This is a genomic window from Allobosea sp., assembly GCF_017308075.1.
Classification (GTDB): Bacteria; Pseudomonadota; Alphaproteobacteria; order Rhizobiales; family Beijerinckiaceae; genus Allobosea.
This window is the reverse complement of sequence record NZ_JAFKFX010000036.1, coordinates 55,372-110,656: the sequence shown is the minus strand read 5'-3', so window position 1 is coordinate 110,656 and position 55,285 is coordinate 55,372. Positions and strand designations below refer to the sequence as shown.

General features: G+C 68.5%; 54 protein-coding genes and 1 tRNA gene (2 of these 55 running past the window's edge). 25 read left to right on the top strand and 30 right to left on the bottom strand.

The window, feature by feature from the left end; translation table 11 throughout:
* Positions 1-770, bottom strand: partial view of a heavy metal translocating P-type ATPase gene (locus tag J0J10_RS18625; protein ID WP_291648125.1) — the 5' portion only. Its footprint begins 1,576 nt before the window's first position; 770 of the gene's 2,346 nt are visible here — the first part of the coding sequence; the start codon lies at positions 768-770; the stop codon falls past the left edge of the window.
* Between the two features lie 76 nt (positions 771-846).
* Here J0J10_RS18625 and J0J10_RS18620 point away from each other — a divergent pair, with 76 nt between their 5' ends.
* Together J0J10_RS18620 and J0J10_RS18615 are read left to right on the top strand one after the other, a co-directional pair.
* Complete coding sequence (locus J0J10_RS18620) at positions 847-1,314, top strand: MerR family transcriptional regulator (protein ID WP_291638650.1); 468 nt, start codon at positions 847-849, stop codon at positions 1,312-1,314.
* Between the two features lie 172 nt (positions 1,315-1,486).
* On the top strand, positions 1,487-3,322 hold the full coding sequence (locus J0J10_RS18615) for a glycosyltransferase family 2 protein (protein WP_291648122.1): 1,836 nt from the start codon (positions 1,487-1,489) through the stop codon (positions 3,320-3,322).
* A gap of 87 nt (positions 3,323-3,409) precedes the next feature.
* On the opposite strand, the gene J0J10_RS18610 is transcribed toward J0J10_RS18615, so the two are convergent.
* The 5 genes from J0J10_RS18610 to J0J10_RS18590 all read right to left on the bottom strand — a co-directional run bounded on the left by J0J10_RS18610 (position 3,410) and on the right by J0J10_RS18590 (position 7,026).
* Positions 3,410-4,003, bottom strand: a complete 594-nt coding sequence (locus J0J10_RS18610; protein WP_465247222.1) for an SCO family protein — start codon at positions 4,001-4,003, stop codon at positions 3,410-3,412.
* Positions 4,004-4,034: 31 nt separating this feature from the next.
* Positions 4,035-4,205: a hypothetical protein gene (locus J0J10_RS18605; protein WP_291638648.1), complete on the bottom strand. Its 171-nt coding sequence runs from the start codon at positions 4,203-4,205 to the stop codon at positions 4,035-4,037.
* Positions 4,206-4,275: 70 nt separating this feature from the next.
* Positions 4,276-5,061: an SDR family oxidoreductase gene (locus tag J0J10_RS18600; RefSeq protein WP_291648120.1), complete on the bottom strand. Its 786-nt coding sequence runs from the start codon at positions 5,059-5,061 to the stop codon at positions 4,276-4,278.
* A 175-nt stretch (positions 5,062-5,236) separates the two neighbouring features.
* Positions 5,237-6,364, bottom strand: a complete 1,128-nt coding sequence (locus J0J10_RS18595) for an enolase C-terminal domain-like protein (protein ID WP_291648179.1) — start codon at positions 6,362-6,364, stop codon at positions 5,237-5,239.
* Entirely contained in the window at positions 6,364-7,026 is a 663-nt protein-coding gene (locus J0J10_RS18590; protein ID WP_291648118.1) for a GntR family transcriptional regulator, read from the bottom strand. The genes J0J10_RS18595 and J0J10_RS18590 overlap by 1 nt, the downstream gene beginning before the upstream one ends.
* A gap of 80 nt (positions 7,027-7,106) precedes the next feature.
* On the opposite strand from J0J10_RS18590, the gene J0J10_RS18585 reads away from it, so the two are divergent.
* Complete coding sequence (locus J0J10_RS18585) at positions 7,107-8,096, top strand: Bug family tripartite tricarboxylate transporter substrate binding protein (protein ID WP_291648116.1); 990 nt, start codon at positions 7,107-7,109, stop codon at positions 8,094-8,096.
* A 280-nt stretch (positions 8,097-8,376) separates the two neighbouring features.
* Here J0J10_RS18585 and J0J10_RS18580 read toward each other — a convergent pair.
* From J0J10_RS18580 to J0J10_RS18570, 3 genes are all read right to left on the bottom strand, one after another.
* A tRNA-Gly gene (locus J0J10_RS18580) sits at positions 8,377-8,451 on the bottom strand.
* A gap of 114 nt (positions 8,452-8,565) precedes the next feature.
* Positions 8,566-8,862, bottom strand: a complete 297-nt coding sequence (locus J0J10_RS18575; RefSeq protein ID WP_291639466.1) for a hypothetical protein — start codon at positions 8,860-8,862, stop codon at positions 8,566-8,568.
* 351 nt (positions 8,863-9,213) lie between these two features.
* Entirely contained in the window at positions 9,214-10,386 is a 1,173-nt protein-coding gene (locus tag J0J10_RS18570) for a 2'-deoxycytidine 5'-triphosphate deaminase (protein WP_291648114.1), read from the bottom strand.
* 214 nt (positions 10,387-10,600) lie between these two features.
* On the opposite strand from J0J10_RS18570, the gene apaG reads away from it, so the two are divergent.
* Both apaG and argE read left to right on the top strand, forming a co-directional pair.
* Positions 10,601-10,993 carry a Co2+/Mg2+ efflux protein ApaG gene (gene apaG / locus J0J10_RS18565; RefSeq protein WP_291639462.1) on the top strand — a complete coding sequence of 131 codons (393 nt, stop codon included), beginning with the start codon at positions 10,601-10,603 and terminating at the stop codon, positions 10,991-10,993.
* The gene (gene argE, locus J0J10_RS18560) at positions 10,990-12,168 is read left to right on the top strand and encodes an acetylornithine deacetylase (RefSeq protein WP_291648112.1); all 1,179 of its coding nucleotides are present in this window, start codon (positions 10,990-10,992) and stop codon (positions 12,166-12,168) included. Before apaG ends, argE begins: the two co-directional genes overlap by 4 nt.
* A gap of 109 nt (positions 12,169-12,277) precedes the next feature.
* On the opposite strand, the gene J0J10_RS18555 is transcribed toward argE, so the two are convergent.
* From J0J10_RS18555 to J0J10_RS18545, 3 genes are read right to left on the bottom strand one after another with little or no spacing between them, the layout of a single operon-like run.
* Positions 12,278-13,282: an Hsp33 family molecular chaperone gene (locus J0J10_RS18555; RefSeq protein WP_291648110.1), complete on the bottom strand. Its 1,005-nt coding sequence runs from the start codon at positions 13,280-13,282 to the stop codon at positions 12,278-12,280.
* Positions 13,282-14,211, bottom strand: coding sequence for an ornithine carbamoyltransferase (gene argF / locus J0J10_RS18550; RefSeq protein ID WP_291648108.1), 930 nt, complete (start codon positions 14,209-14,211; stop codon positions 13,282-13,284). Before argF ends, J0J10_RS18555 begins: the two co-directional genes overlap by 1 nt.
* Positions 14,212-14,213: 2 nt before the next feature.
* On the bottom strand, positions 14,214-15,434 hold the full coding sequence (locus J0J10_RS18545; protein WP_291648106.1) for an aspartate aminotransferase family protein: 1,221 nt from the start codon (positions 15,432-15,434) through the stop codon (positions 14,214-14,216).
* 540 nt (positions 15,435-15,974) lie between these two features.
* Here J0J10_RS18545 and J0J10_RS18540 point away from each other — a divergent pair.
* The 3 genes from J0J10_RS18540 to J0J10_RS18530 all read left to right on the top strand — a co-directional run bounded on the left by J0J10_RS18540 (position 15,975) and on the right by J0J10_RS18530 (position 17,357).
* Positions 15,975-16,529, top strand: a complete 555-nt coding sequence (locus tag J0J10_RS18540; RefSeq protein ID WP_291639451.1) for a GcrA family cell cycle regulator — start codon at positions 15,975-15,977, stop codon at positions 16,527-16,529.
* A gap of 70 nt (positions 16,530-16,599) precedes the next feature.
* Complete coding sequence (locus tag J0J10_RS18535; RefSeq protein WP_291648104.1) at positions 16,600-17,040, top strand: NUDIX hydrolase; 441 nt, start codon at positions 16,600-16,602, stop codon at positions 17,038-17,040.
* Positions 17,037-17,357 (top strand): YnfA family protein, encoded by a 321-nt coding sequence (locus tag J0J10_RS18530; RefSeq protein ID WP_291639447.1) that lies wholly within the window; start codon positions 17,037-17,039, stop codon positions 17,355-17,357. Before J0J10_RS18535 ends, J0J10_RS18530 begins: the two co-directional genes overlap by 4 nt.
* A gap of 4 nt (positions 17,358-17,361) precedes the next feature.
* Here J0J10_RS18530 and phoB read toward each other — a convergent pair whose 3' ends face one another.
* From phoB to J0J10_RS18455, 15 genes are all read right to left on the bottom strand, one after another.
* Positions 17,362-18,060, bottom strand: coding sequence for a phosphate regulon transcriptional regulator PhoB (phoB, locus tag J0J10_RS18525; protein WP_291639445.1), 699 nt, complete (start codon positions 18,058-18,060; stop codon positions 17,362-17,364).
* Between the two features lie 29 nt (positions 18,061-18,089).
* Entirely contained in the window at positions 18,090-18,812 is a 723-nt protein-coding gene (gene phoU / locus J0J10_RS18520) for a phosphate signaling complex protein PhoU (RefSeq protein WP_066473331.1), read from the bottom strand.
* 38 nt (positions 18,813-18,850) lie between these two features.
* On the bottom strand, positions 18,851-19,657 hold the full coding sequence (gene pstB, locus J0J10_RS18515; RefSeq protein ID WP_291639442.1) for a phosphate ABC transporter ATP-binding protein PstB: 807 nt from the start codon (positions 19,655-19,657) through the stop codon (positions 18,851-18,853).
* A 24-nt stretch (positions 19,658-19,681) separates the two neighbouring features.
* A complete protein-coding gene (pstA, locus tag J0J10_RS18510; RefSeq protein ID WP_291639440.1) occupies positions 19,682-20,572 on the bottom strand; it encodes a phosphate ABC transporter permease PstA in 891 nt (296 codons plus the stop codon).
* Between the two features lie 14 nt (positions 20,573-20,586).
* Entirely contained in the window at positions 20,587-21,555 is a 969-nt protein-coding gene (gene pstC / locus J0J10_RS18505; RefSeq protein ID WP_291648102.1) for a phosphate ABC transporter permease subunit PstC, read from the bottom strand.
* 77 nt (positions 21,556-21,632) lie between these two features.
* The gene (gene pstS / locus J0J10_RS18500; protein ID WP_291639436.1) at positions 21,633-22,658 is read right to left on the bottom strand and encodes a phosphate ABC transporter substrate-binding protein PstS; all 1,026 of its coding nucleotides are present in this window, start codon (positions 22,656-22,658) and stop codon (positions 21,633-21,635) included.
* A 108-nt stretch (positions 22,659-22,766) separates the two neighbouring features.
* Complete coding sequence (locus J0J10_RS18495) at positions 22,767-23,816, bottom strand: ATP-binding protein (protein ID WP_291648100.1); 1,050 nt, start codon at positions 23,814-23,816, stop codon at positions 22,767-22,769.
* A 114-nt stretch (positions 23,817-23,930) separates the two neighbouring features.
* Positions 23,931-24,878: a lysylphosphatidylglycerol synthase domain-containing protein gene (locus tag J0J10_RS18490; RefSeq protein ID WP_291648098.1), complete on the bottom strand. Its 948-nt coding sequence runs from the start codon at positions 24,876-24,878 to the stop codon at positions 23,931-23,933.
* 225 nt (positions 24,879-25,103) lie between these two features.
* Complete coding sequence (locus J0J10_RS18485) at positions 25,104-26,627, bottom strand: ABC-F family ATP-binding cassette domain-containing protein (RefSeq protein WP_291648095.1); 1,524 nt, start codon at positions 26,625-26,627, stop codon at positions 25,104-25,106.
* Between the two features lie 335 nt (positions 26,628-26,962).
* Complete coding sequence (locus tag J0J10_RS18480) at positions 26,963-27,529, bottom strand: hypothetical protein (protein ID WP_291648093.1); 567 nt, start codon at positions 27,527-27,529, stop codon at positions 26,963-26,965.
* An 81-nt stretch (positions 27,530-27,610) separates the two neighbouring features.
* Entirely contained in the window at positions 27,611-29,401 is a 1,791-nt protein-coding gene (locus tag J0J10_RS18475) for an ABC transporter ATP-binding protein/permease (RefSeq protein ID WP_291648091.1), read from the bottom strand.
* 144 nt (positions 29,402-29,545) lie between these two features.
* Complete coding sequence (locus J0J10_RS18470) at positions 29,546-30,019, bottom strand: SRPBCC family protein (RefSeq protein WP_291648089.1); 474 nt, start codon at positions 30,017-30,019, stop codon at positions 29,546-29,548.
* A gap of 37 nt (positions 30,020-30,056) precedes the next feature.
* On the bottom strand, positions 30,057-30,731 hold the full coding sequence (locus J0J10_RS18465; protein ID WP_291648088.1) for a glutathione S-transferase family protein: 675 nt from the start codon (positions 30,729-30,731) through the stop codon (positions 30,057-30,059).
* A 63-nt stretch (positions 30,732-30,794) separates the two neighbouring features.
* A complete protein-coding gene (locus tag J0J10_RS18460) occupies positions 30,795-31,268 on the bottom strand; it encodes an SRPBCC family protein (RefSeq protein ID WP_291648086.1) in 474 nt (157 codons plus the stop codon).
* Positions 31,265-31,618, bottom strand: coding sequence for an ArsR/SmtB family transcription factor (locus J0J10_RS18455; protein WP_291648084.1), 354 nt, complete (start codon positions 31,616-31,618; stop codon positions 31,265-31,267). The genes J0J10_RS18460 and J0J10_RS18455 overlap by 4 nt, the downstream gene beginning before the upstream one ends.
* 189 nt (positions 31,619-31,807) lie before the next feature.
* On the opposite strand from J0J10_RS18455, the gene J0J10_RS18450 reads away from it, so the two are divergent.
* Both J0J10_RS18450 and J0J10_RS18445 read left to right on the top strand, forming a co-directional pair.
* On the top strand, positions 31,808-32,851 hold the full coding sequence (locus tag J0J10_RS18450; protein WP_291648081.1) for a GMP reductase: 1,044 nt from the start codon (positions 31,808-31,810) through the stop codon (positions 32,849-32,851).
* Positions 32,848-34,071 carry a TIGR03862 family flavoprotein gene (locus tag J0J10_RS18445; RefSeq protein WP_291648079.1) on the top strand — a complete coding sequence of 408 codons (1,224 nt, stop codon included), beginning with the start codon at positions 32,848-32,850 and terminating at the stop codon, positions 34,069-34,071. The genes J0J10_RS18450 and J0J10_RS18445 overlap by 4 nt, the downstream gene beginning before the upstream one ends.
* Positions 34,072-34,177: 106 nt before the next feature.
* On the opposite strand, the gene mutS is transcribed toward J0J10_RS18445, so the two are convergent.
* Complete coding sequence (gene mutS / locus J0J10_RS18440; RefSeq protein ID WP_291648077.1) at positions 34,178-36,910, bottom strand: DNA mismatch repair protein MutS; 2,733 nt, start codon at positions 36,908-36,910, stop codon at positions 34,178-34,180.
* A gap of 103 nt (positions 36,911-37,013) precedes the next feature.
* Between mutS and J0J10_RS18435 the strand changes: the two genes are divergently transcribed.
* Positions 37,014-38,843, top strand: a complete 1,830-nt coding sequence (locus J0J10_RS18435) for a methyl-accepting chemotaxis protein (RefSeq protein ID WP_291648075.1) — start codon at positions 37,014-37,016, stop codon at positions 38,841-38,843.
* Positions 38,844-38,999: 156 nt separating this feature from the next.
* The gene (locus J0J10_RS18430) at positions 39,000-41,285 is read left to right on the top strand and encodes an NADP-dependent malic enzyme (RefSeq protein WP_291639388.1); all 2,286 of its coding nucleotides are present in this window, start codon (positions 39,000-39,002) and stop codon (positions 41,283-41,285) included.
* Between the two features lie 135 nt (positions 41,286-41,420).
* Here J0J10_RS18430 and J0J10_RS18425 read toward each other — a convergent pair whose 3' ends face one another.
* Entirely contained in the window at positions 41,421-42,638 is a 1,218-nt protein-coding gene (locus tag J0J10_RS18425) for a penicillin-binding protein activator (RefSeq protein ID WP_291648073.1), read from the bottom strand.
* Positions 42,639-42,812: 174 nt separating this feature from the next.
* On the opposite strand from J0J10_RS18425, the gene rsmI reads away from it, so the two are divergent.
* From rsmI to gshB, 3 genes are all read left to right on the top strand, one after another.
* Positions 42,813-43,745 (top strand): 16S rRNA (cytidine(1402)-2'-O)-methyltransferase, encoded by a 933-nt coding sequence (gene rsmI, locus J0J10_RS18420; RefSeq protein ID WP_291648071.1) that lies wholly within the window; start codon positions 42,813-42,815, stop codon positions 43,743-43,745.
* Positions 43,742-44,122: a YraN family protein gene (locus tag J0J10_RS18415; RefSeq protein ID WP_291648069.1), complete on the top strand. Its 381-nt coding sequence runs from the start codon at positions 43,742-43,744 to the stop codon at positions 44,120-44,122. The genes rsmI and J0J10_RS18415 overlap by 4 nt, the downstream gene beginning before the upstream one ends.
* 69 nt (positions 44,123-44,191) lie before the next feature.
* On the top strand, positions 44,192-45,139 hold the full coding sequence (gshB, locus tag J0J10_RS18410) for a glutathione synthase (RefSeq protein ID WP_291648067.1): 948 nt from the start codon (positions 44,192-44,194) through the stop codon (positions 45,137-45,139).
* 10 nt (positions 45,140-45,149) lie between these two features.
* Here gshB and J0J10_RS18405 read toward each other — a convergent pair whose 3' ends face one another.
* Positions 45,150-45,938 (bottom strand): HesA/MoeB/ThiF family protein, encoded by a 789-nt coding sequence (locus J0J10_RS18405; RefSeq protein ID WP_291648064.1) that lies wholly within the window; start codon positions 45,936-45,938, stop codon positions 45,150-45,152.
* A 159-nt stretch (positions 45,939-46,097) separates the two neighbouring features.
* Here J0J10_RS18405 and J0J10_RS18400 point away from each other — a divergent pair, with 159 nt between their 5' ends.
* The 10 genes from J0J10_RS18400 to deoA form a co-directional block, all read left to right on the top strand.
* Entirely contained in the window at positions 46,098-46,868 is a 771-nt protein-coding gene (locus J0J10_RS18400) for an SDR family oxidoreductase (RefSeq protein ID WP_291648062.1), read from the top strand.
* A 135-nt stretch (positions 46,869-47,003) separates the two neighbouring features.
* On the top strand, positions 47,004-48,005 hold the full coding sequence (locus tag J0J10_RS18395; protein WP_291648060.1) for a BMP family lipoprotein: 1,002 nt from the start codon (positions 47,004-47,006) through the stop codon (positions 48,003-48,005).
* A gap of 25 nt (positions 48,006-48,030) precedes the next feature.
* Complete coding sequence (locus tag J0J10_RS18390; protein ID WP_291648058.1) at positions 48,031-48,768, top strand: MBL fold metallo-hydrolase; 738 nt, start codon at positions 48,031-48,033, stop codon at positions 48,766-48,768.
* On the top strand, positions 48,765-50,300 hold the full coding sequence (locus J0J10_RS18385; protein WP_291648056.1) for an ABC transporter ATP-binding protein: 1,536 nt from the start codon (positions 48,765-48,767) through the stop codon (positions 50,298-50,300). Before J0J10_RS18390 ends, J0J10_RS18385 begins: the two co-directional genes overlap by 4 nt.
* On the top strand, positions 50,297-51,397 hold the full coding sequence (locus tag J0J10_RS18380) for an ABC transporter permease (protein WP_291648054.1): 1,101 nt from the start codon (positions 50,297-50,299) through the stop codon (positions 51,395-51,397). The genes J0J10_RS18385 and J0J10_RS18380 overlap by 4 nt, the downstream gene beginning before the upstream one ends.
* A gap of 3 nt (positions 51,398-51,400) precedes the next feature.
* Positions 51,401-52,372, top strand: coding sequence for an ABC transporter permease (locus J0J10_RS18375; RefSeq protein ID WP_291648052.1), 972 nt, complete (start codon positions 51,401-51,403; stop codon positions 52,370-52,372).
* Between the two features lie 7 nt (positions 52,373-52,379).
* On the top strand, positions 52,380-52,793 hold the full coding sequence (locus tag J0J10_RS18370) for a cytidine deaminase (protein ID WP_291648050.1): 414 nt from the start codon (positions 52,380-52,382) through the stop codon (positions 52,791-52,793).
* 60 nt (positions 52,794-52,853) lie between these two features.
* Complete coding sequence (locus J0J10_RS18365; protein WP_291648048.1) at positions 52,854-53,666, top strand: purine-nucleoside phosphorylase; 813 nt, start codon at positions 52,854-52,856, stop codon at positions 53,664-53,666.
* A 1-nt stretch (position 53,667) separates the two neighbouring features.
* Positions 53,668-54,432, top strand: a complete 765-nt coding sequence (gene deoC, locus J0J10_RS18360) for a deoxyribose-phosphate aldolase (protein ID WP_291648046.1) — start codon at positions 53,668-53,670, stop codon at positions 54,430-54,432.
* A protein-coding gene (gene deoA, locus J0J10_RS18355) for a thymidine phosphorylase (protein WP_291648044.1) crosses the window boundary here: on the top strand, positions 54,432-55,285 show its 5' portion. Its footprint extends 472 nt past the window's final position; the window shows 854 of its 1,326 coding nt (coding positions 1-854); its start codon is at positions 54,432-54,434; its stop codon lies off the right edge, out of view. Before deoC ends, deoA begins: the two co-directional genes overlap by 1 nt.

Genomic DNA, 55,285 nt, shown 5'->3' with positions numbered 1-55,285 from the left:
TCCAGCACCTCGCCGACCGCGAACAGGAAGACGACGAGCGCCGCCTCCTCGGCCGCGCCGATGACGAGCGCGCCGGCGGCGGCGATGGTCATCAGCATCTCGATGGTGAAGGGCACGCCGGCCGCAGCAGCAGCGAAGGCGCGCCGCGCCACCGGCACGACGCCGATCAGACAGGCGGCGACGAAGAGCCAATAGGAACCAGCGGGCCAGGCGAGGCTCGCCAGCCAGGCGCCGGCGAGCAGCGCGCCGGTGAGCAGCACCAGCCGGCCCTTGCCGGTCTGGTACCAGCTCATACCTTCGGGCGTCGTCTCATGGACATGGCCGGGCAGACCGTGCCCGGCATCGGCCTTTGCATCGGCCTTCTTGCCCGTGCCGCCATGCGAATGCGCCTGGCCGTGGCCTTCACGAGAGTGATCATGAGCGTGGCCGTGACCATCCTGCGAGGCATGCCGGTGGCCGGCCTCGTGGCCGTGATCATGATCATGACCGCAGCCACAGGAAGGCGATTCCGGCATGGGCGCAGCGGCCGCGGGCTTGGCCGGCGCCAGGGCATAGCCGAGGCCGGCGACGCGGCGCTCGACCTCCGCCGCCGTCGTTCCCCCTGCGGCGAGCGAGAGGGACAACGTCTCCGACATCACCGAGAGGCGGACATCGCTGACACCAGGCAGGCGCTCGACGGCACTGCGGATCTTGGCGGCGCAGCTCGCGCAATCCATGCCCGTGACCTGCCAGGACAGCGGGTTTGCGGGGTCGGAATCAGATTCGCGCATGTTTGTCTCCGCTTGACGGCGTCCAGAGACACCCTAGATACAAGCTGAAGCGACTAGAGGTTCAAGAGGAAAATCGATGTCCGACCGGAAGAATCTGGAACGCGTCGTTCCGATCGGCGTGCTGGCGGAGCAGACCGGCGTCAAGGTCGAGACCATCCGCTATTACGAGCAGGTCGAATTGCTGCCGCCGCCGGAGCGGACCGAAGGCAACCAGCGCCGCTATGGCAGGCGCCATGTCGAGCGGCTCGCCTTCATCAAGCATGCGCGCGATCTCGGCTTCTCGGTCGACAGCATCCGCACCCTGCTGAAGCTCTCGGACAATCCCGACCTGCCCTGCGACCAGGCGCATGCGATCTCGGTCGCCCATCTCGACGAGGTCCGCCACAAGATCGCGCGGCTGCGTTCGCTCGAGAAGGAACTGGAACGGATCGCCGCGACCTGTTCCGGTGGGGTCAGCGCCTGCGATTGCGCGATCATCGAGGCGCTCGCCGACCACTCGCAATGCGCTCATCACCAGGGCGGTGTCGCCGAAGCCTGGCGCTAGACCCGGCCGGTTCCGGCCGGAATGGCCGAGAACGCCGCGAGATCTAGAATTCTGCTCGACTCCCAGCCCCGAACCGGCAACCATAGGTTGCCGGCGACGGTAAAATGGACCGCCGCCACTGGGGGGCGGCAATGGAAGCGCGGTCTTGTGGCCGTGTCGTTGCGTGAGCGGCGTGGCCGAAGCGAGCCTGCCGGTCGAGATCGCCTTCCTCGCGAGCCATGGCGTTCCTCCCGCTGAGCTGCGACAGGCCGCGGTCGCTGCCGCTCGTCTGGGCGTGTCGCCGGCAAAACAGGTCATCGCGTCCGGCCTCGTCGGCGAAGAGGCGTTCTACCGGAGCCTCGCCACGGAGTTCGACCTGCGCTTCTCGGCCCAGGTTCCGCCGCTCCTGCCGGGGGGCGACCTCGCGGCGATCATGCGCGAGGGCGTGGCACGGATCGCGAACGAGCCCGGCAGCCCCACCCGCTTCGCCTGTGCACCGCCAGCCGGCGCGCCGTTGCGGCGCTTCATGGCGGGCAAACCGCAGCGCCGCGACGACCTCGTGATCGTGACGCCCTCGGCGCTGGCTGCGGGCTTGCGCGTGAGCAACGCCCGCATGCTCGCCCGCCGGGCCGCCGGCCTCGACGAGCCCGGCCTTGCCCGCTTTAGCGCCCGCACCGGCAGCAGCATCTCGCAGAAGGGGCTCGCGCTTCTGATGGTCGGCCTGCTCGCCGCGCTGACGACGCTCGCGCCGGTCGGCACGCTGATCGGTGTGGCGCTGGCCCTGGGGCCGGTCTTCTTCGGCGCGGTCGTGCTGCGCCTCGCGAGCCTGATGGAGAAACCTCCGGCCAACCTCTGGCGCGAGCAGCGCTGGCGCGTCGATGACAGTCGCCTGCCGGTCTATACCGTCGCCGTGCCGCTCCTCGGCGAAGAGAGGGTCCTGAACCAGCTCATTGGCGCCCTCTCGGCGCTCGACTACCCGCCCGCCAAGCTCGACATCCGCATCCTCGTCGAGGAAACCGACCTGGGCATGCAGCGTTTGCTGGCAGCGCGGCGGCTGCCGCCTTTCATGCAGGTCGTGATCGTGCCGTGCGGCGTGCCGCGGACCAAGCCGCGCGCGCTCAACGTCGCGCTGGCCGAAGCCCAGGGCGAGCTGTTCACGATCTTCGACGCCGAGGACGTGCCCGACCCGCAGCAACTGCGCCTCGCCGCCGCGCGCTTCCTGCGCGACGACGCGGATCTGGTCTGCCTGCAGGCGCGACTCGTGATCGACAACACCGGGGATGGCTGGCTCGCCGGCTTCTTCGCACTGGAATATGCCGGGCTCTTCGACGTCTTCAATCCGGGCCTGCTGCGCTGCGGCCTGCCGATCATGCTTGGCGGGACCTCGAACCATTTCCGAACCGAGGCACTGCGCAAGGTCGGCGGCTGGGACGCCTGGAACGTCACCGAAGATGCCGATATCGGCTTTCGCCTGGTGCGGGCCGGCGGCCGCATCGCCGACCTGCCCTCAGCGACCTTGGAGGAAGCGCCACGCTTTCTGAACGCCTGGATGAAGCAGCGCACGCGATGGCTGAAGGGCTATCTGCAGACGCTGATCAGCCATTTGCTGGCGCCGCATCGGCTGCTGCGCGAAGCCGGGCCGGTCGCGACGCTGACCTTCCTGGTGCTGGCGTTCGGCACGCTGCTCGGCACGCTCGGATACCCGTTCTTCGCGCTCGGTTTCATCTTCGCGATTCTGAACGGCTCGCTGCTGAACCCGGACAGCGCTCTCGAACTGTTGCTCTCGGCCACCGCGCTGACGCTGACCGGTGCCGGGGTCTGCGTCGTTTTCCTGGTGCCGGCGCTCGGGGCCTGGCGACGCGGCGCCATCGACCTCCTGCGCTGGCTACCGGGCCTGCCGCTCTATTACATGCTGGTTTCGCTGGCAGCCTGGCTCGCGCTCATCGAGTATAGCAACCGCCCCTTCGCCTGGAACAAGACGGAGCATGGCCTCGCCCGCTCCTCGCGCTATCGCAAGCCGCCAGCCTAGATCGCCGCGCGTCCGTTCGGACACGGTCACGGTGATTTATCCTAGTATTATCGCATCGGAGCTGGCAGCGCGCCGCGAGAACCGGCGTCAGAGATGCCGCAGCCATTCCTGCGCCGCTTCCGCCGGCGGGCGCTCGATGTTGAAGGCGCCGACGAAGCCGCCATTCTTGTCCATCAGATAGACCAGCGCGGTGTGGTCCATGGTGTAGTCGCCATCCTTGAGCGGCACCTTCTTGGAATAGCCGCGATAGGCCTTGATGGCGGCGTCGATCGCGGCGCGGTCGCCGGTGAGACCGATGATGCGCGGGTCGAAGGAGCCGAGATAGCTCTTCAGCGTCTCGACCGTGTCACGCTCGGGATCGACGCTGATGAACAGCGCCCGCAGCTTCTCGCCCTTCGTCCCGGCGGCGCGCAGCACCTCCGAGATCTCGAACAGCTTGGTCGGGCAGATATCGGGGCAATGGGTGAAGCCGAAGAAGACCAGGAAGGGCGCGCCGCGCAGATCCTTGTCGGTCAGGGTCTTGCCCTCGGTCGTGGTCAGCGCGAAGGGCCCGCCGACGCTCGATGCCTGGCTTTGCCCGGCCTGGCGTCCACCCGGGGCGAAGGTGATGAAGGCGGCTGCCGCAAGCGCGGCGGCGCCGAGCAGGAACACGACGAGAGGCAGGATCAGGCGGCGGTTCAAGGCAAATCCCTCGGTCGACCGGCGAGGCCGGTCAGAAGCAGGCAAGGATGGCGGCGATCAGCCCGTCGGTGAACAGGCGATCGCCCTCGCGCCACCAGAGCAGGAGCCCGGCGAGCAGCAGCAGGCCGACGCCACCGGCCAACAGCCAGAGGATAACCTTCGAGGCGGGCGCCTCGTCATGGATCTCGGTCTGTGGTGACATCTCCATGGCTCGCAATCTAGCGTCTCGCAGCCTCAGCCGGAAGCGGCCATCGCGCCGCAGTGCCCGCCGCTCAGATTCCGCGGATCAGCCCGCCATCGATGCGGATCTTGGCACCGGTGACATAGGAGGCGCGCTCGCTGGCGAGAAAGGCGACGACGTCGGCGAATTCCTGCGGCAGCCCATAGCGCCCGGCCGGGATCGAGGCCATCGAGGCCTTGGCGATGGCATCACGCGTCGCCCCCGCCCGCGCCGCCGCGGCATCGTCAAGCTGGTCGACGCGTTCGGTATGGATGCGGCCGGGCAGCACGACATTCACGGTCACGCCCTGCCCGGCGACTTCGGTCGACAGGGTCTTCGACCAGCCGACGACGGCGGCCCTGATGCCGTTGGAGAGTGCGAGGCGCGGGATCGGCTGCTCGACGCCGGAGGAGACGATGGTGACGATGCGGCCCCAGCGGCGCTCGATCATGCCCGGCAGCAGGCGTTGGGCGAGGTGGAAGAGATTGGCGGCCATGGCCTCGAAATGCAGCAGCCAGTCGGCGCGCCTGGCTTCGCGCGCCTCGCCGGGCGGCGGGCCACCGGAATTGCCGATCAGGATGTCGACGCCGCCCTCGGCGATCAGCTGCTCCGCCAGTGCCTCGACCGAAGCGAGATCGGCGAGATCGAGCCTGGCGGCGACGACCCGTCCGCGCCTCTCGGCCGGCAATTCGGCGACCCAGCCGGTGATCGCGTCAAGATTGCGGGCCGCCGCGACGACGCTCGCCCCCTCGGCCGCCAGCGTCGCCGCGATCGTGGCACCGAGCCCGCGGCTGGCACCAAGGACGAGCGCGCGTTTTCCCTTGAGTCCAAGATCCATGGTTCGGTCTCCATCAGGCAGGCGCATCCGGCGCGAGCAGGGAAGATAGGTGGTGAACGGACCACGCGCACGCATGAGCACGCATGCCCGCCGCGAAACCTACGCACATCTCAAGCATACAGAGATCCATCGTAGAGCTCCGACCGGAACGCTCCGCTGGTTCCGCGACCTCGCCTCAGGCCGAGAAGCGCAGATCGACCGTCGAGAGCTCGCCGATCGCCTGCTGGTCGAGGGTGACGCCGAGCCCGGCGCCGGCCGGCAAAGCGGATGACCCGCCATCGACCGGCGGCAGACCGGGCTGCGCCAGCGACCAGAACAGCGGCGTCTCGTCGAGCTGCATTTCCAGCATGCTGAAGCCCGGCAGGGCGGCGCAGAGCTGGAGGCTTGCCGCGTGGCAGATCGGCCCGGTCGGATTATGCGGGGAGACGGCGATGCCGCGTTCGGCGAGCCGTTCGGCGGTGCGCAGCATCTCGTCGACGCCACCGACATATTTCATGTCCGGCATCATCACGTCATAGGCGTCGGCATAGGCGAGGAAGGCCGGGGCGCCGGTGAACTCCTCGAGCCCGGCGAGCAGCGTATCGCGCGCATTCAGCGTCTTGCGCATCGCTGCGAGTGCCGGGATCTGCCGGGGTTCCTCGACCACCGGGCATTCGAGCCAGTAGAGCCCGAAGGGGCGGATGGCCTCGACGAGCCGCGCCGACAGGGCCTCGCCGAAGCGCCAATGGCAATCGACCATCAGGCGCCGGTCCGGGCCGAGCGCCTCCCGGACGGCGGCGATCCGGGCGATGCCCGCATCCAGCGCCTTCCGACCTTCGGCATCGTCGCGCAAAGCGGGGCCGACCTCGTCGAAGGGCGCGATTTTCACCGCCTGAAAGCCGCGGGCGATGGCATGGGCGGCACTCGCCGCGAAGCCGGCGGGCGAACGGTCGCGGGTGCGCCGGTTGATATTGGCATAGAGCGGGATGCGCGCCGCCGCATCGCCGCCGAGCCGGCGCGCAAGGCCAACGCCTTCGGCCCGTGCGGCGGCATCGCAGCGCGCGACGTCGAGCGCGGTGCGCAAAGCCGCGACCGGCAGCGGCGGCGGCGTGTCGAGGCCGGGCAGCGGCGCGCCGGCGAGCCAGCGCGGCAGGTTTTCGACGGCGGCATCGAGCAGCGCCCGCTCGCGCCCGGCAAGGCTCGCCTCGCCGACGCCCTCGGCGCCCGAGGCACAGCGGATCTCGACAAAGGACCAGAGCGTCTTGTCGGTGATCCGGGCGATGCTGAGCCGCACCTGCCTGATCGGATCGTCGAGAACTTGCATCACGCCAGGCTTTCTCCGCGCTGCGCCATCAGGTCCAGCAGGTCCTGGCGCGTCTTGGTGACATGGGCCGCGGTCATGATCCCGCAGGCTTCGGCATCGCCGTCGCGCAGCGCCCGCAGAATATGCTCGTGGTCGCTGGCGACGCCGCCGAGGCGCTCCGGACGATAGCCCAGCCGCGACCAGAGCGCCGCCAGCAGCAGCCAGTGGCGATCGAGCACCGCAAGGCCCTCGCCATTGCCCGCCGCCTCATAGATCCGGCGGTGGAAGCGCTGGTTGATCTCGACGCCCTGCGCGTAGTCGCCGCGCCGCACGCAGGCCAGCCGGGCCTCCTCCAGCGCCGCGACCTCGGCCAGCCGATCGCGCGTCATCGCCTGGGTCGCCTGGCGGGCGAGTGCGACCTCGACCGCGATGCGGACCGTGAAGAGATGCTCGACAAGGCGCCGGTCGACCGTGACGACGCGTGCGCCCTTGTTGGTCTCGGAGACGACGAGGCCTTCGCCGGCGAGGCTGCGCAGCGCCTCGCGGACCGGCATATGGCTCGATCTGTAGCGGCTGGCGAGCTCGTCGATGCGCAGGCGGGCGCCGAAGGCGAGGCCGCCGGCGACGATGTCGTCCCGGATCCAGTCCTTGACCGAGTCAGCGCGGCTTTGGGTGGTCTGCATTGATTTGATCAAAAGAGTGAGTTACGTATCCTGTCAATCCAATAAATAGCTTTGCCTTTGATCATATTTGGAGGAGCGCAATGAGAAGGATCGGCATCGGTATGGCATTCGGGCTGGTCGCGGCCCTCGGCTGCACCAGCATGGCGGGCTCCGCCTCGGCCCAGCAATGGCCGGAACGCCAGGTGACGATCATCGTGCCGAGCGCGCCTGGCGACGGCTCGGACATCGCCGCCCGGCTGATCGCCGAGAAGCTGAAGAGCGCGCTCGGCCAGCCCTTCGTGATCGAGAACCGGCTCGGCGCCGGCGGCGTCGTCGGCTCGGCGGCGGCGGCCCGGGCTGCGCCCGACGGCTACACCTTCATCATGGGCAATGCCGGCTCGCACGGGATCAACGCCGCGACCTATGCCAACATCCCCTACGATGTGATGCGCGACTTCACGCCGGTCTCGCTGGTCTACAAGGCGCCGAACATCTTCATCGCCAGCACCAAGCTGCCGGTGAAGTCGATGGCCGAGCTGATCAGCTATGCGAAGGCCAATCCGGGCAAGCTCAGCTACGCCTCGGGCGGCAGCGGCTCCTCGGCGCATATGAACAGCGAATATCTCAAGGTCCTGACCGGGATCGAGGCGACGCATGTGCCCTATCGCGGCGCCGGCCCGGCGCTGAACGACATCGTCTCCGGCCAGGTCGAGTTCATGGCGGTGAACCTGCCGCCGGCGATCGGCCTCGTCACCAGCGGCCAGGTCACGCCGCTCGCCGTCACCACGGCCAAGCGCGCGCCCGCTTTGCCGAACGTGCCGACCGTCGCCGAGTCGGGCTTTGCCGGCTATGAGACCGTCGCCTGGTTCGGCCTGCTCGGCCCGCAGGGCGTGCCACCGGCGATCGTCGAGCGCATGCATGCCGAGATCGTCAAGGCCTGCGCCGACACGCAGATCCAGGAAAAGCTCGCCGTGCTCGGCGGCGAGACGGTCTGCAACTCGCCGGCCGAGTTCAAGGCCTTCCTGGCCGCCGACATCGCGCGCTGGAAGGACGTGGCCGGCAAGGCCGGCGTGACCCTGCAAGCGCAATAGGGCGGGCTGATTGCCAGCCAGAGCCTTTCCGCGCTGCCTCGAAGCGCGGAAGGGCCGCCATCATCCGTGCTGTCGCATGAGCTTGACGCGAGCCGGCACTGCCCCTGGCTCGACAAATGCGCTTGAGGGCGGAACAGGCCGCAGGTCCGACCGCGATCCGATCGCACCGCCGCGGTTGTTCCGGGGATCGCCGGACCGCCCCCGGCGACATCCAGAGCGCCACGGCGTTCCGCGCCCGCAATGACGAGGCTCGGGATAGATCGGTCTGAGGAAGGGAAGATGGAGCGGGCGATCGGGATCGAACCGACGACATTCAGCTTGGGAAGCTGACGTTCTACCACTGAACTACGCCCGCGCGCCCGTCGATATAGCCGGGCCTATGTGCCGGCCGCAAGCGGGCAGGCACAACATTCTCGACATTTGCGAGAGGCAGGCGCGCCGGGCGATCCGGCACGCCTGCATGACGGGCTTACCAGCAGCCGTAATAGCCGCAGCCGTAATAGCCGTAATGGCGGCGCGACGAGGCGGCGATGACCGCGCCGCCGACGGCGCCGGCGACGACGCCGGCCGCGACTGCGTTGCTGGCCTGGGCGTTGGAGCGGCGGAAGCTCTGGAAGACGTCGCTGCGGCAGCGCTCGAAAGCGCGCGTGCCGGGACGATGGCCGGCATCGAGGCAGACGGTGTCGGCCTCGGCCGCCGATTGCTCGACGGTCTGGCAACCGGCGAGCCCGGCCGCGAGAACGCCGGCGATGATGAGCGCGCGCATGAGAAAATCCTTCCTCTGTAAATAGATGGCCACGAAAGCCATGGAGCGGATGGGCGTCAGAAACGCCCCCGCCGGTGACACGGACATGAACGCGCCGCCGATCGCAGACCGACGTCGCAGGCGGTACTTGGCGCCATTTGACACGAAATCGCCATTTTGTCGCCAGCGCGCCCGTGGATCGGACAGGAGATCGGGATTCGCAGCTAACAAAGGATTGGGCTGGCCGTGCAGGGGAGCGGCCATTTTCGTCAGAACCGCCGCACGTCCCAACGGACGCGAACCGGCGATCCCTCGCCTTATCGAGGCATCACGCCCCTCCGAAAAGCGGAGCCCACTTTTCGGTCCGCCGCTCTAGCTGCGGAAATGCTTGGAGAGCTTCAGGGCCTGGCCCTGGTAATTCGAGGTGCCGATATCGCCATAGAGCGCGTCCGGCTCGGCCGCCATCTTCTCGAAGGCGAGGCGGCCGACGACCTGGCCGTCCTCCAGCACGAAGGGCACCTCGTGGCTGCGCACTTCGAGCACGCCGCGGCTGCCGGGCGCGCCATCGGCACCGACGCCGAAACCGGGATCGAAGAAGCCGGCATAGTGGACCCGGAACTCGCCCATGCTCGGATCGATCGGCGCCATCTCGGCGGCAAAGCCCGCCGGGATGTGCAGGCGCTCCTTCGAGGCGAGGATGTAGAACTGGTGGGGATCGAGGATCAGGCGCTTGCGGCCCCTGGTGTAGAGCGGCGTCCAGAAATCCTCGACGGCGTACTGGCCGACGCGATCGACATCGATCACATCGGTGAAGCGCTGAGCCTGGTAGCCGATGATCTCGTCATCGCTGGCGCCGGCGAGATGGATGCGAAAGACGAGGCCGTTGCGGATCGTCGCCGGTCCGTCGACCAGCGGCGTGCGCTCATGGACGAGGCGCAGATCCCGGTCCGAAACCCGAAAGCCCGAGGCCTCCTCCTGGCCCCCGCCACGGCGGCGGAAGCGGAGCTGGTTGAGCCGGCTGCCCTTGCGAACCTTGATCGAGAAGCTCGACGGCGAGATCTCGGCGTAAAGCTTACCGGAATAGCCGCCGGCGACGCTGTCGAAGACCTCGCTGCGATCGGCGATCAGCCGCGTGAAGACGTCGAGCCGCCCGGTCGAACTCTTCGGATTGGCGAAGGCCGAGATCGTTGCCGGCAGGTCGACAAGCGACTCCATCAGCTCGACGACATAGACGCAGTTCTTCTCGAGGATGGCGCCGTTCTCGAGCGAGACCTCGTCCTGGGCGAGATCCTCGAGCACCTGCTCGACGCTCTTGTTCAGCCCGGGCAGGAAGCTGGCGCGGACGCGATAGGCCTTGTCGCCGAGGCGCAGATCGAGGCTCGCCGGCTGGTACTGGCTCTCGGCGATCACGCCCGAGATCGAGCGCACCATGCCGCGGCCGACGAGGGTGCGGATGTCCTGGCGCGGCAGCACGCCGGACTTGCCGCTGAGCGAGGCGGAGGCCGGCTCCGCGAGCTCGGTCGGCATGTCGGAGGATGTCACCATTGGACCGAACCTCTAAACAGGCGGCGATCATACAGCAAGCCCACGGCCTTCGCGCGTGCGAGACCGTTTTCGCGCCAGTTGTCCACGCCGGAAACGCGCCGGCGCAGCGCCGTGCCCACGCTTCGCGCTTGAGCCGGGAGCCGGCTCCGGGGCATAACGGCTGAACGACATCCGGCGGGAGAAGACCGCGCCTGCGGGCACGGAGCCTCAGATCATGTACCAGGCCGAAACCCATGGCGTGCGGGTCACCGTCTCGCCGAGATTCATGGAGGCGGAGTCGACGCCGGCGCAGGGCCGCTATTTCTGGGCCTATACGATCGAGATCGTGAACCTCTCCGACCATGCCATGCAATTGATGACGCGGCACTGGGTGATCACCGATGGCCGCGGCGAGGTCCATGAAGTCCGTGGCGAGGGCGTCGTCGGCAAGCAGCCGGTCCTGCAGCCCGGCGAGAGCTTCAGCTACACCTCCGGCTGCCCGCTGATGACGCCCGACGGCAGCATGAGCGGCTCCTATGCCATGCTCGGCGATGACGGCACGACCCTAGAGGTCGCAGTGCCGCTGTTTCCGCTCGATTCACCTTATGTGAAGAAGGTCCTGCATTGAACGCCTCCGCACGTCCGACCAGGCAGCGCTACCAGCCGCTCGACATGCTCGCCCGGCTCGTCGCCTTCGACACGGTCAGCCACAAATCCAACCTGCCGCTGATCGACTTCGTCGAGGATTATCTGTCCGGCTGGGGTGTCGCGTCGACTCGCTTCCCCAATGCCACCGGCGACAAGGCCGCGCTGTTCGCGACGATCGGCCCACAGGATCGCGGCGGCGTGCTGCTCTCGGGCCATACCGACGTGGTTCCGGTCGAGGGCCAGGCCTGGTCGCGCGATCCCTTCACCCTGCATGTCGAGAACGGCCGGGCCTATGGCCGCGGCGCTGTCGACATGAAGGGTTTTGTCGCGTTGGCGCTGGCACTGGTACCGGACTTCCTGGCGGCCGGGCTCAAGACGCCGATCCACCTGTTCTTCTCCTATGACGAGGAGGTCACCTGCCTCGGCGTCGTCGACGGCATCGCCGAGATGGGCAAGAGCCTGCCGCGGCCGCGCGCCGTCCTCGTCGGCGAGCCGACCTCGCTCGACATCGCCGATGCGCATAAGGGCATCCGCACCTTCTTCACCGGGATCACCGGCTTCGCCGCGCATTCCTCCAAGCCGCATCTCGGCGCCAGCGCGGTCCATGCCGGCACGCGGCTGGCGGCCGAACTGGTGCGCCTCGCCGATGAGCGCGAGACGCAGATCGACGAGAGCGGCCGGTTCGATCCGCCCTATGACACGATCCATGTCGGCAAGTTCCAGGGCGGCATCGCCCGCAACATCCTGGCCGATCGCTGCGATCTCTCCTGGGAGGTCCGCACCCTGCCCGGCTCCGATCCGGAGGCGGTGCCGGCGCGCTTCGCCGCCCTGTCGCAGGAGGTGCTCGCCCGGATGCGGAAGACCGCGCCGAGCGCTGCGATCGAGACGGTGATGAGCTCGGACGTCCCCGGCCTCGCGCCCGATCCCGGCTCGGAGGCCGAGACGCTGGCGATGCGGCTCGCCGGCCGCAACAGCACCATCGCCGTCGCCTATGCCACCGAGGCCGGGCATTTCCAGCGCGCCGGCCTGCCGACCGTGGTCTGCGGGCCCGGCTCGATCGACCAGGCGCATCAGCCGGACGAGTACATCACGCTGGAGCAGTTCTCGGCCGGCGAGGCCTTCATGCGGCGCCTGATGCAGCAGTGCCGGGCGTAAGCGATGCCGTCATGGTCGGGCTTGTCCCGACCATCCCCGTCTTTGCTTCACTGATCGAATATGGCGTTCAAGGCGTGGCTGCTCGCCACGAGGGCGAGCATGACGCTTTCTATTGCCCCGCCGCGATCTCCGCCTCGACCTCGACAGGGTCGAAGCCGTAGCGTCGCGAGCAGAACTCGCAGGTGACGACCAGCGAGCCGTCATCGGCGATCATTGCCTTGCGGTCCTCGAGCGGGAAGCCTCTGAGCATGCCGAGCACGCGCTCGCGCGAGCAGCGGCAGGCATCACGCACCGGAATCGGCTCGAAGACATGGGCGCCGCGCTCGTGGAACAGCCGATAGAGCAGCCGCTCGCTCTCCAGCGTCGGGTCGAGCAGCTCATGGTCCTCGATCGTGCCGACCAGCGAACGCGTCTCGGCCCAGGCATCGTCGGCGATGCCGTCATGATCGCCGCCCGCCAGGATCTCGTGCCCCTCCGGCGCATCGCCGGGCGAGAGCTCGGCGGCGCGCATCCGATCCGGCGAGTTCGGCATGAACTGCACGATCAGCCCGCCGGCACGCCAGGCGAGTCCGCCACCGGTCAGGACCGAGCCGACGCCGAGCCGGATCCGGGTCGGAATCTGCTCGGACTGGCGGAAATACTGGTGGCCCGCCTCTTCCAGGCTCTGGCCGTCGAGCGCGACGACGCCCTGATAGCGCGTCGCTTCCGAGCCCTGGTCGACGGTCATGGCGAGATGGCCGCGGCCGAGCAGTTCGCCGGTCGAAACGGCTCCGGCATCGATCGCCTGCGCCAGCCGGTCGGCATCGTAATGCGCCATGGCGCGATAGCTGTCCGGCGCGTTGAAATCGACGACCAGCATCGAGATCGGCCCGTCGCTCTTGGTCTGGAGCTGGAAACGACTCTCCGATTTCAGGGTCGTGCCGAGCATCACGGTCAGCGCCGCAGCCTCGCCGAGCACCCGCGCGACGGGCTCGGGATAGCGATGGCGGTCGAGGATCTGGTCGAGCGAGAGACCGAGCCTGACGACGCGGCCACGGATGTCGAGCGCCGGCACCGCATAAGGCAGAACCCGGTCGTCCGGCGCCGCAGCACCGACGGCAGCGTTGTCGGCCATCACGTCGCCACCGCGCCGAAGCACCAGGCCAGAATGCCCTTCTGGGCATGCAGCCGATTCTCGGCCTCGTCGAACACTGCCGATTGCGGACCGTCCATCACCGCGTCTGTGACTTCCTCGCCGCGCGATGCCGGCAGGCAATGCATGAAGATCGCATCCTTCCCGGCGCGGCCGAGCAGACGCTCGTCGACCTGATAGGGGCGCAACAGGTTGTGGCGCGTGCCTTCCTCGTCGCCCATCGAGACCCAGCAATCGGTGATGACGCAATCGGCGCCCTCGACGGCGGCCTCGGGCCGGTTGGTCAGGGAGAGCTTGGCGCCCTGCTTGCGGGCCCAGTCGATCAGCGCCGGCGGCGGCGCCAGCTCCTCGGGCGTCGCGATGGCGAGCTCGAAATCGAGCCGGCCGGCGGCGTGCACCCAGGAGGTCAGGACATTGTTGGTGTCGCCGGTCCAGGCGATGCGCTTGCCCTTGATCGACCCCTTGCGCTCCTCGAAGGTCATGACGTCGGCCATGACCTGGCAGGGATGCTGGCGCTTGGTCAGGCCGTTGATCACCGGGACGGTCGCGTATTTCGCCATCTCAACCACGGAATCATGGTCGAGCATGCGGATCATGATCGCGTCGACATAGCGCGAGAGCACCCGCGCCGTGTCGGCGATGGTCTCGCGCTCGCCGAGCTCGATCTCCTGGCCGGTCACCATCATCGGCGAGCCGCCGAGCTCGCGGATGCCGACATCGAAGGAGACGCGGGTGCGCAGCGAGGGCTGCTCGAAGATCATGGCGATGACCTTGCCCTCGAGCAGGCGATCGCCCGCAGCGGCCGGCGTGCGGCGCCGCGCCTTGATCTCGTTGCCGGCGCGCAGGATCGCCTGCAGCTGCTCGCTTGAGAAATCGGACAGGTCGAGGAAGTGACGCACTGGAGTCCCCATGCTCATTCCGCCGCCGGCCGGGCCAGCGTCGCCTCGACGGCGCCGGCGGCCTTGTCGAGCCGCGCGAGCGCCTCGCCGACCTCGGCATCGCCGATGATCAGCGGCGGCAGCAGGCGCACGACATTGTCGCCGGCAGCGACGACGAGCAGGCCGGCAGCGCGCGCCTCGGCGACGAAATCGGTGTTCGGGGTGCGCAGCTTGAGGCCGAGCATCAGGCCCTGGCCGCGGATCTCCTCGATCACGTCGGGATGCTTGTCCTTGAGTTCGGCGAGCGACTGCTTCAGCCGGAGGCTGGTCTGGGCGACGTGTTCGATGAAGCCGGGCTCGAGAATGACGTCGAGCACGGCGTTGCCGACCGCCATGGCCAGCGGATTTCCGCCGAAGGTGGTGCCATGCGTACCGAGCACCATGCCGGCCGCCGCCGCCTCGGTGGCGAGGCAGGCGCCCATCGGAAAGCCGCCACCGATGCCCTTGGCGATCGACATGATGTCGGGCGCGACGCCGTTGTGCTCATAGGCGAAGAACTTGCCGGTGCGGCCGACGCCGGTCTGGATCTCGTCGAAGATCAGGAGCAGGCCGTGCTCGTCGCAGAGCTGGCGCAGCAGCTTGAGGAAGCGCATCGGCACCGAGCGCAGGCCGCCCTCGCCCTGGATCGGCTCGATCATCAGCGCCGCGGTCTCCGGCGTGATCGCCGCGCGCAGCGCCGCCTCGTCGTCGAAGGGCACTTGGTCGAAGCCGTCGACCTTGGGGCCGAAGCCGTCGATGTATTTCTGCTGGCCGCCGGCGGCGATGGTCGCCAGCGTGCGGCCGTGGAAAGCGCCCTCGAAGGTGACGATGCGGTAGCGCTCGGGATGGCCCTGCGCCGCATGGTATTTGCGCGCCATCTTGATCGCGCATTCGTTCGCCTCGGCGCCCGAATTGGTGAAGAAGACGCGCTCGGCGAAGGTCGCCTCGCAGAGCCGGCGGGCGAGCTTCTCGCCGTCCGGCATCGCGTAGAGATTGGAGGTGTGCCAGATGCGCTGGGCCTGCTCGGTCAGCGCCTTGACCAGATGCGGATGGGCGTGGCCGAGCGCGTTGACGGCGATGCCGGCGCCGAAATCGAGATAGCGCTGGCCATCGGCGGTGATCGCCCAGGCACCTTCGCCGCGCTCGAAGGCGACGGGTGCGCGCGCATAGGTCGGCAGCAGAACGGAGGCATTGGCGGAAACGGAAGCGGAGCTCATGGAGCGAGGTCCTCGCGACGGAACGTAACGGAAAGCGCTGGGCGCCGGGGTGTGAAGCGGTGGTTCGGGGCGCGGCGGCGATCTGCCAGCACGATGCGACCCCGCGGCGACGTTATCGTCGCAGGCCTTTCCCGTTTTCTCGTCGCGCCGTCAGCCGCATCGCTCGAAAGTCCGGATCGCTCAAAACATAAGCGCCGCCCCAAGGGCGGCCGCATTGAGAAGACTATGCAAAAGCGGTCCGGCACTGTCAATTCCGGCCGGGCGCCGCAGCGTTGCCAAATAGACTCACCTGACTGCCGGATCGAAGCTTTGTCTGGGGAAAAGACGATTTCCGATTCGGCGACTCTTGTGGCCGAGTCAAGCCATCTTGTATGGTCGGCCTCGTCAGATACGACATCTCGTGCGGCGTCTCCAGTATCGTCAGTTCCGAGCGTAGCGGTTTCCGTTCTTCGACGGGCGCTGCCGATATCGGATTCCGCCATGATCTTTTCCTATGCGTCGCCGGGCTATGGCGAGGCATGACGAAGACAGGTGAAATCGATGAGCGAAGCTGGAGCCTGGACCGACGAACGCGTCGAACTGCTCAAGAAGCTCTGGAATGACGGACTGAGCGCCAGCCAGATCGCCGGCGAACTCGGCAGCGTCACCCGCAATGCTGTCATCGGCAAGGTCCACCGCCTCGGCCTTTCGGGCCGCGCCAAGAATCCCGGCTCGGCCGCGCCGCGCCCGCGCAAGCCGACGACGCGCCCGCCGGCCCATCCAATGGCGAGCCCTGCCGCCGCGAGCGGCGGCATGACCCGCGGCAACACGGCGCTCGCCCCGCAATTCGTCCCGGAGATCGAGGCGGAACCGGAAGCGGAGCACGTCCCGGCGGCCCCGGCCGAGGAGGTGGTGATCCCGTTCTCCGAGCGCGTCACCATCATGGACCTGCGCGAATATATGTGCCGCTGGCCGATGGGCGACCCGACCTCGCCGGAATTCCGCTTCTGCGGCGGCCGCTCGCTGACCGGCATGCCCTATTGCGGCTATCATGCCCGCATCGCCTACCAGCCGGCGGCCGACCGGCGCCGCGACCGCAGCAAGGTGCGCGCCTGACCCGGCACCCCTGTGTAGAAGAATTGAAGCCGGCCCTCGGGCCGGCTTTTCCATTGGTGGAGAGACGCCGATGCGCACCGCAGAACGTCCCGCGCCTGTCGAATATGCCTGCGCCCTGGCGATCCGGGGCGGAGACATCCTGCTCGGACTGAGAGCCCCGCATCGCCGCAACAGGCCGTCCTGCTGGGACACGATCGGCGGGCATGTCGAGCCCGACGAGACGATCGAGCAGGCACTGAGACGCGAATTGCAGGAGGAGATCGGTATCGAGCCGACCAGCTTCACGCGCTTGACCACCATCGAGACGACCGAGAGCGACGGCGTCATCCCGGCTCTGTGGCATCTGTTCGCGGTGACCGGCTGGGTGGGCGAAGCCCGGATCAGCAATGACGAGCACAGCGAGATCCGCTGGTTCGACCTCGCCGAGGCCCGCGAGCTGTCGCCGCTCGCCTCGGAAGCCTACCGTCCGGTCTTCGCCCGGCTCGCGGCCAGCTTCGCCGCAGCGCCATGACCAGTTTCGCGATCTATCTGGGGGCCGCGCTGGCCGAGATCGCCGGCTGCTTCTCGTTCTGGGCCTGGCTCAAGCTCGGCAAATCGGCCTGGTGGCTGCTGCCGGGGCTTCTGGCGCTGGCGCTCTTCGCTTGGCTCTTGACGCTGATCGACAGCGCCGCCGCCGGCCGGGCCTTCGCCGCCTATGGCGGGGTCTACATCGTCGCGTCGCTGGGCTGGATGTGGCTGGTCGAGAAGGTGCCGCCGGACCGTTTCGACCTCACGGGCGCAGCCCTTTGCCTCGCCGGCGCAGCGGTGATCGTCGCCGCGCCGCGCTGAGGCCTCAGCTTCGCGCGAACGTCTCGTCGAAGGCGTAGCCGGCGCCGCGCACGGTGCGCAGCGGGTCCTTGGCGTCGTCGGGGGTGATCGCCTTGCGCAGGCGCCCGACATGGACGTCGACGGTGCGCTCGTCGATATAGACGTCGCGGCCCCAGACGGCGTCGAGCAGCTGGGCCCGCGAATAGACCCGGCCCGGGGCCTGCATCAGGAATTCGAGCAGGCGGAACTCGGTCGGACCGAGATGCAATTCGGCGCCGGCCCGGCGCACTCGCCGCGTCGTCCGGTCGAGCTCGAGATCGCCGGCGGTCAGCATGCCGACGACATGGCCGGGCTTGACCCGGCGCAGCAGCGCCTGGATGCGGGCGATCAGCTCCGGCAGCGAGAACGGCTTGACGACATAATCGTCGGCGCCGGTGGCGAGGCCGCGCACCCGCTCGGTCTCCTCGCCACGCGCCGTCAGCATGATGATCGGCACCCGCTCCGTGTCGCGCCGGGCGCGCAGGCGCCGGCAGAGCTCGATGCCGGAAAGGCCGGGCAGCATCCAGTCGAGCAGGACGAGGTCGGGGGTATGGTCGCGCAAATGCAGCTCGGCATCGTCGCCGCGCGCGACGGTGTCGACCTCGAAGCCCTCGGCCTCGAGATTATAGCGGAGCAGCAGGGTCAGCGGCTCCTCATCCTCGACGATCAGGATGCGTGCAGGCATGTCGAGCCTCCGCTCAGGCGCCCATCCGCTCAGCCATTGGCCGCGGGCAGGTCAACCAGGATGTTGGTGGTGTCGAGCTTGGGCCGGCTCTCCTCCACCGACTGGCCGGTGATCAGGTAATGGATCGTCTCGGCGATGTTGGTGGTGTGGTCGCCGATGCGCTCGACGTTCTTGGCGCAGAACAGAAGATGCGTGCAGAAGGTGATGTTGCGCGGATCTTCCATCATATAGGTCAGGAGCTCGCGGAAGAGCGAGGTGTAGAGCGCGTCGATCTCGTCGTCGCGGCGCCAGACCTCCATCGCCTTCTGCTCGTTGCTGGCGGCATAGGCATCGAGCACGTCCTTGAGCTGAGCCTGCACCAGGCGGCTCATATGCTCGAGCCCGACCACGGCGCGGTGCGGCGGCGAGAACTGGCCGGAGATCGCGACCGCGCGCTTGGCGATGTTCTTGGCGAGGTCGCCGACGCGCTCGATGTCAGCGGCGATGCGGATCGCCGAGATCAGCTCGCGCAGGTCGTTGGCGAGCGGCTGGCGCCGGGCGATGGTCAGCACCGCCTTCTCCTCGACATCGCGCTGGAGATTGTCGAGCCGCTGGTCGGCGGTGATGACCTTCTGGGCCAGCGCCGTGTCGCGGCGCACCAGCGCCACGGTGGAGTCGCCGAGCATGCGCTCGGACATGCCGCCCATCTCGGCCAGGCTGCGGCGCAGCCCTTCGAGGTCGGCATCATAGGAGCGGACGATATGGTCGGACATCGGGGCGAATCCTTCGAGGGCGAGCGGAACGGCAGGGCTCAGCCGAAGCGGCCGGTGACGTAGTCCTGCGTCTGCTTCTTGTTGGGGTTCATGAAGATGGTGTTGGTCGCGTCGAACTCGACGACCTCGCCGAGATACATGAAGGCGGTGTACTGCGAGACGCGCGCCGCCTGCTGCATGTTGTGGGTGACGATGACGATGGTGAAGTCGCTCTTCAGCTGCTCCAGCAGGTCCTCGATCTTGCCGGTCGAGATCGGGTCGAGGGCCGAAGTCGGCTCGTCGAACAGGATCACTTCGGGCTTCTGGGCGATGGTGCGGGCGATGCACAGGCGCTGCTGCTGGCCGCCGGAGAGGCCCATGCCGGAGCTCTTCAGCTTGTCCTTGACCTCGTCCCAGAGAGCGGAGCGGCGCAGCGCGCCCTCGACGCGGTCGTCGAGCTCCGACTTCGGCGGCTTCTCGTAGAGGCGGATGCCGAAGGCGACATTGTCGTAGATCGACATCGGGAAGGGCGTCGGCTTCTGGAAGACCATGCCGATGCGCGAGCGCAGCTCGTTGACGTCGACATCGTTGGAGATGACGTTGCGGCCGTCGAGCAGCACCTCGCCGGTGGCGCGCTGCTCGGGATAGAGCGAGTAGATCCGGTTGAAGATGCGCAGCAGGGTCGACTTGCCGCAGCCGGAGGGGCCGATCAGCGCGGTGACGTGGCGGTCACGGAAGCTGAGATTGACGTTCTTCAGCGCCTTGTGCTCGCCATAGTAGAAATCGAGGTTCTTCACCGCGATCCGGATCGGCGCCTGGGCGTCGAGGACCTGCGGGCTGAGTTCCAGGGTCGAGAGCATCGACATGTTCCTTCCGATCGGACGTGGTGCTCACTTGCCGCCGCGCACGATGCGCCGGGCGATAAGCGAGAGCAAAAGGATCGAGACGGTGATGATCAGCGAACCGGCCCAGGCGAGCTGCTGCCAGTTCTCATAAGGGGCCGAGGCGAACTGATAGATCGTCACCGGCAGGTTGGAGACGCCGCCGACCAGGGTCGGCGAGAACCAGAAATTATTGTTCAGCGCGGTGAAGAGCAGCGGCGCCGTCTCGCCGGCGATGCGCGCTAGCGCCAGCAGGATGCCGGTGACCATGCCGGACTTCGCGGCACGCCAGGTGATCGCGGTGATGACCACCGAAGGCGGGGCGCCGAGCGCCGAGCCGGCCTCGCGCAGCGGCGCCGGCACGAGGCGCAGCATGTCCTCGGTGGTGCGCACGATCACCGGGATCGCGATGATGCCGAGCGCGACGCCGCCGGCCCAGCCGGAATAGCCGCGGAAGGGCTCGACCAGGATGACGTAGACGAACAGGCCGATCAGGATCGAGGGCGCCGAGAGCAGGATGTCGTTGATGAAGCGGATCAGGTTGGCGAGCTTCGAGCCCCGGCCGTACTCGGCGAGATAGGTCCCGGCGAGCACGCCGATCGGCGTCGCCAGCGCGATGCCGAGGAAGGTCAGCACGGCCGAGCCGACGATGGCGTTGGCTAGGCCGCCGCCCTCGGAACCGGGGCCGGGCGTCACCTGCGTGAAGGTACCGGCCGAAAGCCCGCCGATGCCCTTCACCACCAGCATGCCGAGGATCCAGAACAGCACGGTGATGGCGACGAGGGTGAACGCCGTGGCGATGATCTTCATCAGCCGGTCCGCATTGCGGCGCGCCGGGCGGACGCGGCCCCAGGGCACTTCCGGGGTCATCGCGGGGGCGGCAGGAGGCGTCTGGTTCATCGGTTGCGCTTCCCTCAGAAGGACTTGACGCGCGCGACGAGGATACGCGCGATGACCAGGACGACGAAGGTGACGAAGAACAGGATGCAGCCGAGCGCGATCAGCGCGTGGAGCTGCAGGCCGAGCGCCTCGTTGAACTCGTTGGCGATGCGCGAGGCGATGGTCGAGCCCGGATCCATCACCGAGGCCGAGAGGCGGTTGGCATTGCCGACCACGAAGGTCACCGCCATGGTCTCGCCGAGGGCGCGGCCGAGGCCGAGCATGACCGCGCCGATGATCGAGACGCCGGCCTGCGGCACGAGCACGTAGCGCACGACCTCCCAGGTCGTCGCCCCGATGCCATAGGCGCTCTCGCGCAGCACCGAGGGGATCTGCTCGAGCATGTCGCGGGTGATCGAGGCGATGAACGGGATGATCATGAACGCCAGGATGATGCCGGCGGTCAGGATGCCGAGGCCCGAGGGCGAGCGCGAGTACAGGATGGTGCCGACGATCGGCATGCCCTCGACGATGTTCGAGAGCGGGATCTGCACATAGGCCGCAAAGAGCGGCACGAAGACGAAGAGCCCCCACATGCCGTAGATGATCGAGGGCACGGCGGCGAGCAGCTCGATCGCGGTCGAGACCGGCCGCTTGAACCAGGGCGGGGCGAGCTGGGTCAGGAAGACGGCGATGCCGAGCGAGAGCGGCACGCCGACGACGAGGGCGATCAGCGCGGTCGACAAGGTGCCGACGATCGCCGGAAAGGCGCCGTATTGCTCGTTCTGGGTGTCCCAGACGCTCGAGGTCAGGAAGCCGAACCCGAATTCGCGGAAGGCCGGCCAGCCGCCGGCGACCATTGCCGCGATGATGCCGGCAAGCAGCACCAGGACGAAGAGCGCCGCCAGGAAGCTGGCATTGCGGAAGACGAGGTCGAAGGTACCTTTCGGGGTCCGGCGAACGGCGGGCATTCCCGATGCCATCTGGTCAGTCACGGCGGCCATCCGAAGAACTCCGGTCGGTTTCAGGCGGGTCGAAGGGGCCGGAGCCGGCCCCTTCCTTTAACGTGGTCGCAGGGCGATCAGAAGATCGGCTTGCCGGCCGGGTCGGTGACGCCCTTCCAGGCGTTGCGGACCTGGTCCTTGACGCCCGCCGGCAGCGGCACATAGTCGAGACCGAGCGCCAGCTGGTCGCCGTTCTTATAGGCCCAGTCGACGAATTTCAGCGCGGCCTGGGTCTCTTCCGGCTTCTCCGGCTTGGCATGGACCAGCAGGAAGGTGGCGGAGGTGATCGGCCAGGCCTGGGCGCCCTTCTGGTTGTTCAGCGAGATGCCGAAGCCGGGCGCCTCGTTCCAGTTGGCATTGGCCGCGGCGGCCTGGAAGGACTTGTCGTCCGGGGCCGGGAAGTTGCCGTCGGCGTTCTGGACGAGCGCATGGGCGAGCTTGTTCTGCTTGGCATAGGCGTATTCGACATAGCCGATCGAGTTGGCGACCTGCTTGACCGAGGCGGAGACGCCCTCATTGCCCTTGCCGCCGATGCCGACCGGCCACTGCACGGCGGTGTTGGTGCCGATCTTCGACTTCCACTCCGGCGAGACGCGCGAGAGATAATCGGTGAAGACGAAGGTCGTGCCCGAGCCGTCCGAGCGGTAGACCGGGCTGATATTGGCCTCGGGAAGGGTCAGGCCGGGGTTCAGAGCGGCGATCTTCGGATCGTTCCACTTCTTGATCGTGCCGAGATAGATCTCGGCGATCAGCGGGCCAGTCAGCTTCAGCTTGCCGGCCTCGATGCCGGGAACGTTGATCGCCGGGACGACGCCGCCCATCACGGTCGGGAACTGGACGAGACCGTCCTTGGCCAGGTCCTCGCCCTTGAGCGGGGCGTCGGTGGCGCCAAAGGCGACCGTCTTGGCCTTGATCTGGCGGATGCCGCCACCCGAGCCGATCGACTGGTAGTTGAGACCGATATTGGTCTCCTTCTTATAGGCCTCGGCCCATTTGGCGTAGATCGGGAAGGGGAAGGTCGCGCCGGCGCCGGTGATGTCGGCGGCCTGGACGGCGCCCGAGAACCCGACAGCCGCAGCCGCGAGAATGAGAAGTTTGCGCATGAGATGTCCTCTCTGGGTCGCAAGGTCTAGCGGCGCGCAAAAACACCCGCGATATGACAGCCAGATGACAGATCGTCATCAAGCCGCAGCGGCAGCCGTCACATTTCGTTAACGGCCTGCCTCGGCCAGCAGCGGCAGGATCGCCTTGAAGGTCGCGCCCTCGCCGACGACGCTCTCGATCGTCAGCCTGCCGCGATGGCGCAGCACGATGTGCTTGACGATGGCGAGGCCGAGCCCGGTGCCGCCCGCCTCGCGGCTGGCGGCGTTGTCGACGCGGTAGAAGCGCTCGGTCAGGCGCGGCAGATGCTCGGCGGCGATGCCCGGCCCGTCATCGCGCACGCTGAAGCTGGCCTCGGCACCGCCTTCGATCCTGATCACGACCTCGCCGCCGGGCTTGCCGTATTTGATCGCGTTCTCGACGAGGTTCTCCATCAGCCGCAGCAATTCGTCGCGGTCTCCTGCCACCACGACCGGCCGCGGCGGCAGATCGAGCCTCAGGGAGACGTCTCGCTCGCGCGCCATCAGGACGAGCGCATCGAGGATGGTGCGCGCGATCTCGCCGAGATCGACCGGGGTCTGCGGCGCCAGATGCGCCTTGAGCTCGATGCGCGAGAGCGAGAGCAGGTCGTCGACCAGGCGCGCCATGCGCAGGGCCTGCTGGCGCATGATCTGCAGGAAGCGCTCGCGGGCCGCCTCGTCATTGCGGGCGGGCCCCTGCAGGGTCTCGATGAAGCCGAGCACGGAGGCGAGCGGCGTGCGCAATTCATGGCTGGCATTGGCGACGAAGTCGACGCGCATGCGCTCAGTCAGGCGCTGCTCGCTCAGATCCTCGAAGGTCAGCAGCACGGCGCTTCGGGCACCAGGGCCGGCGAGCGCGACGATATGAATGCGGAAGGTGCGCTCGATCGGCACCCTTTCGATCAGCTCGATGGCCCGCCGGCCGCCCTGGCGCGAGACCTGGTCGATCGCGTCGATCAGGTCGGGGTCGCGCATCACCAGCGCGAGCTGCTTGCCCTTTTCCAGCCCGGCGATCAGCGAGCGGGCGGCCGGGCTCAGGGCCTGGATGGCGCCTTGCTCGTCGAGCAGGATCACGGCGACGCCGGTCGCCTCGATCAGCGCCGCAGTGACGGGGGCTCGGGGGTCGACCAGCTCGTGCATGACTAGCGCGCGCAGCGAGCCGGGACGACAAGGTGCCGGGCCGCGGCGCCGGCTGCGAGGGTCGCTCGCGCAAGGCGCGATCCCGTCTGATCCTGCGGCATGCTGCGCCCTTCCCTAGATTTCGTGGCGCCTGATCCGCCGTCCCATCTCGTTCAGCGCCAGCAGCACCAGCGCCAGGATGAAGGGCAGGATGTAGTAGATGATCCGGAACAGCAGCAGCGCTCCGAGCACCTGCTCGAAGGGCATGCGGCTGAGCGCGATCAGCATCGTCGCCTCGAAGACGCCGAGCCCGCCCGGCGCATGGCTGGCGATGCCGATCAGGCAGGCGAAGATATAGGCGGCGAGGAAACTCTCATAGGAGAGGTTGTAGCCGCCCGGCAGCAGCACGAAGAGCACGGCCGCGGCGGCCGAGACCTCGCAGGCGCCGAGCAGCATCTGGCCCAGCGTCACGCCGAGGCCGGGCAGCGGCAGGTTCCAGCCGCGCACCCGCAAGGTCCGTTCGTCGGTCGCGACCCAGAAGAGATAGCCGAGGATGCCGAGGCCGGTGACGGCGCCGACCGCCTGGATCACCAGGGGCGAGGTTCGCGCCAGCTGCGCGACCGATTCCGTCGCATAGAACAGGCTGACGCAGAAGATCATGCCGAGACCGAGCCAGAAGGTCAGGCCGGCGATCACCGTGAGGCTCGCGACCTCCGAGGCGCGCACGCCCTTGGCGGCATAGACCCAGTAGCGCACCGTGCCGCCGGTAACGATCGGGAAGCCGAGGGTGAAGGAAACCGAATAGCTGGTGAAGGAGCCGAGTGCCGTCGTGCGATAGGGGATCGAGAGGCCGAGCCGACGCAAGGCGAGCGCGTCATAGCCGGTGAGCAGGAGATAGCTCAGCGCGGTGAAGGCGAGCGCCAGAGAGAGCTGCCGGAGGCTGGCATTGGCGAAGGCCTTGGCCAGCTCGCCGGGCTCGATCTCGCGAGCGATGAAATAGAGCACCACCAGCGAGGCCGCGAAGATGATCGTGCTGGCGAGCGGGCCGAGCCACCACCAGCGGCTGCGCTTGCGCAGCGGCATACCTGGCTCGTGCGGGCCGAAAGACATGCAGGCTCTTGTCGTGTTGATGCCCTGGTCTCGGCGGGCGATGCGGATTGCGGGGCGGAACCGCCCGGACCCGAGAGATAGCGCCTCGGCGGCGAACCACAAGCGCGCGCCGCGCGGCGAATGCGCACCATGTGGCCGGCGCAGGGTCACCGGACCGCCCTTTGCGACGGTCCGGTGACAATGACACAGCCTGCCGGGCTAGCCCCGCCCGGCCGCTGCGCGCGCGAAGAAGGCCTCCGGCCCGTCGACCTCGTGCAGGCGCCGGTTCTCGATCTGCCAGAAACGATTGCCGACCGCCCGGACGAAGCTGCGATCATGCGAGACCAGGAGACAGCTGACGTCCTGCGCGGTGAGCTCGGCCTCGAGCGCCTCCTGGCCCTCGATGTCGAGATGATTGGTCGGCTCGTCGAGCAGGTAGAAGTTCGGCCGGGCGAGGCGCAGCGCCAGCATGGCGAGGCGCGCCTTCTGGCCGCCCGACAGCGCCCGGATCGGATTTTCCTGCAGCTCGATCGCGATGCCGGCGCCGGCGAGCAGACTGCGCGCCGGCTGGTCGCCGACATCGAAGCGGCGGCTGATCAGCCGGTGCGGCGTCTCGTCATCGGGATACTCGCTCAGTTGCTGGCTGGCGAAGCCGGGGACCAGCGAGGGCGTCGCCCTCACACCGGCAATCTCCCGCCCGGCGATCGCCGCCTGGATCAGGCCGATCAGGCAGGTTTTGCCGGCGCCGTTGCCGCCGAGCAGCACGATGCGGTCGCCCGGGTTGATCCAGCGCTTGCCGGTCCTGAACAGCATGGTTCCGTCCGGCGTCGCGACCGGAAGGTCCTCAAGCGTCAGCAGGGCGCGCGCATGCGTGCCGGCATGGGCGAGCCTGATCGCGCCGGCCGAGCGCTCGCGATGCGCCGGCCGCGCCGCCTCCTCCAGCGTCTCGGCCCGCTGCCGGAGCTGCCTCGTCTTGCTGAGCAGGAGGTCGCTGCCGGAATTGATGCCGATATTGTTGAGCTTGGCCGCCTGGCGCCGCAATTGCTGGACGGTCTTGATGTCGCGCTCGTAGCGTCGCGCATCGGCGGCGTCGATCTCGTCGAGGGCGATACGCGCCCGCGAATAGGGCAGCGGGAATATTTGCGACCGCTCATGGCGCAGGAACAGCGTCCGGTTGGTGACGGCGTCGAGGAAGGCGCGGTCATGGCTGGCGACGACCACGGCCATGTCGCGTGGCAGCGCGGCGAGCCAGTTTTCGAGCTGGCCGATGCGTCCGAGATCGAGATGGTTGGTCGGCTCGTCGAGCAGCAGGAGATCGGGCTCGGTGACGGAGACGCGGGCGAGCATGGCGAGCCGCTGCCAACCGCCGCTCAGCTCTCCGAGCCGCCGCTGGCGCAGCGCTTCGGGCACGTCGAGTGAATCGAGCACGACCTCGACGCGCCAGTGCTCGCTCTGCGCCTGCTCGGCCGGCAGCGCGCCGAGTACCAGCTCGCGGAACGCCAGATGGCCGAACTGCGGCGGGACGTTTTGCTCGACATGGCCGATACGCAGGCCGCGCGCACGGGTGATCTCGCCGCTGCCGGGCTCCGCCGTGCCGGCAAGGCAGCGCAGCAGGGTCGACTTGCCCCGGCCATTGGCGGCGACGAGGCCGAGCCGGTCGCCCTGGCCGATCGCGAGCGTGAGATCGGAGAACAGCGGCGCCCCCAGCGTGGTGCCGAGCTTCCGCAGATTGATCATGGTCATGGTTCAGGTCTCTGGACTGCCCGAGCCGTCATTCGGCGGGACGCACCCCGGCGCCCCTTGCCTCGAATGCGAAACGCCGGGTTGGCGTCGGCTCGATTGAGTGGAACAGGGCGCAGGACATCCGGCGATGAGGCCAGATGCTGCGCCACCACGAAGGGCAGACCGGAGAGAGAACCGTAAAGGAGGCTCTGAGGTCAGCCCTGCAAGCTAGCCTTGCAGGGCCTGAACGGGGCCGCGCTGACGATGGTGACGAAAGAACGTGATCACGCAGCCCTCCTGTCTCGTGTGGGTCGACGCAAGGGAATTAGCGCCGTTTCTCGGACGGCGCAATCGCCTCAGGCGGTCTTGCGGAAGATCCGAAGCGTCTTGAACTCGCCAATTTCCTCGACCGGGCGCGATTTCGCCCATTCCGCGATGATCGGCTTGGCCGTCTCATAGGCGAAGGAGCCGGTATAGAACAGGATATGGCCGCCGACATCGGTCTGGTCGGTGAAGAGCTGCATGACCTCGAGATCGGTCAGCGCGCCATAGGCGTCGTTCTTCTCGCTGCGGAACTCGCAGGAATGGAACAGGGTGACGATGTCGAAGCGCGGCAGCAGCTTGGCATTGCTGGTGTAGATGTCGCCGAAATAGGCGGAATAGCTCTTGGTGATGGTCGGATTGTCGATCGCCAGCTTGACGAAGGCGTCATATTCCTTCGGCGAGGCGGTGATCCCGAGCACGGTGCAGTCGAGCTCGGGCTCGGCGCAGCGGATGCCGATATAGTGGTGGCCGCCGGTGCCGAAATGATAGATGCGCTTGCCGGTGATGCCCGCTTCCTCGAGCCATTCGACGAAATGCACGTCGCAGGGGCATTGCTCGACCCGCAGGCCCCAATAAACGTCCCAGATGTGCATCTGCATGGCAAAACTCCGTGGAAGCGAGGGGAAAGAAGCGCCGGGCGCGGCTGAACGCCGGCTGAATGCAAGGTTGGTTGGTGATCCTCAGCCGCCGCCGGCCTCGGCCAGAACGACGGGACGCGCCGGCTCGGCGACGATGCGGGCGACACCGCCGGCGCGGCGCATGGTGAGATGGCGGCAGGCAACCTCGGCGAAGCCCGGGCTCTGGCCGATGAGCAGCATGATCGCCTGCGGACGCGTCGCCCTGATATGCGCCAGCAGCTCCAGCGCCGCCTCGGTCTCCAGCCCGCTCGTCGCCTCGTCGAGCACGAGGATGTCGGGATTGGCGAGTTCGGCCCGCGCCAGGGCCAGTCGCTGCCGGTCGCCGGTGGTCAGCGCCTTGTCCCAGTCGCGCGGCTGGTCGATCTGCGGCACGAGCCCGGCGAGCCCATAGCTGCGCAGCGCTTCCTTCGCCGCCTCGACGCTGTGGTCACCGGCCGGATCGAGCGCGGCGCGCAGGCTGCCTTCCGAGAGATGCAGTTTTTGCGGCAGCACCGCCAGCCGCGCCTCGGCCGGCAGCGCGACGCTGCCCCGGCCCCAGGGCCAGAGCCCGGCGACAGCCTGGATCAGCGCCGCCTTGCCATGGCCGAGCTCGCCCGCGACATGCAGCGTCGCGCCCGGCGGCAGTTCGACGGCGAAATCGGCCAGCAGGGTCCGCCCGTCGCGATCGGTCAGGGTGAGGTCCCCCAGCCGCAGGCAACCGTCGGCGCTGGTCTCGACCGCGATCTCGCCGCCGGAATGGCCATGATCGAGCGTACCGAGCGCGACCGCGAGCTCGTTGACCCGCCGTGCCGAGGCCAGCCATTCGGCAATGCGCATGAAATTGTCGAGCACCCAGTTGAAGGCGTTCTGCACCGCGACGAAGGCGGCGGCGACCTGGACGACATCGCCGAGCGACATCTCGCCGGAGAGATATTTTGGCGCGGCAAGCAGGAGCGGCACCACCGGGACCAGTGCACCGCTCCCATTGGTAATCCAGGTCAGCCGGCCGCGCTGACGGATCATGGCGAGCCAGCGCCCGACGAGATTGTCATAGGTCGCGGCGACGGCGCGGCGCTCGCCGGTCTCGGAGCGCGACAGCGCGATGGTCTCGCCATGGTCGCGGATGCGCATCAGCGAGAAGCGCAAGCGCGCCTCGCCCTCGTTGCGGGCGGCGATCAGGCGCGGCAGCGGCCGGCCGACCCAGGTGATCAGGCCGGAGACCAGCACGGCATAGACGATCGCCGCCAGCACCATATAGGCGGGAATCCGAAAGCTCGTGCCGCCGGCTGCGACGGTCAGCGAGCCGCCGATGCTCCAGAGGATGCCGATGAAGGTGATGGCGGTGATGACAGCCGAGAGCAGGCCGATGGCGAAATCGACCACCGGTTCGGTCGCCCAGCGGACATCGTCGGCGATGCGGTATTCGGGATTGGCCGGCTCGTAGCCGGAAAGGCCGAGCCGGTAGAAGCGGCGCTCGCCGATCCAGCCATCGGCGAGCCGCGCCGTGACCCAGGCACGCCAATGGACCTGGAATGTTTCCCGTGAAACCAGGATGACGACGCCGAGTCCGGCGGCGATCAGCACCAGCACCGGAAAGACCGCCATGGCGATCAGGGCGCTTTCGCCGTCCTTCTTTTCGAGCGCGTCGAAGAACCAGCCATTCCAGCGGTTGACGGTGACATTGGCGAAGACGGCGAGGATGATCGCGCTCGCCAGGGTGACCGACCAAAACCAGGCCTTGCCGGCACCGGCACCGCGCCAGAAGCCGCCGGTCAGCCGGGCAAAGCTCTTCGCGACCTGCCAGTCCGATGGCTGGCCGGCATCCCTGGCATGCTGGTCGAGCGCCTTCAGCACAACCCTTTGATCCCCCCGGATCGCGACATCGCGGGCGGTAGCCAGCCAGGTTTTCCCGGTTCAGACCGCGCCCATGATGCCGCTTAGTCAGCCCGGGATGAACTGCGGCTGAATGAAAGCGTCAGCGACGCCGGGCGGGAGCCCTCAGGCCGCCTTCGCCTCCTCGCCCAAAATCCGGGCCAGGCTCTCGAGCAATTCGCGCGAGCCCTCCTCGCGATGGACCGGGTCGTCCTTGCCGCCGAGATAGGCGCCCTGCTCGGTGAAGACGAGCTTCGTGCCGCTGCCCTCCGGAAGGTATTCCATGGTCAGCAACGAGCCCGAGAGCGGCACGCCGTCGATCGCCATCGCATAGGCGAGGATGATGCGCTCGTTCGGCTGAATCACCTGATAGACCGATTCATTGGTGATCGGCGGGCCGCCCTGATAGCGGAAACGGCTGCGCTCGAAGCCGCCGACGCGGAAGTCGACGTCGAACTGCTCGACCGTCCAGCCCTCGCCCTCGGCGAACCAGCGGCGCTTGATCGCGGGGTCGGCAAAGGCGGCGAAGACCTTGGCGGGCGGCGCGGCATAGCTGCGCTCGATGGTGAAGCTCGCATGGGTGACGGACGTCCGGCTCATGAGCGTTTTCCTTTCACTGGCGGTTGGTCGTCAGAGATCAGCGGCTGAGCCCGGCATCACCCTCGCGACGCGGGAAGAACTGGAAGAAGGGCTCGGCCTCGGCGAGGGCGCGGGCATAGGAGGGGCGCGTGCGCAGGCGCTCGAAATAGGCCCAGAGAAGCGGATGGCTGTCGCGGAAGGACAGAGCGCGCTCGCCATAGAACAGCGCCGGCGCGGCCGCGCAGTCGGCCATGCTGAACTCCTCGCCCATCGCCCATTGCCGTCCGCCGATCTCGGCTTCCAGCAGGTCATAGGCCGAGGCGAGCGTCGCCTTCGCCTCGGCGACGCCGAGCGCGTCGCGGCTCTCCTCCGGACGCAGCCGATCGAGCACCACCTTCTGCATGGGGATGGCGACGTAGAGATCGAAGAGCCGGTCGAGCCGCCTTACTTCCAGTGCCGCGACCGGGTCCTGCGGCAGCAACGCCAGCTTGCCGGGATAATGCAGGGCGAGATGCTCGACGATCAGGCTGGTCTCCGGCACGAGCTTGCCGAGCCGGTCATCGCGCAGCAGCGGGAATTTTCCGAGCGGCCAAAGCTTCAGGAAAGCGGCGCGCTCGTCTGGATCGCCGAGATTGACGAGATGCGGCGTGAACGGCGTCTCGTTTTCGTAGAGTGCGACCAGAACCTTCTGGCAGAAGCCGGAGAGCGGGTGGAAATAGAGCGTCAGGGACATGGCTTCGCGTTCCTGCTTCTTGGAAGGAGCGGGTTGAAGGACTTCGGTCGACAAGACGGCTGTTCAGGCGGGCGCCTGCTCCAGTGCGAGATAGTCGGCCAGCCGGTCGAAGCCGATGCGCGAGCCCTGCTCGCGCCAGTCGGGCTTGTCGTGTCCGTCGAGAAAGGCCGCCTGCTCGGTGAAGATGAGGCGGGTACCGGCCCCCTCGCGCCGGAACTCGATCGTCGCCAGCGAGACCGACAGGCGCAGATCGTCGCGCAGCAGTTCGTAGCTGTAGACGATGCGCTCGTCAGTCAGGATCTCCTGGAAGGTCGCGTTCATCGCGTAGACGCCACCCGGCCCCGGCGCGCCGCGCATGGTCTCGCTGCCGCCCTCGCGGAAATCGAGGCTGTGCTGGCCGAGGCCGCCTTCGTCATGGCAGGCCGACCAGCGCCTTTTCGCAACGGGATCGGCGAAGGCGGCGAAGACGCGGGCAGGGCTCGCATCATAGCGACGCTCGATCGCGAAGCTGGCATGGACGACCGATCGTTCCGTCATGCGCCGTTCTCCTCTTCGCTTTCCGCAGCCTGTTCGGCAAGGAAGGCGCCGAGCCGGTCGAAGCGCCGCTCCCACAAGGTCCGGCGCTCGCTGATCCAGCGCTCGGCCGCCCGCAGGGCCTGCGTCTCCAGCTGGCAGTTGCGGACACGGCCGATCTTCTGCGAGCGCACCAGCCCGGCGCCTTCGAGCACGGCGAGATGCTGGACCACGGCCGACAGTGTCATCTGCAAGGGGGCGGCGAGCTCGCTGACGCTGGCCGGGCCCTCGCTGAGCCTTTGCACCATCTGCCGGCGGTTCGGGTCCGCCAGGGCCTGGAACATCAGATCAAGCTGGTCTGGTTGGTGAAGCATGAGCTTAAGTATCGCGCCCCGAACACCCTGTCCAGAGAAACTTTAGCACTTACTAAAGTTTATGACCAAACCCCGGCGCGACATCCGGCGCATTGCCTCCGGCGGCTCCTAGCGGCTATGAATCCCGGCACGCTCCCTTATCCCGCGTGTGCCTTTCAACCGTCTGCGCCAGCCGCCGGAGCTTTTGCCATGCGTATCGAGAACGACCCGAAGCTGGATTTCCGCGACGTGCTGATCCGGCCGAAGCGCTCGACGCTCGCCAGCCGTTCGGAGGTCGACGTCAACCGCAGCTTCCATTTCGCCCATACCGGCCGCGAATGGAGCGGCTTCCCGCTGATCGCCGCCAATATGGACGTGGTCGGCACGATGGCGATGGCGCGCGCCCTCTTGAAGCACGGCGCCATGGTCGCCCTGCACAAGCATTACGATGCGGAAGAGCTGATCGCCTTCTTCAAGGAGCCGGGTTCGGTCAACGCCTTCTATTCGCTGGGCACGACCGATTCCGACCATGACAAGCTCAAGGCCGTCCATGCCAAGGCGCCGATCGACAAGATCTGCCTCGACGTCGCCAATGGCTACACCGAGAAATTCGTCGACACGGTCAAGGCGACGCGCGAGGCCTTCCCGAACGCCGCGATCATGGCCGGCAACGTCGTCACCGGCGATATGACCGAGGCGCTGATCCTGGCCGGCGCCGACATCGTCAAGGTCGGCATCGGCCCGGGCTCGGTCTGCACCACCCGCAAGATGACCGGCGTCGGCTATCCGCAGCTCTCGGCGATCATCGAATGCTCCGACGCCGCCCACGGTCTGAAGGGCCTTGTCTGCGGCGATGGCGGGCTGACCGTGCCGGGCGACGTCGCCAAGGCCTATGGCGGCGGCTCCGACTTCGTGATGATGGGCGGCATGCTCGCCGGCCATGACGAATGCGAGGGTGAGATCCGTTATGAGGAGCGCGACGGCGAGAAGGTGCCGGTCGCGATGGTGTTCTACGGCATGTCCTCGGACACGGCGATGAACAAATACGCCGGCGGCGTCGCCAAATACCGGGCCTCCGAGGGCAAGACCGTCGAGGTGCCCTATCGCGGCCCGGTCGAGGGCACGATGCAGGAGATCATGGGCGGAGTGCGCTCGGCGATGACCTATATCGGTGCGGTCCGCCTCAAGGAGATGTCGAAGCGCACCAGCTTCATCATGGTCGGCGCCCAGCTCAACACCGTGTTCGGCAATTGAGCGAAGCCGATATCGCCATCATCGGCGCCGGCCCGGCTGGGCTGATCGCGGCCGAGCGGCTGGCGCAGGCCGGGCACCGGGTGGCGCTCTACGAACGCATGCCTTCGCCGGCGCGCAAATTCCTGCTCGCCGGGCGCGGCGGACTCAACCTGACCCATTCCGAGCCGCTCGACGGATTTCTCGACCGCTATGGCGAAGCGCGCGACTGGCTGGAGCCGGCGATCCGGGCCTTCCCGCCGGAGGCGCTGCGCGACTGGGCCGACGGGCTCGGCGCCGAGAGCTTCGTGGGCTCGAGCGGCAGGGTCTTCCCGAAGGCGATGAAGGCCTCGCCGCTGCTGCGCGCCTGGCTGGCGCGGCTCGCCGGGCTCGGCGTCAGACTGCAGTCCGGCCGGCTCTGGACGGGCTGGGACGAGAACGGCGCGCTGCGCTTCACGACACGCGACGGAACGGTCGAAACGCTTCGCCCGGCAGCGACGCTGCTGGCACTCGGCGGCGCGAGCTGGCCAAGGCTCGGCTCGGATGGCGGCTGGCAGGAGACCCTGGCGGCAAGGGGCGTCGCGATCGCGCCGCTGCGCCCGGCCAATGCCGGCTTCTCGGTCGACTGGTCGGCGCTGATGCGCGAGCGCTTCGCCGGGGTGCCGCTGAAGCGGATCGCGCTTTCCTTTGCAGGGCGGCGCGCCATGGGCGAGGCGATGATCGATCGCGGCGGCATCGAGGGCGGCGCGATCTATGCGCTCTCAGGGCCGTTGCGCGAGGTGATCGCATGCGATGGCCGGGCCGAGCTCGCCATCGACCTGCGCCCCGATCTCGGCGAAGCCGCGCTGGCCGCCCGTCTCGAACGGCGCCGCACCGGCGAGACGCTGAGCAACCATCTGCGCAAGGCCGCAGGGTTATCGCCGGTCGCGATCGCGGTGCTGCGCGAAGCAGCAGGCGGCCCGCTGCCGGCCGAACCTGCAGCCCTCGCCCGGCTGATCAAGACCGCATCACTGCGGCTGACCGGGACGGCGCCGATCACCCGCGCCATCTCGACGGCCGGCGGCATCCGGGCCGAAGAGGTCGACGCAGGTTTCATGCTGAAGCGCCTGCCCGGCGTCTTCGTCGCCGGCGAGATGCTCGACTGGGAGGCCCCGACCGGCGGCTACCTGCTGCAGGCCTGCTTTGCCACCGGCGTCGCGGCGGCCGAGGGGATCGAGAGGCTTCTAAACAAGCCCTCATCCTGAGGAGCGGGCTTCAGCCCGCGTCTCGAAGGGTGATTCAGGAGGCTCGGGAGATTTCGGGAGTATCCTTCGAGACGGCCCTGCGGGCCTCCTCAGGATGAGGTCGCTCTCAGTTCAGCCCCTTCAACCGATAGAGCGCTTCCAGCGCCTCGCGCGGCGTCATCTCGTCCAGGTCGAGCCCGGCGAGCGCTTCCCTGAGCAAATCGGGGCCGGACGCGACCACGGGCGTGGGCTGCGGGCTGCGCAATTGCGCGGCGAAGAGCGGGAGATCGTCGACCAGCGCCGCCACCGGCTTTTCGCGCTCGCTCTTCTCGAGTTCGCCGAGAATGGCGCGGGCGCGCTCGACCACGGCCGGAGGCAGGCCGGCGAGCTTAGCGACCTGGATGCCGTAGGAACGGTCGGCGGCGCCGGGCACGACCTCGTGCAGGAAGACCACTTCGCCATTCCATTCGGTGACGCGCACGGTGGCGTTGACAACCCGGTCGAGCCGTTCCGCCAGCGCGGTCAGCTCATGGTAATGCGTCGCGAACAGGGCCCGGCAGCGATTGGCCTCGTGCAGATGCTCGATCGCCGCCCAGGCGATGGAGAGCCCGTCGAAAGTCGCGGTGCCGCGCCCGATCTCGTCGAGGATGACCAGCGCCCGCGGGCCGGCCTGGTTCAGGATCGCGGCGGTCTCGACCATCTCGACCATGAAGGTCGAACGTCCCCGAGCGAGGTCGTCGGCGGCGCCGACGCGCGAGAACAGCCGGTCGACGACGCCGATATGGGCGCTGCCGGCCGGCACGAAGGAACCCATCTGCGCCAGCACGGCGATCAGTGCGTTCTGGCGCAGGAAGGTCGACTTACCGGCCATGTTCGGGCCGGTGATCAGGCAGATGCGGCCGTCCCGGCTTTTGCCGGCTGCCGAAAGCTCGCTGTCATTGGCGACGAAGGGCTGGCCCTCGCGCTTCAGCGCCGCCTCGACCACGGGATGGCGGCCCGCCTTGATCGCGAAGGCCGCGCCCTCGTCGACAAGCGGCCGGGTCCAGCCGCCATCGACCGCGAGCTCCGCCAGCGCGGCCGCGACGTCGATCGCGGCCAGCGCCAGCGCCGCCGCCTTGATCGGCTCGGCCTGGGCCAGAACCGCCGCGGTCAGATCGGCGAAGATCGACAATTCCAGCTTCAGCGCCCGGTCGGCGGCCGAGGCGATCTTGGCCTCGAGCTCGCCGAGTTCGACCGAGGAGAACCGCATCGCGTCCGACATGGTCTGGCGGTGCACGAAGACGGCGCGCCAGGGCTCCCTCAGGAAGTCCTCGCCGACGGCCTGCGGCACCTCGACGAAGTAGCCGAGCATGGAATTATGCTTGATCCGCAGCGTCCGACAGCCGGTCTCGGCCGCGTAGCGGGCCTGGAGCTGGGCGATCACCTTGCGCGAATCGACCTGCAGCAGCCGCAATTCGTCGAGCGCCCCGTCGAAGCCCTCGCGCACGAAGCGGCCATCGCGCTTCAGCAGCGGCAGCTCCTCGGCGAGCGTCGCCGAAAGACGGGCGCCGAGATCGGGATCGGTGCGGCCGAGCGCCAATGCCGCCTCGCGCAGTTCCGACGGGATCTCGCCATGGCGCAGCAAGGCGGCGGCGATGGCGCGGGCCGCTTCCAGCCCGGCGCCGAGCGCGGCGAGATCACGCGGTCCGCCGCGGTCGAGCGCCAGGCGCGACAAGGCGCGGGCGATGTCGGGGACCCGCGCGAGATCGCGGCGCAGATCCTCGCGCAGGCCGGGGGCCTCGACGAGGGCGGCGACGGCATCGTGCCGGCCCGCGATTTCCAGGGGATCGGTGAGCGGCCCGGCGAGACGCTCGGCCAGGAGCCGGCTGCCGCCCGGCGTCTGCGTCCGGTCGATGGTGGCGAGCAGGCTGCCGGCGCGCTCGCCGGACAGAGTACGCATCAGTTCGAGATTGGCCCGGGTCGCAGCGTCGATCAGCATGGTCGCGCTCTCGCCCTCGCGCCGCGGCGGCGAGAGCGGCGGGCGGGCGCCGAACTGGGTGCGCTCGACATAGGCGAGCGCGGCGGCGGCGGCGGCGATCTCGGCGCGGCTGAAGGCGCCGAAGGCATCGAGCGTGGCGACGCCGAAGAACTCCTTCAGCCGCCTTTCTCCGGAGGCCGGATCGAGCCCCTCGCGCGCCAGCGGCGTCACGGCGGCCGGCACGTCGCGCCAGATCTCCCTCAGCTCGGGATCCTCATGGATCGCATCCGGGCAGACGATCTCGCGCGGATCGAGACGCGCCAGCTCGACGGGCAGGCCACGCGCATCGGTCTCCAGCACGCTGAAGCGGCCGGTCGAGATGTCGACGGCGGCGATGCCATAGGCGTAGCCGACATCGCTGAGCCGACGCCGCGCCACGGCGACGAGCAGGCTGGCGCGACCGGGTTCGAGCAGCCGCTCCTCGGTGATGGTGCCGGGCGTGACGAGCCGGACGACATCGCGCTTCACCACCGATTTGGCGCCGCGCTTCTTGGCTTCGGCCGGGTCCTCGGTCTGTTCGCAGACCGCGACGCGATGACCGGCGGCGATCAGGCGCTGGAGATAGTCGTCGGCCCGGTCGACCGGGACGCCGCACATGGCGATATCCTCGCCGAGATGCTTGCCGCGCTTGGTCAGCACGATGCCGAGCGTGCGCGAGGCGATCTCGGCGTCCGCGAAGAACAATTCGTAGAAATCGCCCATCCGGTAGAACAGCAGGCTGTCCGGATTGGCGGTCTTGATCTCGATGTACTGCGCCATCATCGGCGTGACGCGGCCGGGATCAGCGCTCGCGGCAGTGGCGGCAGGGGGTGTCTTGGTGTCGCGGGGAGAGGTGCTGTGCATCGCGCCGGCACGCTAGCAAATCGTGGCGGCAAGGCCATCCGTTAGGGAGACTTTCAACAATTGAAAGCAGGCTGACCACGCCATTTTCCGGCCGAAGGCCCCCATGTCGCTGCTGATCAACCTCGTCGAGAGCCTTTCCTTCCTGCTGCTCGCCGCGCTGGTGGTGACCGTCGTCGCGCCATGGCTCGACCAGCGGCCGATCCTGCGCCAGGTCGCCATCGGCGTCCTGCTCGCAGCGGCCGCGCTGTGCAGCATGACCTTTCCCTTCGTCATGGAAGCCGGCCTGGTCGTCGACTCCCGCAACACGCTCGCCATCCTCGCCGGACCGATCGGCGGGCCGATAGCGGCCGTGCTGACGGCGCTGCCGCTCGCCGCGCTGCGCTACAGCCAGGGCGGGGTCGGCATGGCGACAGGCCTGGCCGGCATCGTCCTCAATGCCCTGGCGGGCGTCGCCTATGCCGCCTGGCTGGCGCGCCAGCGCCGCCCCTTCCGACTGGGCGACTTCGTCGTGCTCAGCCTGATCGGCGCGGTCTGCCTCTTGCTCTCCGTGCTGTTCATGCCGAGCTGGACTGTGGCCGAACGCTTCCTGCGCGATGCGGTGCCGACGATCATCCTGGTCAACGCGGTCGGCACGGTGCTGGTCGGGCTCGTCGTCCACAACGACCGCGAACGTCGCGATACCGCCTATCGGCTGCGCTCGCTGATGCAGCGGGCGCCGGGCACGCTCTACCAGCGCATCGCCCATCCCGACGGCTCGCTGAGCTATCATTTCGCCTCCTTCGCGATCGACCGGCTGCTGGGGATCACCAAGGAGGAGGTCGAGCGCGATCCGGAAATCTGGCTCGGCAAGATGTTGCCCGAGGACCGGGCGCGCTTCGAGGCGGCGCGCGCGGCCCCCCAAAGCTACGGTGATTTCTGGCGCTTCGAAGCGCGCTATGCCGGCGTCGACGGCGTCGTCTGGCTGCGCAGCGAAGCGACATGCCGCCGTCTCGCCGACGGCACGGTGATCTGGGACGGCATCCTGCTCGACATCACGCCCGAGAAGACGCTCGAGACTCGGCGCGACGAGATCGAGACCTTGCGCCGCTCGGCGCTCGAGGAGCTCGCGGGCAATCTCGAGGTCACGGTCGGCAAGGCCTTGCGTCAGGTCGGTGAATCGGCCCGCGACATGCACGAGGCGGCACAGCAGATGGCGGCGAATGCCGACCACACGACCCAGCGGGCGGTCGACGTCACCCAGCAGGCGCAGCTCGCCTCCCACCGCGTCGGCAGCGTGGCGCTGGCGGCCGAGGAGATCGACGCCTCGATCCGCGAGCTGACCCGGCAGACCGGGCTGGCGGCGGAAAAGGCGCAGTTGGCGGCGAGCCATGTCCGCTCGACCCGGCGGGACGTCAACGGCCTCGCCTTGGCCACCGATCAGGTCGGCGCGGTGCTCGCCTTCATCGAGGACATCGCGGCGCGCACCAATCTCCTGGCACTGAACGCGACCATCGAGGCGGCGCGGGCCGGCGCCGCCGGGCGCGGCTTCGCGGTGGTTGCCGGCGAGGTCAAGAACCTCGCCGAGCAGACCCAGAAGGCGACCCGCGACATCGCGGCGACGCTGGAGGAGATCCGCGCCGCCGCCGCGACCGCGGCCGAGGCGGTCGGGCAGATCGAGGAGACGATGGGCACGATCGAGACGACCTCGGGCGCGATCGCCCGCGTCGTCAACATGCAAGGGACGATCGCCTCCGGCATCGCCGCCGACGCTCTGGCCGTCGCCGGCTCGACGACGACGGTGACCGGCAACGTCGCGGCGCTCGGCGACGAGGCGCGCTCGACTGGCGAAACCGCCTCGCGGGTGGTCGAGGCGGCCGGGCGCGTCAGCGAACAGGCGGTCGAGCTCGACCGCTATGTCGTCGACTTCGTCGCGCGCGTCCGCGGCCGGCTCTGAAGGCGACGCGCCGACATCGCACCTGCGAAGCGCGTGCCGCAGTGCGATCTTCTCCACGCCGGCAAGAGTAACGCGCCGCAATCGCGCCTTGTGGAGCGCAGGCGCACTGCCCTATGGTCGTTTCCCCCCGAGGAAACGCTCATAAAGAACGACGGCATGAACGATCGCCCGCCAATCAAACGCACCCGCCCGACCTTCACCGACCAAGAAGCATTGCTGTTCCACTCGCAAGGCAGGCCGGGCAAGCTCGAAATCGTTCCGACCAAGCCGATGGCGACCCAGCGCGACCTGTCGCTGGCCTATTCGCCGGGCGTCGCCGTGCCGGTACTGGCGATCGCGGAAGATCCGTCCAGGGCCTATGACTACACGACACGCTCCAACCTGGTGGCGGTGATCACCAACGGCACCGCGATCCTCGGCCTCGGCAATCTCGGCGCCCTCGCCTCCAAGCCGGTGATGGAGGGCAAATCGGTCCTGTTCAAGCGCTTCGCCGACGTCGATTCGATCGATCTCGAGGTCGATACCGAGGACGCCGACAAGTTCATCGACGCGGTGCGCTATCTCGGCCCCTCCTTCGGCGGCATCAATCTCGAGGACATCAAGGCGCCGGAATGCTTCATCATCGAGCAGCGCCTGCGCGAGCTGATGGACATTCCGGTCTTCCATGACGACCAGCACGGCACCGCGATCATCGCCGCCGCCGGCCTGATCAATGCGCTCGACCTGACCGGGCGCGACATCCAGACGACCAGGCTCGTCATCAACGGCGCCGGCGCCGCCGCCATCGCCTGCATCGAACTGCTCAAGGCGATGGGCTTCAAGCCCGAGAACGTCATCCTCTGCGATACCAAGGGCGTGATCTATCAGGGTCGCACCGAGGGCATGAACCAGTGGAAATCGGCTCATGCCGCCGTCACCGACCGGCGCACCCTCACGGAAGCGATGAAGGGTGCGGACGCCTTCTTCGGCCTGTCGCAGAAGGGTTCGGTGACGCCCGAGATGGTCGCATCGATGGCGGACAACCCGATCATCTTCGCCATGGCCAACCCGGATCCCGAGATCACGCCGGAGGAGGTCGCGGCGGTGCGCGACGACGCGATCATGGCGACCGGCCGCTCGGATTATCCGAACCAGGTCAATAATGTGCTGGGCTTCCCCTTCATCTTCCGCGGCGCGCTCGATGTGCGCGCCACGACGATCAACATGGAGATGAAGATCGCCGCCGCCGAGGCGCTGGCGATGCTGGCCCGCGAGGACGTGCCCGACGAGGTCGCCGCCGCCTATCAGGGCGCCCGCCCGCGCTATGGCAAGGAATACATCATCCCGGTCCCGTTCGACCCGCGCCTGATCCATGTCGTGCCGATGGCCGTCGCCAAGGCGGCGATGGAATCCGGCGTCGCCGGCAAGCCGATCATCGACACCGCCGACTACAAGGCGCAGCTCTCAGCGAGGCGCGACCCGGTCGCCGGCACGCTCAACCGCATCACCGAGCGCGTCCGCCGCTATCCGAAGCGGGTCGTCTTCGCCGAAGGCGAGGAGGAGCAGGTGATCCGCGCCGCCGCCTCCTTCGTCAACCAGGGTCTCGGCCACGCCATCCTGATCGGCCGCGAGGATCGGATCACCGCGACCGCGACCTTCCTCGGCGTCGACCTCGCCGCCAAGGGCATCGAGGTCCAGAACGCCCGGCTTTCGCATCGCAACAGCGCCTATGCGCAATATCTCTATGAGCGCCTGCAACGGCAGGGCTATCTGTTCCGCGACTGCCAGCGCCTGATCAACCAGGACCGCAATCATTTCGCGGCCGCCATGGTGGCGCTGGGCGATGCCGATGCGATGGTGACCGGCGTCACCCGCAATTATTCGATCGCGCTCGAGGAGGTTCGCCGCGTCATCGACGAGAAGCCGGGCCATCGCGTCATCGGCGTCTCCGTGGTGGTCGCGCGCGGGCGCACCGTGCTCGTCGCCGATACGGCGATCCACGAGATGCCGACGGCGCGCGAGCTCTCCGAGATCGCCATCGAGGCGGCCGGCGTGGCGCGGCGCCTCGGCTACGAGCCGAAGGTCGCGATGCTCGCCTTCTCCTCCTTCGGCCACCCGCCGGGCGAGCGCTCGGCGAAGGTACGCGAGGCGGTCGCGATCCTCGATAACCAGCGCGTCGATTTCGAGTATGACGGCGAGATGGCCGCCGATGTCGCGCTGAACCGCGATCTGATGGCGCAGTATCCGTTCTGCCGCCTGACCGGCCCGGCCAACGTCCTGGTCATGCCGGCATTCCACTCGGCCTCGATCTCGACCAAGATGCTGCAGGAACTCGGCGGCTCGACCGTGATCGGCCCGCTGATCGTCGGCCTCGACAAGCCGGTGCAGATCGTGCCGCTCGGCGCCAAGGATTCCGACATCGTCAACATGGCGGCATTGGCGGCGTTCAACATCGGCGGGTGACGAACCGCGCGCGTCATGCCCGGGCTCGACCCGGGCATCTAGTGACGAAAAAGGCGCCCACAAGGGCGCCTTATCCTGCCAGAGATTCTCGGGTCTGCGCTGCGCTTCGCCCGAGACTAACGCGCCTTCGGTGCGTCAGTTCGTCCTGGGGCCGAGATCGCGCGGGGCGGCGTTGACCGTGACGATCTGGCCGTTGCGCAGCTCGAGCACGGCGAGACCGCGCTCGTTCTGGCCATCGGCCCGGAAGCGGAAGACGCCGTCGGCACCGGCGAAGCCGGACGGATTGGTCAGCACGGATTCGGAAAAGCGCTGGCTTCCTTGCGTGCGGGCGAGCGCCGCCGCGAGCGAGACCGCATCATAGGCGAGCGTCGCGGTGCGGGTCGGCGAGCTGTTGAAGCGCTTCTGGTAGCGGCCGGCGAAGGCGTTGAAGCCAGCCATATCGGGCGAGGCGAACCAGCCACCCTGAATGGCGGGGATGCGGGCGACGGCGGCATCGTTCCAGACGCCGGTGCCGAGCGGCTTGATCTTGGCCGGATCGTAGCCGGCCTGCTGCAGGATCAGGCCGAGCTGGGGCATGGCGTTGGCATCGCCCGGCACGAACAGCGCATCGGCCTGCTGCAGGGCCGGCGCCAGCCGGCCGGCGGAGGCCCGCATGCTGTTGGCGTCGGCGCCGAAGCGCTCGATCACGACGGCGCGCGCGCCGCGATCGGCCACCGCCTGCTGGAAGGCGGCCTCGACGACCTTGCCATAGGCGGTGTCCGGCACCATCGCGGCGAAGGATTTGCGGCCCTGCGAGGCCGCATAGGCGATCACCCGGTTGACGTCGTTCTCGGGCGGGAAGGACAGCAGATAGACGCCGCGCGTGGCGACATTGCTGTCGCTGGAGAAGGCGATCACCGGCTTGCCGGCGCCGCGGGCGACCTGCGCCACGGCCTGGACCGAGGGGGCGAAGAGCGGGCCGATGATCAGTTCGGCGCCTTCGCGCAGCGCCGCTTGGGCGGCGGCCTGGGCTCCGTCGGGCGTGCCGCGATCATCCTTGATCAGCAAGGTCAGGTCGGCGCCGGGGAATTCGGCCAGCGCCATCTCGGCGGCGTTCTTCAAGGAGTTACCGACGGTCGCGCCTGCGCCTTCCGCGGTCAGCGGCAGGATCAGCCCGACCTTGACCGAGCCGGTCCCGAGTGTCGGGCCGGTGGGAGCCGCGGGAGCCCCGCCGGCTGCACCGTCGAAGCCGGGCAAACCGGAGGTGCCGCCGCTGCAGGCGGTGAGCAGGAGCGTGGCGCCGCTGGCCAGAATCAGCCGCCGCGAGACGCCGACGAGGGGCGCCTGATCTGGAGTTCCAACTGGGCGCGACACGGGTTTCGTCTCCACTGCTGGGCGGGCGCATCGTCACGACGGCGCCCGGCGGTGCGTATCCCCCCGGATAATGGGAGAATACCTGCCAGCCAGGGATGGTATTTTCAAGCTGTTAACTATGAGTTGCCGCCAGCGCGATGGTATCCCGGCGGCGCCTGTGGCAGTTTCGCCGCCATGTCAGCACCTTCTCCCGCCGCGCCGCTCCCGGGCCGCGCCAAAGATGCCTCGCCGAGCTTCACCGCCTTCGGACTGCGGGCCGAGGCCGAGCCGCTGGCGCCCGGCCTGCACATCGTCGCGACACCGATCGGCAACCTCAAGGACATCTCCTTTCGCGCGCTGGCCACGCTCGCCGCCGCCGATGCGGTGCTGGCCGAGGACACACGCACCTCGAAGACGCTGCTGGCGCATTACGGCATCGCGACGCCGCTCCTGCCCTATCATGAGCACAATGCCGCGCAGATGCGCCCGAAAATCCTCGAGAAGCTGCGCCAGGGCGGCAGGCTCGCGCTGATCTCGGATGCCGGCACGCCCTTGGTCTCCGACCCCGGCTACAAGCTCGTCGCCGAGCTGGTGGCGGAGGGCCTGCCGGTCACCGGCATCCCCGGCCCCTCCGCCGTATTGGCGGCGCTGGTGCTCGCCGGCCTGCCGACCGACCGCTTCTTCTTCGAGGGCTTCCTGCCGCCGAAGAGCGCGGCACGCAAAGCCCGGCTGACCGAGCTTTCCACCATTCCCGGCACGCTGGTCTTCTTCGAATCGCCGCGCCGGCTCGCCGAGATGCTGGGCGACGCGGCGATGGTGCTCGGCGAAAGGCCGGGCGCGGTCGCGCGCGAGCTGACCAAATATTACGAGAATGTCCGCCGCGGCGCGCTGTCCGAGCTCGCCGCCCATTATGGCGAGTCCGAGGAGGCACGCGGCGAGATCGTGGTGATCATCGGCCCGCCGGACGCCGCGGCGCTCGCCCCGAGCGGCGCCACGCTCGACGAGGCGCTGCGGGCGGCGCTCGAAACGCTCTCGCTGAAGGAAGCCGTGGCGCAGGTCACCGCCGCCAGCGGCCAGCCGCGGCGCCTGGTCTATGCCCGTGCCCTCGAGCTGACGCGGACGCCGTGAGCGAGGCGGCCCGCAGCCGTCGTGCCCGCCGCTCCGGTCTTTCCGGGCGCCGCGGCGAATGGCTCGCCGTGCTCTATCTCGGCGCCAAGGGCTATCGCCTGCTGGAACGGCGCTTCGGCGGCAAGGGCGGCGAGATCGACCTGATCATGGCGCGCGGCAGGAGCATCGCCTTCGTCGAGGTCAAGCGCCGCGCGACGCTCGACGAAGCCGCGGGCACGATCACCGCCGACAAAAGGCGCCTGATCGAGGCGCGCATCCGGCAATGGCTGGCCCGCAATCCCTGGGCGATGCAGCGCCATTTGCGGGCCGATGCGGTCTTCCTGGCGCCCTGGCGCCTGCCGCGCCATGTCCCCGCCGTCTTCGAGCTCACGCTCTGACGCAGGGCTCCCCTCTTGCGCAGCCGCGCCGGCAGGACCGATAAAGCGCTCCCCAACCGGAGCGCCGCCATGCCGTTGAATGTCGCCATCCAGATGGACCCGATCGAAAAGGTCCGCATCGCCGGCGACACCGGCTTCTCGCTGATGCTGGAGGCGCAGGCGCGCGGCCACAAGCTCTTCACCTACACCCCGGACAAACTCACCCTGCGCGACGGCAAGGTCACGGCCGTGATCAACCCGGTCGAGGTCCGCGATGTCGAGGGCGACCACTACACGCTGGGCGAGCCCGAGCGCACCGACCTCTCGACGCTCGACGTGGTGCTGCTGCGCCAGGACCCGCCCTTCGACATGGCCTATGTCTCCTCGACGCATATGCTCGAGCGCATCCATCCGAAGACGCTGGTGGTCAACGATCCCGCCGAGGTCCGCAACGCGCCCGAAAAACTGTTCGTCACGCATTTCCCGGAGCTGATGCCGCCGACCCTGATCACCCGCGACAAGGCCGAGATCGAGGCCTTCCGCGAGGAGTTCGGCGAGATCGTGATGAAGCCGCTCTACGGCCATGGCGGCGCGACCGTGTTCAAGACCGGCAAGGGCGACCCGAATTTCGGCTCGCTCTGCGACCTCTTCGCCAATCTCTTCCGCGAGCCCTGGGTGGTCCAGGCCTTCCTGAAGGAGGTCACCGCGGGCGACAAGCGCATCATCCTGATCGACGGCAAGGCCGCCGGCGCGGTCAACCGCGTGCCGGCCGAGGGCGATCTGCGCGCCAATATGGTACGTGGCGGCGCCGCCCGGCCGACCGACCTGTCCAAGCGCGAGCTCGAGATCTGCGAACGCATCGGCCCGGCGCTCAGGGAACGCGGCCTGCTGCTGGTCGGCATCGACGTGATCGGCGGCAAGCTGACGGAGATCAACGTCACCGCTCCGACCGGTGTGCGCGCCATCAAGAAGCTCGGCGGGCCGGATCTGGCGGCGCAGCTCTTCGACGTGATCGAGGCCAAGCGGGCGGCGCTCTGAGCGCCCCGGCTCATCCCGTGGCGGCGACAGCCGTCCCGCTCAGCGGGTTCTCCGGATCCCAGCGATAGCGCATCGTCTCGAAGCGCATCGCCATCGCATCGACGAGCAGCAGCTTGCCGACCAGCGGCTCGCCGAAGCCGGCGACCGCCCGGAGCACCTCGAGCGCCATCAGCGAACCCATGACGCCGGGCAGCGCACCGAGAATGCCGGCCTCGGCGCAAGGCGCGACGGTGCCTGACGGCGGCTCCTGCGGGAAGAGGCAGCGATAGGTCGGGTTGGGCGTGCCGTCCGGCGCCTTCTCATGCGCCCGGATCGTGGTCAGCGAGCCGTCGAAGCGCCCGAGCGCCGCCATGACCAGCGGCTTGCCCTCGTGGAAGCAGGCATCGGAGACCGCATAGCGCGTGGCGAAATTATCCGAGCCTTCGGCAACGACATCATAGAAGGCGACGAGCGCGCGGGCATTGTGCGGATCGATCCGCGTGACATATTCCTCGATCTGGACATGCGGGTTCAGCCGCTTGACGAAGCCGGCCGCCGCCACCGCCTTGCGGGCGCCGATATCCTCGGTCCCGAAGATGATCTGTCGCTGCAGGTTCGACAGCGAGACATGGTCGTCGTCGACGATGCCGATGGTTCCGACGCCGGCCGCGGCGAGATAGGCGAGCAGCGGCGCACCAAGCCCGCCGGCGCCGATCACCAGCACCCGCGCCCGCTTCAGCCGGGCCTGACCGGGGCCGCCGATCTCCGGCAGCACCAGATGGCGGGCATAGCGCTCGATCTCGACGTCGCTCAGCATCATGCCCTCAGGATTAGGCCGATCGCGCCCGCGCAGCAATCGGGTGCCTGGACGGCGGAGCCGGGAATCGGGTGCCATGCCGTGACAGGAAGCGGGTGTCTGCGCCGGCCCGCCGCCTGCGATCACCGCGCCGCAGTTTCCTGCGGCACGAAAGGCAATGACATGACGGTTCTCAGCAACAAGGTCGCGCTCGTCACCGGGGCGAGCTCCGGGATCGGGCGCGCCGCCGCCCGCCTGTTCGCCAGCGAGGGCGCAAGGGTGGTGGCGACGGCACGGCGCCAGGACGAGCTCGACACGCTCACGGCCGAGATCGCCGCGTCAGGCGGCGAGGCGCTCGCCATTGCAGGCGACATCCGCGACGAAGCGCTGGCGCAGCGCCTGGTCGAGGCGGCGACCGAGCGCTTCGGCGGGCTCGACATCGCCTTCAACAATGCCGGGGTGGTCGGCGAGCTGGCGCCGGTGGCGGAGATCTCGTCCGCGGCCTGGCGCGAGCTGATCGAGACCAACCTGACCAGCGCCTTCCTCGGCGCGAAATACCAGGTGCCGGCGCTGCAGGCGCGCGGCGGCGGCTCGCTGATCTTCACCTCGAGCTTCGTCGGCTACACGGCCGGGCTCTCCGGCGCATCCGCCTATGCCGCGAGCAAGGCCGGACAGATCGGGCTGGTCAAGGCGCTCGCCGCCGAACTCGGGAGCCAGCGCATCAGGGTCAACGCGCTACTGCCGGGCGGCACCGACACGCCGGCGAGCTTCACCAACGCGCCCGATGCCGGGCCGCAGGTGCTGGCCTTCGTCGAGGAGCTGCACGCCCTGAAGCGCATGGCGCGGCCGGAGGAGATCGCGAGGGCCGCGCTTTTCCTGGCCTCGGACGCATCGAGTTTCGTCACCGGCACGGCCTTCCTCGCCGATGGCGGGGTCTCGATCCAGCGCGGCTGACGGAGCCCGGACGCGCCTGCGAAACGCCGGGCGGCTTACCTCTCGCGCAGCCGCTTGGCCCTTTTAAGAAGCCGTGCCATCGTGACGCATAGAGGGGCAGCGGAACTGCTCCATGCGTGACAGGGGAACGGTTGCATGCGCCTGACATCCCTCGCTTTGGCGCTGGTCGGCGCCGCCCTTTCGGCGCTCGCCGCCAGCGCCCAGACCGCGATCAAACCGGCCATCGTCTATGACAAGGGCGGGAAATTCGACAAATCCTTCAATGAGGGCGTCTTCATCGGCGCCGAGAAGTTCAAGACCGACACCGGCGTCGAGTTCCGCGATTTCGAGCCGACCAACGATGCCCAGATCGAGCAGGCGCTGCGCCGCTTCGCGCGCGACGGCCATTCGCCGATCATCGCGGTCGGTTTCTCGCAGGCGACCGCGCTGCAGAAGGTCGCGTCCGAGTTCCCGGACCTGAAGTTCACCATCATCGACATGGTGGTCGAATTGCCGAACGTGCAGTCGGTCGTGTTCAAGGAGCATGAGGGCTCCTATCTCGTCGGCCTGCTCGCCGGCCTCGCCTCGAAGACCGGAAAGGTCGGCTTCGTCGGCGGCATGGACATCCCGCTGATCCGCAAATTCGCCTGCGGCTATGTCCAGGGCGTCAAGGCGGCGAAGAAGGAGGCTGAGATCTTCCAGAACATGACCGGCTCGACCCCGGCCGCCTGGAACGACCCGGTCAAGGGCGGCGAACTCGCCAAATCGCAGATCGACCGCGGCGCCGACGTGGTCTACCACGCCGCCGGCGGCACCGGCATCGGCGTGCTGCGCGCCGCGGCGGACGCCGGCAAGCTCGGCATCGGCGTCGATTCGAACCAGAACATGCTGCATCCCGGCAAGGTGCTGACCTCGATGCTGAAGCGCGTCGACGTCGCCGCCTACAACTCCTTCAAGGCGGCGCGCGAGGGCAGCTGGAAGCCGGGCGTCTCGGTGCTCGGGCTGAAGGAGGACGGTGTGGGCTGGGCGCTCGACGACAACAACAAGGCGCTGATCACCCCGGAGATGAAGGCTGCCGCCGACAAGGCGAGGGCCGACATCATCGCCGGCGCGGTCAAGGTCCACGACTACATGTCCGACTCCAAGTGCACGATGTGACCGCTCACACCGCCGCAGCGGCGCGATGAAGATCACCATCCACGGCTCGGGCGACGCGTTCGGCTCCGGCGGCCGCTTCAACACCTGCCTCCAGATCGAGGCCGGCGACGAGAAGCTGCTGCTCGATTGCGGCTCGTCCAGCATGGTCGCACTCAACAAGGCCAGGGTCGCGCGCAGCGGCCTCTCGACCCTGCTGTTCACGCATTTCCACGGCGACCATTTCGGCGGCCTGCCCGCCTTCCTGCTCGATGCGCAGTTCGTCTCGCGCCGCCGCGAACCCCTGACCATCGCCGGCCCGATCGGCATCGAACACCGTACCCGGCATGCGCTCGAAGCCGATTTTCCCGGCGCCTCGAGCAATCGCTGGCGTTTTCCGATCAGCTTCGTCGAAATCACCCCGGAGGCGCCGGCGGAGCTTGCCGGCATCGCGATCGAGGCCTTCCCGATGGTGCATGACGAGCGCGCCGGCCCCTGCCAGGGCTACCGGCTGACGCAAGGCGGCAAGAGCTTCGCCTATTCCGGCGACACCGCCTGGACAGAGGCGCTGATCCCACTCGCCGCCGGCGCCGACGCGCTTCTGGTCGAGTGCTACACCTACGACCGGGTTCTGGCCAACCATCTCGACTACCGGTCGCTCGCGGCACACCGGGACGATCTCGACACGCCGCGCATCATCCTGACCCATATGGGGCCGGACATGCTGGCCCATGGCGAGGCCCTGCCCGAAACGCGCGCGCATGACGGCATGGTGCTCTGCCTATGACCGGCACCGCGCCTGCCGCGATCGAACTGTACAGCATCTCGAAATCCTTCGGCCCGGTCGCCGCCAACCGGAACGTCTCGCTCACGGTCGCCGCCGGCTCGATCCACGGCATCGTCGGCGAGAACGGCGCCGGAAAATCCACGCTGATGTCGATCCTCTACGGCTTCTACGAGGCGGATTCCGGCGAGATCCGGGTGGGCGGCGAGAAGCGCACGATCAGCTCCCCGGCCGAGGCGATCGCCACCGGCATCGGCATGGTCCACCAGCATTTCATGCTGGTCGAGCCGCTTTCGGTGGTCGAGAACGTGGTGCTCGGCGCCGAGGGCGGGACCTGGCTGAAGCGCGGCATCGCCAAAGCGCGGGCCGAGCTGGCCAGGCTTTCGGCGCAATACGGTCTCGCCATCGACCCCGACGCGACGGTCGCCTCGCTCTCGGTCGGGCTGCAGCAGCGCGTCGAGATCCTGAAGGCGCTCTATCGCGGCGCCGAAGTGCTGATCCTCGACGAGCCGACCGCGGTGCTGACCCCGGCCGAGGCCGACCAGCTCTTCGAACTGCTGAGGGCGCTCAAGGCGCAGGGCAAGACGGTGATCCTGATCACCCACAAGCTGCGCGAGATCATGGCGGTGACCGACCGGGTCTCGGTGATGCGGCGCGGCGAGATGGTCGCCCATGTCGAGACGATCAGCACCTCGCCGGCCGCGCTCGCCGAGGCGATGGTCGGCCGGCGCGTGCTGCTGCGGGTCGAGAAGGCGCCGCGCCAGCGCGGTGCGCCGGTGCTGGAGGCGGCCGGGCTCAGCGTGGTCGATGCGCGCGGGCATGAGACGCTGCGCGAGGCCAGCCTCACCCTGTACGAAGGCGAGATCGTCGGCATCGCCGGCGTCGCCGGCAACGGCCAGAGCGAATTGCTCGAAGTGCTCGCCGGGCTCGTCCAGCCGACGCGCGGGGTGATCCGCCTCGACGGCCGGATCCTCACCACCGCCGACCGCAGCCCGGCCAATCTGCGCCGGCTCGGGCTGATGCATATCCCGGAGGATCGGCAGAAGACCGGCCTCGTCACCGCCTTCGCCGCGGCCGAGAACATGATCCTCGGCTATCACGACGATCCGGCCTTCGGCCCGGGCCCGCTGCTCGCACCTTCGGCAATCCGCTGCCATGCGCTCGCCGGCATGCAGGCCTATGACGTCCGCCCCGCCGACCCCACCCTGAAGACGGCGAAATTCTCCGGCGGCAACCAGCAGAAGCTCGTGCTCGCCCGCGAGATCGAACGGGCGCCGAAGGTGCTGCTGGTTGGACAGCCGACGCGCGGCGTCGATATCGGCGCGATCGAGTTCATCCACCGCCGGCTGATCGCGCTCCGCGATGCCGGAGTCGCGATCCTGCTGGTCTCGGTCGAGCTCGAGGAGGTGATGGCGCTGTCCGATCGGATCCTCGCCCTCTGCGGCGGGAGGATCACCGGCGAGCGCGCCGCCGAGGAGGCGGATGAGCGCGATCTCGGCCTGCTGATGGCCGGCGTCAGCGAGCGCGCGGCATGAGCGCCACACCGATCGAGCTGCCGCGCTGGGCCGATACCGCGCTGGTGCCGCTGGTCTCGGTCGTCGCCGCGCTGCTGGTCGCCGGGCTCGTCGTGCTCGGCATCGGCGAAAGCCCGCTGGAGGCGACCGCACTCCTGCTGAAAGGCTCGCTCGGCAGCCTCGAAGGGCTGGGCTTCACGCTCTATTACGCCACCAATTTCGTCTTCACCGGGCTTGCCGTCGCCGTCGCCTTCCATGCCGGGCTGTTCAATATCGGCGGCGAGGGCCAGGCGACGGTCGCCGGCATCTTCGCGGCGCTGGCCTGCCTCTGGCTCGCGCCTTTGCCCGGCATCCTGCTGGTGCCGCTCGCCATCCTCGCCGCAGCCGTGGGCGGCGCGGCCTGGGCCTTCATCCCTGGCTATCTTCAGGCGGTGCGCGGCAGCCATGTCGTGATCACCACGATCATGTTCAACTTCATCGCCGCGACGCTGATCGTCTACCTGCTGGTCGAGGTGATCGGGAAGCCGGGCTCGATGCAGCCCGAGACCGCCGACTTCGCCAAGCATGCGACGCTGACGCCGATGCATCAGCTCCTGGCGCCGCTCGGCCTCAAACTGCCGAAGACGCCCCTGAACAGCGCCTTCCTGCTGGCGCTCGCCGCCCTCGTCGCGGTCTGGCTGCTGATCTACCGCTCCCGCCTCGGCTATGCGATCCGCACCGTCGGCGCCAATCCGCGCGCCGCCGCCTATGCCGGCATCTCGCCGGCCAGGATCACCATGGTGGCGATGGCGCTTTCGGGCGCGCTCGCCGGCGGGCTCGCGGTCAACGAGGTGATGGGCGTGCAGCACCGGCTGGTGCTCGATTTCACCGCCGGCTACGGCTTCGTCGGCGTCGCGGTGGCGCTGATGGGGCGCGGCCACCCGGTCGGCGTCGGGCTCGCGGCATTGCTCTTCGGGGCGCTCTACCAGGGCGGCGCCGAACTCTCCTTCGACAAGCCGACCATCACCCGCGACATGGTGGTGGTGATCGGCGGCGTGGTGATCCTGTTCGCGGGGGCGCTGGAGGGGCTGTTCCGGCGACTGGTCGCGGGCACGCTGCGGCTCGGGCGTGGGGGCTAGGCGATGGAGCTCGTCCAGACCCTCGCCGTCATCCTCGATTCGACGATCAGGCTCTCGGTGCCGCTGCTCTGCGCCGCCATGGCCGGGCTCTGGTCGGAGCGGGCCGGCGTCGTCGATATCGGCCTCGAAGGCAAGATGCTGATCGCCGCCTTCGCCTCGGCGGTGATCGCCTACAAGACCGGCTCGGCCTGGGCGGGGCTTTGCGCCGGCATCGCCGCCTCGGTCGCGCTCTCGCTGGTCCACGGCTTCGCCGCGATCACCTGGCGCGGCAACCAGATCGTCTCCGGCGTCGCCATCAACATGCTGGCAGCGGGACTGACCGTGATCCTCGGCAATGCCTGGTTCGGCCAGGGCGGACGAACGCCGCCGCTCGAAGGCGCCGCCCGCTTCGGCGAGATCGAATTGCCGCTGGTCGAGACGCTGAAATCGATCCCCATCCTCGGACCGCTCTATGACATCGCCGTCTCCGGCCATGCCGCCCCGGTCTATCTCGCCTTGCTCTGCGTCGTGCTGACGGCGCTGGTGCTGAAGCACACCCGCTTCGGCCTGCGCCTGCGCGCCGTCGGCGAGAACCCGGCGGCAGTCGACACGGCCGGCGTCTCGGTCGCCGGGCTGCGCTATGTCGCCGTGATCATCTGCGGCGCGCTCTGCGGCCTTGGCGGAACCTATCTCGCCGTCTCGCAATCGGCCGGCTTCCTGCCGCAGATGACCGCCGGCAAGGGCTTCATCGCGCTCGCCGCGGTGATCTTCGCCAATTGGCGGCCCTGGCCGGCGCTCTTCGCCTGTCTGCTCTTCGGCCTGCTCGACGCGATCGCGATCCGCCTCCAGGGCGTTGCATTGCCCGGCATCGGCCAGGTACCGGTGCAGGCGATTCAGGCCTTGCCCTATGTGATGACGGTGGTGCTCCTCGCCGGCTTCATCGGCAAGGCGGTGCCGCCCAAGGCCTCCGGCCTGCCCTATGTCAAGGAACGTTGAAGCCGCCATGGGCCCTGCGACAACCGAAATCGACACCCTCTTCGCCGCCGCGACGGCCGCGCAGGCCCGCGCCTACGCACCCTATTCGCGCTTTCGGGTCGGCGCGGCGATCCTCGCCGATGACGGGGCGGTCTATCCCGGCTGCAATGTCGAGAACGCTGCCTATCCGGTCGGCGCCTGTGCCGAGGCCGGGGCGATCTCGGCGATGGTCGCAGGCGGCGCCCGCGCGATCCGGGCCATCCTGGTCGTCGGCCCGGGCGAGGAACTGGTGACGCCCTGCGGCGCCTGCCGCCAGCGCATCCGCGAATTCGCCGCGCCGGAGACGCCGGTGGTGATCGCCGGGACAGACGGGGTGCGCGCGCGTTTTTCGCTCGCCGAGCTGTTGCCAGCCTCGTTCGGACCGGCCAATTTGCCGACGTGATTTGCGGCGCCCGAGAGCCGCCTGAGACGGCGCGCGCGACGCGCCGATGGAGCGTACAACATGGCGGCGGATCCGCTTTTCGACCAAGCGGCATCGGTCCTGATCGACCGTGGCATCGATGGCGGCATCGACTGCGCGATCGTCCTCGGCACCGGGCTCGGGCGCATCGTCGACGACATGACCGATACGGTCTCGATTCCGTTCGCGGAGGTTCCCGGCTTTCCTCAGGGCGCAGTCTCCGGCCATGCCAGGCAAGTCAGCTATGGCCTGCTCCACGGCAAGAAGGTGCTGGTCTTCGAGGGTCGGGCGCATTTCTACGAGACCGGCGACCCGGCGATCATGCGCGTGCCGCTCGGCATGCTCGCCGCCTTCGGCTCGCCGCCCTTGGTGCTGACCAATGCCGCCGGCTCGCTGCGGCCGGATCTGCGGCCGGGCAGCCTGGCGCTGATCACCGACCACATCAATCTCAACGGTCCGAACCCTTTGGTCGGCGATACCGGCGACGGCCGTTTCGTGCCGATGGTCGACGCCTATGACCCGCATCTGCGCGCCCGGCTGAAGAAGGCGGCCGCGACGAGCGGCGCCAATATGGGCGAGGGCGTCTATATGTGGTTCAGCGGACCGAGCTTCGAGACGCCGGCCGAGATCAGGATGGCGAAGCTGCTCGGCGCCGACCTCGTCGGCATGTCGACCGTGCCGGAGGTGATCCTGGCGCGGCGCCACGGACTGCGCGTCGCCGGCATCTCCATCGTCACCAACATGGCCGCCGGCATGCTCGGCGGCGCACCGAGCCATGGCGAGACCCGCGACGTCGCCGCCGCCGCGACCACCGGCCTGCGCCGCGTGCTGCGGTCCTTCCTGACGGATCTCTGACGTGACTGGTGACGCCGAACTCGCGCTGCGCGCCCTCAGGCTGCTCGACCTGACCGATCTCTCGGAGCGGGCGACGGAGACCGGCGCGCTGCAGCTCTGCGCCCGCGCGGTGGCGGCGCCCGGCCCGGTGGCGGCGGTCTGCCTGTGGCCGCAATTCGTCGAGACCGCACGCCGGGCACTGCGTGCGCAGCCCGTCAGGATCGCGACCGTGATCAATTTTCCGGCCGGCGGCAGCAATTGCAGCCTGATCGAGAACGATCTCTCCGAAGCGCTCGCCGACGGCGCCGACGAGATCGATCTCGTCCTGCCCTGGCGCGCCTTCCTCGCCGGCGATCTCGCCAGCGCCCGCGACATGGTCGTCGAGGCCAGGGCGCGCTGCGGCGACAAGACCCTGAAGGTGATCCTCGAAACCGGCGAGTACCCCGACCAGGACGCCGTGCGCGCCGCTTCCGAGCTCGCCATCGCCGCCGGCGCCGACTTCATCAAGACCTCGACCGGCAAGACCGCGATTTCGGCGACGCCAGATGCGGCGCGGACCATGCTGGAGGCGATCAAGGCATCGGGCCGCCCGGTCGGGCTGAAGCCATCCGGCGGTCTGCGGACGCTCGCCGATGCGCGAACCTATCTCGATCTCGCCGACGAGGTGATGGGGCCGGGCTGGGCGACGCCGAGAACCTTCCGCTTCGGCGCCAGCGGACTCTATGGCGTGCTCGCCGACATCATCGCCGGCACCGTCGCGGGCGAACGCAGCGACGGAGCCTATTGATGCGCCTGCCTCAGGAAATCATCACCGCCAAGCGCGACGGCCAAAAGCTTGCCGCCGCCGATATCCGCCAGATGGTCGCCGGTCTCACCAATGGCGGCATCAGCGAGGGCCAGGCGGCGGCCTTCGCCATGGCGATCTTCTTTAGCGGCATGGATGCCGAGGAACGCGTCGCGATGACGCTGGCGATGCGCGATTCCGGCACGGTGCTCGACTGGAGCGACCTCCCGGGCCCGGCGCTCGACAAGCATTCGACCGGCGGCGTCGGCGACACGGTCAGCCTGCCGCTGGCGGCGGCGGTCGCGGCCTGCGGCGGCCATGTGCCGATGATCTCGGGGCGCGGCCTCGGCCATACCGGCGGCACGCTCGACAAGCTCGACGCGGTGCCGGGCTATGTTACCCAGCCCGGGCTCGCACTCTTCCGCAAGGTGGTGCGCGAGGTCGGCTGCGCCATCATCGGGCAGACCGCCGATCTCGCCCCGGCCGACCGCCGCCTCTACGCCATCCGCGACGTCACCGGCACGGTCGAGACCATCCCGTTGCTGACCTCCTCGATCCTGTCGAAGAAGCTCGCCGCCGGGCTGCACGGGCTCGCAATGGACGTGAAGTTCGGCTCCGGCGCCTTCCTGCCGCCGCTGGAGAAGGCGCGCGAGCTCGCCGCGGCACTGGTCAGCGTCGCCAATGGCGCAGGCCTGCCGACCACGGCGCTTTTGACCGACATGGACGAGCCGCTCGCCTCCGCCGCCGGCAACGGGGTCGAAGTCGCCTATGCGCTCGACCATCTTACCGGGCGCCGGCGCGAGCCGCGCTTCCATGAGGTGACGGTGGCGCTCGGCGCGCAGATGCTGCTGCTCGG

Excerpts from the sequence above, each read along its gene's own strand:
- J0J10_RS18620 (WP_291638650.1), top strand. The coding sequence starts at position 847 with ATGTCCGACCGGAAGAATCTGGAACGCGTCGTTCCGATCGGCGTGCTG.
- J0J10_RS18605 (WP_291638648.1), bottom strand. The coding sequence starts at position 4,205 with ATGTCACCACAGACCGAGATCCATGACGAGGCGCCCGCCTCGAAGGTT.
- J0J10_RS18600 (WP_291648120.1), bottom strand. The coding sequence starts at position 5,061 with ATGGATCTTGGACTCAAGGGAAAACGCGCGCTCGTCCTTGGTGCCAGC.
- J0J10_RS18595 (WP_291648179.1), bottom strand. The coding sequence starts at position 6,364 with ATGCAAGTTCTCGACGATCCGATCAGGCAGGTGCGGCTCAGCATCGCC.
- J0J10_RS18590 (WP_291648118.1), bottom strand. The coding sequence starts at position 7,026 with ATGCAGACCACCCAAAGCCGCGCTGACTCGGTCAAGGACTGGATCCGG.
- J0J10_RS18585 (WP_291648116.1), top strand. The coding sequence starts at position 7,107 with ATGAGAAGGATCGGCATCGGTATGGCATTCGGGCTGGTCGCGGCCCTC.
- J0J10_RS18575 (WP_291639466.1), bottom strand. The coding sequence starts at position 8,862 with ATGCGCGCGCTCATCATCGCCGGCGTTCTCGCGGCCGGGCTCGCCGGT.
- J0J10_RS18570 (WP_291648114.1), bottom strand. The coding sequence starts at position 10,386 with ATGGTGACATCCTCCGACATGCCGACCGAGCTCGCGGAGCCGGCCTCC.
- apaG (WP_291639462.1), top strand. The coding sequence starts at position 10,601 with ATGTACCAGGCCGAAACCCATGGCGTGCGGGTCACCGTCTCGCCGAGA.
- J0J10_RS18555 (WP_291648110.1), bottom strand. The coding sequence starts at position 13,282 with ATGGCCGACAACGCTGCCGTCGGTGCTGCGGCGCCGGACGACCGGGTT.
- argF (WP_291648108.1), bottom strand. The coding sequence starts at position 14,211 with ATGGGGACTCCAGTGCGTCACTTCCTCGACCTGTCCGATTTCTCAAGC.
- J0J10_RS18545 (WP_291648106.1), bottom strand. The coding sequence starts at position 15,434 with ATGAGCTCCGCTTCCGTTTCCGCCAATGCCTCCGTTCTGCTGCCGACC.
- J0J10_RS18540 (WP_291639451.1), top strand. The coding sequence starts at position 15,975 with ATGAGCGAAGCTGGAGCCTGGACCGACGAACGCGTCGAACTGCTCAAG.
- J0J10_RS18535 (WP_291648104.1), top strand. The coding sequence starts at position 16,600 with ATGCGCACCGCAGAACGTCCCGCGCCTGTCGAATATGCCTGCGCCCTG.
- J0J10_RS18530 (WP_291639447.1), top strand. The coding sequence starts at position 17,037 with ATGACCAGTTTCGCGATCTATCTGGGGGCCGCGCTGGCCGAGATCGCC.
- phoB (WP_291639445.1), bottom strand. The coding sequence starts at position 18,060 with ATGCCTGCACGCATCCTGATCGTCGAGGATGAGGAGCCGCTGACCCTG.
- phoU (WP_066473331.1), bottom strand. The coding sequence starts at position 18,812 with ATGTCCGACCATATCGTCCGCTCCTATGATGCCGACCTCGAAGGGCTG.
- pstB (WP_291639442.1), bottom strand. The coding sequence starts at position 19,657 with ATGTCGATGCTCTCGACCCTGGAACTCAGCCCGCAGGTCCTCGACGCC.
- pstA (WP_291639440.1), bottom strand. The coding sequence starts at position 20,572 with ATGAACCAGACGCCTCCTGCCGCCCCCGCGATGACCCCGGAAGTGCCC.
- pstC (WP_291648102.1), bottom strand. The coding sequence starts at position 21,555 with ATGGCCGCCGTGACTGACCAGATGGCATCGGGAATGCCCGCCGTTCGC.
- pstS (WP_291639436.1), bottom strand. The coding sequence starts at position 22,658 with ATGCGCAAACTTCTCATTCTCGCGGCTGCGGCTGTCGGGTTCTCGGGC.
- J0J10_RS18495 (WP_291648100.1), bottom strand. The coding sequence starts at position 23,816 with ATGCACGAGCTGGTCGACCCCCGAGCCCCCGTCACTGCGGCGCTGATC.
- J0J10_RS18490 (WP_291648098.1), bottom strand. The coding sequence starts at position 24,878 with ATGCCGCTGCGCAAGCGCAGCCGCTGGTGGTGGCTCGGCCCGCTCGCC.
- J0J10_RS18485 (WP_291648095.1), bottom strand. The coding sequence starts at position 26,627 with ATGACCATGATCAATCTGCGGAAGCTCGGCACCACGCTGGGGGCGCCG.
- J0J10_RS18480 (WP_291648093.1), bottom strand. The coding sequence starts at position 27,529 with ATGCAGATGCACATCTGGGACGTTTATTGGGGCCTGCGGGTCGAGCAA.
- J0J10_RS18470 (WP_291648089.1), bottom strand. The coding sequence starts at position 30,019 with ATGAGCCGGACGTCCGTCACCCATGCGAGCTTCACCATCGAGCGCAGC.
- J0J10_RS18465 (WP_291648088.1), bottom strand. The coding sequence starts at position 30,731 with ATGTCCCTGACGCTCTATTTCCACCCGCTCTCCGGCTTCTGCCAGAAG.
- J0J10_RS18460 (WP_291648086.1), bottom strand. The coding sequence starts at position 31,268 with ATGACGGAACGATCGGTCGTCCATGCCAGCTTCGCGATCGAGCGTCGC.
- J0J10_RS18455 (WP_291648084.1), bottom strand. The coding sequence starts at position 31,618 with ATGCTTCACCAACCAGACCAGCTTGATCTGATGTTCCAGGCCCTGGCG.
- J0J10_RS18450 (WP_291648081.1), top strand. The coding sequence starts at position 31,808 with ATGCGTATCGAGAACGACCCGAAGCTGGATTTCCGCGACGTGCTGATC.
- mutS (WP_291648077.1), bottom strand. The coding sequence starts at position 36,910 with ATGCACAGCACCTCTCCCCGCGACACCAAGACACCCCCTGCCGCCACT.
- J0J10_RS18435 (WP_291648075.1), top strand. The coding sequence starts at position 37,014 with ATGTCGCTGCTGATCAACCTCGTCGAGAGCCTTTCCTTCCTGCTGCTC.
- J0J10_RS18430 (WP_291639388.1), top strand. The coding sequence starts at position 39,000 with ATGAACGATCGCCCGCCAATCAAACGCACCCGCCCGACCTTCACCGAC.
- rsmI (WP_291648071.1), top strand. The coding sequence starts at position 42,813 with ATGTCAGCACCTTCTCCCGCCGCGCCGCTCCCGGGCCGCGCCAAAGAT.
- gshB (WP_291648067.1), top strand. The coding sequence starts at position 44,192 with ATGCCGTTGAATGTCGCCATCCAGATGGACCCGATCGAAAAGGTCCGC.
- J0J10_RS18405 (WP_291648064.1), bottom strand. The coding sequence starts at position 45,938 with ATGATGCTGAGCGACGTCGAGATCGAGCGCTATGCCCGCCATCTGGTG.
- J0J10_RS18400 (WP_291648062.1), top strand. The coding sequence starts at position 46,098 with ATGACGGTTCTCAGCAACAAGGTCGCGCTCGTCACCGGGGCGAGCTCC.
- J0J10_RS18395 (WP_291648060.1), top strand. The coding sequence starts at position 47,004 with ATGCGCCTGACATCCCTCGCTTTGGCGCTGGTCGGCGCCGCCCTTTCG.
- J0J10_RS18390 (WP_291648058.1), top strand. The coding sequence starts at position 48,031 with ATGAAGATCACCATCCACGGCTCGGGCGACGCGTTCGGCTCCGGCGGC.
- J0J10_RS18385 (WP_291648056.1), top strand. The coding sequence starts at position 48,765 with ATGACCGGCACCGCGCCTGCCGCGATCGAACTGTACAGCATCTCGAAA.
- J0J10_RS18380 (WP_291648054.1), top strand. The coding sequence starts at position 50,297 with ATGAGCGCCACACCGATCGAGCTGCCGCGCTGGGCCGATACCGCGCTG.
- J0J10_RS18375 (WP_291648052.1), top strand. The coding sequence starts at position 51,401 with ATGGAGCTCGTCCAGACCCTCGCCGTCATCCTCGATTCGACGATCAGG.
- J0J10_RS18370 (WP_291648050.1), top strand. The coding sequence starts at position 52,380 with ATGGGCCCTGCGACAACCGAAATCGACACCCTCTTCGCCGCCGCGACG.
- J0J10_RS18365 (WP_291648048.1), top strand. The coding sequence starts at position 52,854 with ATGGCGGCGGATCCGCTTTTCGACCAAGCGGCATCGGTCCTGATCGAC.